Here is a 56,238-nt window from a genome sequence, read left to right on the forward strand (position 1 = left end):
GAGCCAGCCCGAAGGCCAGAGCTCCGGTGCCGATTGCGGAGACAACGGGGGAGGGTCGCATAGGTCCCTACTCTCCTAGGGGGATTAGCGGGGGATCGGGGTCGGTTACTGCCGGCCCCTGCCGTTTACCGAGACATTCGGTAAACAACGCCTAACCATAGGTGCACGTTTTGGTGAGGGAAAGAGCGCCGGAGAGGTGAAGCATTCAATGCGGGGTGGGGTCAACCCATGACAGGTTTTTTCTTGGTTGCTGAACGTGGCGACGAGGTCAGCCACCTTGAGTTTGTTGGAGTTGTACCGTTACCGACCGAATTTGATCTTGGTGCGCAAGGGGGGAAATTTGGCCACATCCGGACAGCGGTACTGAGTACCAAAAGTGACCAACTGGACACACAGGCGTAACTCCAGTGGTCAAACGTCCGCCATGCGCACCCCTGTTGTACGCAAGGCGTCCCCGCGTTCGGTACCCGGAATCCGGGTACGAGGCGGGGACGCGAGGGGTATGCGGGAGGGTGACGAGTCGTTCCCGATGGTGTAAGGGACCGACTCGCGCGGACGCTAGCCGGTCACCAGGGTCAGCCCCCAGGAGGTGAGCATCGGGTTCAGTCTCTGGAAGAAGGTGGTGCCGCCAGTGGCGCAGTTGCCGGAGCCGCCGGAAATGACGCCCTGGGCCTGGGAACCGGCCACCACGGGCGCCCCGGACTCACCCGGATCCGCGCACAGGGTGGTCCTAGTCAGCCCGGTGACGGTCCCCGACGGGTAGCTGACCGTCTGCCCGCGCGCCTCGATCACGCCGCAGCGCCACCCGTTGATGGGCGCCGAAGCGCACACGACCGATCCGATCGGCGCCTCCTGGGAGCCGGTGACGCTGTGGTAGCTCCCCGAACTCCAGAGCTCGATCCAGGGGGTGAGGGTCCACTCCGGGCCCACCCGCACGAAGGCGCCGTCCGAGCCGGGGAACTGCGAGCGCTGGAACACCCCCAGGGCCGCGCCCTCGGAGTCGAGCGCGGTGGCGCCCACCCGACCGCAGTGCCCGGCGGTGATGAAACCGCCCTGGCCGCCGGAGGCGACGGCGGAGAACCCGATGACGCACTGGGCCGACCCCACGTAGAAGGGGTGCCCGCCGATGAGCTCGGAGTGGGGCATCGGGGCGTGGTCGACCTCCACCACGCGCACGGCGCCGGAGTCCGTCCCAGCCTCCTCGAGCAGGGCGTCGGCGGCGGCCGGGGCCACCGCCTCGACCACGACCAGGCCCTGTTCGGTGTCGGGGTACCAGCCGGTAACGCCCTCGGGCACGGGCACCTGCTCGAGGGCGGCCATGGTCGCGGCCGGGTCCTCGTCGATCACACGGGTGTTCGCCCCGGTCGCCTCGACCGCCGCGACGGCGGCGGGGTCGGAGACCAGGACGGTGAGGCTGAGGGTTTCGGTGTCGAAGAGGGCGTCGACGTAGGCCTGTCCGGCAGCCGAGGCGGCGCTCTCCTGGACCGTCAGGGCCTCTTCCTGGGCTTCCAGGAGCTGTTCGGCCGTCGCGGGGTCCAGCCCGAGGTCGCGGACCAGGGCCTCGGTCGCGGTGGCGGCGGGGGCGCCCGCCGCGGGTTCGGGGAGCTCGGCGGTGGCGGTGGTGGCGGCCTGGGCGGAGGCGGTGGCACCGGCCAGGGTCAGGCCCAGGACGACGGCCAGGGCGCGGCCGTGGCGGATGCGGTGGGGTTCGGTCAATCTTGGGGCGGGGGATACGGGGGAAGGACGCATGTCCTCTGCTCTCCTGAGAAGGAAACGGGGGTGGAGCAGGTACTGCGGTCCGCGCAGTGCGCGGCCACGGTTGGTTCTACCCCGGTGTGGCCGCGTCGTCACCGGCGGTCGTGCGGGGCCGGAGGTGGCTGGGGGATGAGGGCCGGGAAACGAGAACGCCCCCGCCCGCTGGGTAGCGGACGGGGGCGCGGTGTGATGCGGACCGGCTGGGCGTCTAGCTCGTGACGAGGCTGAGGTTCCAGGTGCTCAGCGCCGGGCCGACCTCCTGGTAGTACGTGGTACCACCGAAGGTGCAGTTGCCGGAGCCGCCCGAGGTCATGCCCTGGGCCTGGTCGCCAGCGATGAACGAACCACCGGAGTCGCCGGGCTCGGCGCACACGTCGGTCCGGGTCATGTCGTTGACGGTGCCCTCGGGGTAGCTCACCGACTGGCCGCGGGCCTCGATGGTCCCGCAGTGCCAACCGGTGGTGGAACCCGAACGGCACACGGCCGAGCCGATCGGCGCCTGGCTGGAGCCGCCGACGGTCTGGGTGCCACCGGCGCTGTACATGTTGACCAGGTTGGTGACGGTCCAGTTGGACGTGGCGCGAACGTAGGCGGCGTCGTTGCCCGGGAAGACGGACTCCTCGAACACACCGGAACCGCTGCCGTCCCCGCTCTCGGCGGAGGTGCCGACCGTGCCGCAGTGGCCGGCCGTCACGAATCCGTCGTTGCCCGAGCTGTCGGTGACCGCGAACCCGATGGAGCAGCGGCCGCCGCCCATGAAGTACGCGTCGCCGCCGACGATGTCGGCGTACAGCTCGGGCGCCTCGTCGGTCTGCTCCACCTGAACGGTGGAGGCGTCCACACCCGCGGCCTCGATGAGGCTCTCGGCACCGGCGGTGTCGGTGGCCTCGATGACGACCGTGTCGCTGGCGGCATCGGGGTACCAGCCCACGACGCCCGGCTGGGTGCCGGCCGCGTCGAGCTCGTCGATGATGGCCGCCAGGCCCTCGGTGCCGTGCGAGACCAGTTCGGCCTCGGCGCCCGCGGCCTCGACGTCGGACACCGCGGCGCTGTCCGTTACCAGGACGGTCAGCTCCAGGGTGTCGGTGTCGAACACGGAGCCGCCGTAGGCGTCTCCGGCGGCCTCGGCCGCCGCCGTGTCGATCCCGTAGGCCTCCTGCTGGGCCTCGAGCAGGGTTTCGGCCTCGAACGGGGTGAGGCCGAAGTCCCTCTCAAGGGCTTCCTGCATGGTGGCCGCCTCGCCCTGCGGTGAGGGCTCGGCGGGAACGGTCACGGCAGAGGCACCGGGGGCGACCGAGAGCGCGAGCCCGAAGGCCAGCGCTCCCGTGCCGATCGCGGAGATAACGGGGGAGGGTCGCATTGATCCCTACTCTCCTTGGGGAATGGACGGGGGTTGGGGTTCGGAAACCTCTGGGGAGAGGAGTCCGGCCCCGGGGGTCGGGGCCCTCGGACGCGCCAGGGGCCCCTTTGGTTTACCGAGACATCCGGTAAACGAGGCACCACCATAAGTGCACAACTTGGACAGCGAAAGCCCGGGCAAGCCGCAAATTCACTTAGGTGAGAAGAGGATCATCCGATGAAAGGCTCAATTGGGGGTCTTACTCTGAGTGACGTGGTGCCTGACCTCCCCGTTCGGTCACGCGCTGTATGCGGATCACAAACCCGCGAGTAGATCAAGAGGTGCAATGTGGCCGGATGCGGACACTGGTACGTCGTACCATCCGTGATGGCGCGGCCACATAGAAGCAACTCGCGTGGTCAGGGGTGCGTGTTGCGTGAAGATCATGGGCGCTGTGGGAACGGGTGTTCGCATTTCGAATAAGTGGGGAAACCGGGCCCTAGTGCGCCGTCACCAACCGTCGCCGGGATGTCGGGCGGTATCGCGCGGAACCCGCAGGCATTCCCGCACGCACCCCTGTTCGAGGACACGCCCGAGCCCGATCCGCGTCCGGTGTCACTCCGCGTGCGCGCGCTCGGGACGATTTCGAGGTAACTAGCGGGTATCGGGCCTGAGGAACACGGTTGAGCCGGGTGCCGTTGGGCCAAGATAAGGGCGAGAGCCCCGAACGGGAGGTAGCAACATATGGCGAACGACAACGGCGGCCAGAAGCACTCGTCACGTCGTGACGAGGAGGTCGAGGAGACCGAGGCCTCGGCTGAGGCCCAGGAGCGCAACGAGAAGCTCGACGAGGACGTCGACGACATCCTGGACGAGATCGACGACGTGCTGGAGAGCAACGCCGAGGACTTCGTGCGCCAGTTCGTGCAGAAGGGCGGTCAGTGACCGTCGGGTTCGCTGACAGCGCACCCGGGCACCAGCGGCCTCGGTGCGCACGGGTTTAGGGTCAAGCTCATCGGCCGGTGCCATCTTGCCGGCCGTCAGACTACAGACAGACGGACGACAGGCGCCCCACCCGCCCCCAAGACGGGGTGGGGCGCGAGCGGAGGGAGTCGCGTGTTCGAAGGTTTCGAGGGCGGACGGATGTCGGCCGCTTTCATGAGTGCGGGGACCTCGTCCTTCACCGAGTTTCTTCGGGAGGTCAAGCCCGACCTGCTGCCCGGCCAGCACCTGGGATCGGGTGGCGCGGTCAAGGCCGAGCACCTCACCCCGGACGCGACGACCATCGTCGCCCTGACCTTCCCCGGCGGTGTCCTGCTGGCCGGTGACCGGCGCGCCACCCAGGGCAACGTCATCGCCAACCGGGACATGGACAAGCTCTTCCGCACGGACGAGTTCTCCGCGGTGGCCATCGCCGGTTCGGCTGGGATCGGCATCGAGCTGGCCAAGCTCTACCAGGTCGAGCTCGAACACTACGAGAAGCTGGAGGGGCGCTCCCTGTCCCTCGAGGGTAAGGCGAACAAGCTCGCCCAGATGGTGCGCGGCAATCTCGGCATGGCCATGCAGGGCTTCGTCGTGATCCCCCTGCTGGTCGGCTTCGACGAGAACACCGAACAGGGACGGGTGTTCAGCTACGACGCTGTGGGCGGCCGCTACGAGGAGCACCGCTACTACTCCGTCGGTTCCGGCTCGGTCTACGCCAGGGGCTCCGTCAAGAAGCTCTACCGCGACGACCTGGACGAGACCACGGCGATCAGGGTCGCGCTGGAGGCGCTCTACGACGCCGCCGACGACGACTCCGCCACCGGCGGTCCTGACCTGCACCGCAAGATCTTCCCCCTGGTCGACGTCATCACCGAGGACGGCCACCGGCGGATCTCCACCGATGAGGTCGCCCGCCTGGCCACGGAGGTGGTCGAGGGGCGCGCCGCCGATCCGGATGGTCCCAAGGCCCGATTGAGCTGACACGGCTGAGCTGACACAGCTGAGCTGCGGCGGCCACTGCCCCCACCCAGACTTCTCCCTACTAGGTAAGGAAACGATCCGCGGTGTCGATGCCGTTCTACGTCGCCCCCGAACAGCAGATGAAGGACAAGGCGGACTACGCGCGCAAGGGCATCGCGCGCGGCCGCAGCGCCGTCGTTCTGCAGTACGAGGGCGGAATCCTGCTGGTGGCGGACAACATGTCCCGCACACTGCACAAGATCAGCGAGCTCTACGACCGCATCGGGTTCGCGGCGGTCGGCCGCTACCCCGAGTTCGAGAACCTACGCCTGATGGGCGTCCGTTTCGCCGACGTACGCGGGTACCAGTTCGACCGCCGCGACGTCAGCGGCCGTCAGCTCGCCAACATCTACGCCCAGACCCTGGGCACCGTCTTCAGTGAGAGCCTCAAGCCCTGGGAGGTCGAGATCGTCGTCGCCGAGGTCGGCGACACCGCGGCCGATGACGAGATCTACCGCATCACCTTCGACGGGTCCATCGTCGACGAACAGGGCTTCGTCGCGGTGGGCGGCTCCTCGGAGCACGTGTCCAGTCAGCTCAAGGACCGGTTCGCCGCCGACGCCCCGCTCAGCGCGGCGCTGAACGCGGCCACCCACGCCCTGGCCCACGAGAACGGTGAGGAGCGCGAACTGGAGGCCGGCAACCTGGAGGTCGCCATCCTGGAGCGGTCCAGGCAGCACCGCAAGTTCCGCCGCATCCACGGCAGCCGCCTGACCTCCCTCATCGAGGAGGGCAAGCGGGGCACAGCCGCAACCGCCGCCGAGACCGCCTCCGACAGCGGAGGCGGCAACGGGACCGGCGACGCGGACGAGGCCGACAAGTGATCTGAGATCGAAGAGGTGGTGCGGCGCCACACGGGCGCCGCACCGGGGCCGGGCGGGTGTGGGCGACGCGGCCCCGTCGTCCGCACCAGACGGGAAGTTGGTGAGGCCGCGTGGAACGACGGATCTTCGGGCTGGAGAACGAGTACGGGGTCACGTGTACCTTCCGGGGGCAGCGCCGCCTGTCTCCGGACGAGGTCGCCCGGTACCTGTTCCGGAGGGTGGTCTCCTGGGGGCGCAGCAGCAACGTGTTCCTGCGCAACGGCGCCCGCCTGTACCTGGACGTGGGCAGCCACCCCGAGTACGCCACCCCCGAATGCGACAGCCTCGTGGACCTGGTGGCCCACGACAAGGCCGGTGAGCGCATCCTGGAGGGGCTGCAGGTCGACGCCGAGCAGCGCCTGCACGAGGAGGGCATCGCCGGGGACATCTACCTGTTCAAGAACAACACCGACTCGGCGGGCAACTCCTACGGCTGCCACGAGAACTACCTCGTCGGCAGACATGGGGAGTTCGGCCGCCTCGCCGACGTCCTGATCCCCTTCCTGGTCACCCGGCAGATCATCTGCGGGGCCGGAAAGGTGCTGCAGACCCCCCGGGGAGCGCTGTTCTGCGTCAGCCAGCGCGCCGAGCACATCTGGGAGGGTGTCTCCTCCGCGACCACCCGATCCCGTCCCATCATCAACACCCGCGACGAACCCCACGCCGACGCCGAGCGGTTCCGGCGCCTGCACGTCATCGTGGGCGACTCCAACATGAGCGAGACCACCACCCTCCTCAAGCTGGGCTCGACCGACCTCGTGCTGCGGATGATCGAGGCCGGGGTGGTCATGCGCGACTACACGCTGGAGAACCCCATCCGGGCGATCCGCGAGGTCAGCCACGACATGACCGGCCGCCGCAAGGTGCGCCTGGCCAACGGTCGCGAGGCCAGCGCGCTGGAGATCCAGCGCGAGTACCTGGAGAAGGTGCAGAGCTACGTGGACCGGCACGGGACCGACGCGGTGGGCAAGCGCGTCCTGGACCTGTGGCAGCGCACCCTGGAGGCGGTGGAGACCCAGAACCTGGAGACGGTCCAGCGCGAGATCGACTGGGTCGCCAAGTACATGCTGCTGGAGCGCTACCGGGACAAGCACGACCTGTCGCTGTCCTCCCCGAGGGTGGCCCAGCTCGACCTGACCTACCACGACATCCACCGCGACCGCGGGCTGTTCTACCTGATGCAAAAGCGCGGGCAGATGGACCGGGTGGTGGGGGACCTGAAGATCTTCGAGTCCAAGTCGGTGCCCCCGCAGACCACCCGGGCACGGCTGCGCGGTGAGTTCATCCGCCGCGCCCAGGAACAGCGGCGCGACTTCACCGTCGACTGGGTGCACCTCAAGCTCAACGACCAGGCGCAGCGCACCGTGCTGTGCAAGGACCCGTTCAAGTCCGTGGACGAGCGGGTGGAGAAGCTGATCGCCGGGATGTGAGCATGCGGGTGTGAATCCGGTGTGAGCGTTGTGTGAGCGCACGACCCGTGCGCGCGGGCCCCGTGGGACGGCCGGAGACGGCTCCCCGCGGGGCCCTGGCTTTCGGAAAGCTCGTGATCTGTGTTCCCATGGGCCGAAAACCGAGATCGGAATCTCCCAGGGGCTGGCCGCACTCCGACTGTTCGGTAGTGTGACCCTGTCCTGAGCCGGAAATCAGAGGTTGTGACCCATGCACCGACGTGTTGCCGCCCTCGCGGTGCCACTGACCGCCGTTACCTTGGTGGTCTCCAGCTGCGCATCGATCCCGGAGGAGTGGCGTACACCCGCCTTCCTGCGGATGAACGACGACGCGCTCGACTCCCGGCTGCCCGAAATCACCGGAGACGTCGGTGAGGAACCCGAGATCACCTTCCCCGACACCGAGCCGCCGGACGAGGAGATCACCGGTGTGGTCAGCAAGGGGTCCGGTGAGGACGCGCTGGTCGGCGCGGACGACCTGGTCATCGCCAACGTCGCCCAGTACCAGTGGACGGGGCCCGGCGAGGGTGAGGCGGTCGAGGGCCAGTCCAGTTACGAGACGGGTGCTCCGGATCTGATCCGCATGGATCAGATGGAGGACTACATCACCGACGCCATGGTCAGTCAGCCCCTGGGCAGCCGTGTGGTCTACTACTTCCCCCCGCTGGACCTGACCCCGGAGGAGGAAGCGCAGGCCGAGGCGGCGGGCCAGGAGCTGCCTGAGGGCGGCAGTGTCCTGATCATCGACATGATCGACCGCTTCAGCCAGGGTGCCGTGGTGCCGGGCGAGCAGACCAACGACGGCGGCGGCGACCTGCCCACGGTGACGCAGGACGGCCGCAGCCAGCCCGAGATCGAGATCCCCGACGAGGATGCCCCCGACGAGCTCGAGGTGGTGCCGCTGATCGAGGGCGGCGGCGCCGAGGTCGAGGAGGGCCAGCAGATCATCGTCCAGTACACGGGCGTGCGCTGGGAGGCCGACGAGGACGGCAACCACGAGGTGTTCGACTCCTCGTGGAACCAGGGCGGTATCCCCTTCGACACCACCATCGGTGGCGGGGCCGTCATCCAGGGCTGGGACGAGGGCATCGTCGGCCAGAACGTCGGCGACCGCCTGATGCTCATCGTGCCCGGTGACATGGCCTACGGCGAGTCCGACGAGGAAGCGATGGGTGCCCCTTCGGGCACGCTGGTCTTCGTGGTCGACGTGCTGGGCGCCTTCGACAACGCGCCGCCGCCCGAGCCGGAGGAGTCCGAGGAGGACGCCGAGGGTGAAGGGGCCGAAGAAGAGGCTTCGGAGGGCGACGAGGACGCGGACGAGGAATCTGACGAGTCCGAGGAGGACTCGGAGTAGCGTCCCCGCTTGAACAGCTGATCGCCCCCGCCGCGCCTGAGAGCGCGGCGGGGGCGATGTTCGTGTCCGCTGCCCGGAGGCGGGCAGGTCAGCCGTCGAGCGTCGGGTAGTCGGTGTAGCCCGTGGCACCGTCGCCGTAGTGGGTCGCGCTACCGTGAACTGGTGGGCGAGCGTTACGCGGCGGAGTGCGCGCGCGGGGAGCGGACCGCCCCGGGCAGCCTGGTGCTGGAGGCCGCCCGGGACCGGGTCGGCCGCTGAGGCCGACGACCCCACCGCCACCGGTCCCGTCAAGGACGGTCGCGGTTGCCGGCGTCGGTGCGCACCGGCTGTCCGGAGGGCACTTTCCGCAACACCGTGAACGACAGGACGCCGAGCACGGCCGTGACGACAGCGCTCACCCAGGCTGCTCCCACCACGCCGTCGGTGAAGCCGAGCTGCGCCGCCTCCAGGAGTGCCCCACCGATATCCGGGGGCAGGCGCTCCGCTTCCGCTGCGGCGGCCGGGATCGACGCGGAAGCCGATTCCAGCGCCCCGGCCGGTATGCCCGAGGGTGCCTCCCGGGCCAGCTCCGCCCTGTACAGCACGGCGCCCAGGCTGCCCAGGAGGGCGACCCCCGACGCGAAGCCGATCTCCATGCTGGTTTCCGAAAGGGACGAGGCAGCCCCCGCCTTCTCAGCCGGAGCAGACCCCACCACCAGGTCGGTGGCGAGCACCGTTAGCGGTCCGGTGCCGACGTAGAAAAGCGTGAAACCCGCCATGGCCGCGAGCAGACCGACGTGCGGGGCCTGGGCCAGCAGGACACAGCCCACCGCGGACAGCACCATGGCGGTCCCCAGCACGTTCGCGGGTCCGAATCGGCGGGCCAGGGCCGGTGCGGTCAGAGAGGAGACCACGGTGCCCAGGGCGGAGGGGAGCAGCCACAGCCCGGCCTGGAAGGGTGACAGCCCCTGCACGGATTGCAGGTACTGGGAGACCAGCAGGTACAGACCGCCCAGCGTGGCCAGCCCCAGCAGCAGTACGGTCAGCGCCACCGCGAAGGCGCGGTCGGCGAAAAGTCGCAGGTCGAGCAGGGGATCGGCCAGCTGCCGCTGTCTGCGGACGAACACCACTCCCAGCAGCAGACCGCCCGCGAGCGCGGCCAGGTACTCCGTGCGCAACCCATAGGCGGCGAGCTCCTTGATCCCGTAGACGAACAGCAGGATCGCGGCCAGCGACAGCAGCACGCTGGTCAGATCCGGTCGACCTGAACCGGGGTCTCGGTACTCGGGCAGCAGGAACGGGGCGGTGACTAGCAGGAGCACCATCACCGGCACCCCCATCAGGAACACCGAACCCCACCAGAAGTACTCCAGCAGCAGACCGCCCACGAGCGGACCGGAGGCGGCCCCCACCGAGAAACAGGTCGCCCAGACCCCGATGGCGGTGCCCCGCTGGGCGGGGTCGCGGAACATGTTGCTGATCAGGGCCAGGGTGGAGGGCATCAGGGTCGCCCCGGCGATGCCCAGGGCCGCCCGGGCCGTGATGAGCATTGCGGGGCTGGTCGCGTAGGCCGCCGCCAGGGAGGCCGCGGCGAAACCCGCGGCGCCGATCATCAGCAGCCGCCTGCGGCCGATCCGGTCGCCCAGGGAACCCATGGTGACCAGGAACGCCGCGATCATGAAACCGTAGGCGTCGATGATCCACAGCATCTGGGTGCCGCTCGGCTCCAGATCGGCGCTCAGGTGTGGGACTGCCAGGTTGAGCACTGTGATGTCCAGCGTTAGGAGTGTGGTGGGCAGTGCCAGCACTGCCAACCCGATCCACTCCCGTGCTCCGGCCCGCGGCGGCCGGCTGTCGTGTGTCGAGGCGGCGGACGGTTCCACGGTGCCCTTTTCAGGGCCGGAACCGGGATCAGGGTCGGGGCCAGTAGTGGTGTTTTGAGTCATGACCTGGAGTCAACACCCGGCGTATGAGACTCTCCATGGTTGCAAGGCTCACTTTGATGTTCGATCGTCTACGTTGAAGTGATGGACGCTCTGGCGGATTTTCTCGACGGGGTCAGGGCACGCGGTTCCCCGTTCAGCCAGACTCTGTTGAGCCCACCCTGGTTGCTGCTCTTCTCCCACTCCACGGCTTTGACGGTGGTCACCATGGTCCGGGGGAGCGGCTGGCTGCTTCCGGAGGGCGGCGGACCGCTGCGGCTGAACACCGGCGACATCGCGATCGTGCAGGCCCCCGGTCCGCACACCGTGGCCGGCCACCCCGACACCGTGCCGCAGTACGTGATCAGCGCGGCAGACGTGTGCACCACCCCCGACGGCACCCCGGTCCGCGCCGAGCTCGCCCTGGGCCTGCGGGTGTGCGGAGTCAGTCCGGACGGCCCTGACCTCCTGCTCAGCGGCTCCTACGACGTGGCGGGGGAGATCAGCCGACGCCTGCTCTCGGTCCTGCCCTGCGCGTTCGTCGTCCCGGCCACCGAATACCGGTGCGCCGCGATGGACCTGGTGGTGGAGGAGACCCTCAAGGAACGGTCCGGCCAGCAGGTCGTCCTCGACCGCCTCCTGGACCTGGTGCTGATCTGCGCCCTGCGGCACTGGTTCGACCGCCCCGAAACCCGTGCGCCCTCCTGGTACCCCGCGATGGCCGACCCGGTCGTGGGCAGTGCGCTACGCCTGATGCACGAGCGGCCCGCGCAGCCCTGGACTGTGGCCTCCCTGGCCGAACGCTGCGGGGTCTCGCGCGCCGCACTGGCCCGGCGCTTTCACACGCTCGTCGGCGAACCGCCGATGGCCTACCTGACCGAATGGCGCATCACCCGCGCTGTCGAACACCTGCGCGAGGGCGAGACGACCGTCGAGACCATCGCCCACCGTGTGGGCTACTCCAGCGCCTTCGCGCTGAGCGTCGCCTTCAAACGCCTGCGCGGAACGACCCCCACCGACTACCGCAGGGCCCTGGTACAGCCCTGACACGCAGACGGGCCCGGACCTGCGCGCAGGAGCGGGGCCGGATGCGTAGAGTCAGTCACCCAGGGTGAGCATTGGGCGAGGGGGAACCATGCCAGACCAGCGGCGGTACTGCTACGTGTCGGGTCTGCGTCTGGGGGTTCCGGCGCTGGAGGAGCTCTGCGCCCAGGGCCGTCCGCCCCACCTGGTGGTCTCCTACCCGGCCGAACTGGCGCACCGCTCCGGCTACGTGGACTTCGAGGAGATCACCCGCCGTCATGACCTGCCCCACCTCAGAGCCGCCGACATCAACACCGACGAGGTGCGCGACGCCCTGAGCGCGCACCGGATCGACCTCATGGTGGTCGCGGGCTGGTCACAGCTGGTCCACGAGCAGGTCCTGTCCTCCCTTCCCCTGGGCGGGGTGGGCCTGCACCCCTCCCCACTGCCGGTCGGCCGCGGCCGCGCACCTATCCCCTGGACGATCCTGCGCGACATGCGCTCCAGCGCCGTCACCCTCTTCCACCTCGAACGCGAGGCCGACGCGGGCGACATCGTGGACCGCATCTGGTTCGACCTGGCCACCGACGTCACCGCCACCGGCCTGTACGAGCGGGCCGCACACCTGCAGTCTGAGTTGCTCGTACGCAACCTGGACGCGCTCCTGGAGGAACGCGCCCCCCGCCGCCCGCAGACCGGCCACGTCTCGGTCTGGCCGCGCCGCCGCCCCAGCGACGGACGCCTGGACCTGACCGCGGCCGGACGGGACGTGGACCGGATGGTGCGCGCCCTGGCCGCCCCCTACCCCGGGGCCTTCGCGATGTTCGGCGGGGCCCGGATCACCCTGTGCAGGGGCAGCCTGTCCGAGGAGGTCGTGGGCGGCGACTCGGGCCAGATCGTCTCCGCCGGGCCCGGCCGCGAGTGGGGCGTCACCTGCGGGGACGGCAGCGTGTTCGTGCCCGAAGCGGTGCGCGTGGACGAAGGTGTGCTCGCCGACCCGACATCCCTGGCCATGTTCCGGCCGGGACGCTACTTCGACGCACCCTCCGAGCACATGCTCGCCGCGACCCGCCGCACCCCGGTCCCCGGCAACGGCGACGCCGAACACCGTCGCCCCGCCGCCCGGATCGATGACGGGCTCGACGACCGGTTCGACGACGGGCTCGGCGGCCGACACGGCGACCAGCTCGACAGCCAGTTCAACACCCGCAGCGGCCTCAACCGTCGATGAGGGTGGCGGCGTGCCGCCCGGCCGCGGCCGCGCTCAGGAAGGCCGCCCGGTCCTCCTCCAACCCGCGCCCCATCGTGGACACCTTCACCGGCAGCGCCCGCACCTCGTCCTCCAGGCCCTGCACCGACACCTCCACGAGCGTGTGCCGCTCGCCCAGGTGCCAGGCCTGGTCGCGAACGCGCTCACCGAAGAAACCGGGCAGGCTGGGCACCACCACGTCCGCCGGGGCCAGAGCCACCCGCCCGTAGGCGGTCAGGCTGTGGTGTGACACTCCCCGGTGCCGACTGCGCGCGTCCGCCTCACTGATCCGCAGGCTGGCCACCGGCCGCCCGCCCAGGACAGCCACGGCGTTGATCGCCTCGCCGCAGGCCACCCCGGAGAACCCCCACGGGGTGCCGGTACCCAGGTTGCCCGGCCCCTGGCACACCACCGCGATCTGTGCCCCCAGTACGTGCCGGGCGGCCAGCAGCCCCGAATGCACGGTGACCGCCTCCAGGTCGCCGCCGAAAGCCTGTCCCGTCGTCACACACCCGGCGAGCAGACCGTCCTCGCGCAGCGCCCCCACGATCCGCGAGAACGCGGCGGGCAGCGCTCCGCCGTCCAGCATCACGTTGACCACCCGGGTGCCGGGGCGTTCGGCGCGCACCCCCGCCAGCACGGCGGGCAGCGCGGAGTGCAGGTCGGCTACGACCACCGGCATCCCGCCGATTCCGTCGGCCGTGCGCAGCGCCTCGTGGTGCGGCGATCCCTGCTCGTCCGCGCCCTGAACGGTGGCCTGGAGCGGGGTGTAGCGGGCCTTGACCAGGTGTCCGGGGCCTTCGCGGTCCACGGGAAGCCGGTCGGGGAGGGCCACCACCAGGGCGTATCCGCCGGTGCCCAGCCCCAGGTCCAGCGCCCCGGTGTTGAGCAGGACGGTGTCGCCGACCTCGGGGGTGCCGACCAGGTCCGTGTAGGCCAGCGCACGGCAGGTCACCGACGCCTCGGAGCTTTTGCCGGTACCTTCTCCCGTGCCTTCTCCTGTGCTTTCCCCGTCAGCGGGTACCGAGACCGCGCACAGACGGACCCCGGGCCAGGAGGGCAGGACCTGACGGACTTCACCACGGCGCCACCGGATCATGCTGGGCACGGTACCGTCGGAGCTGAACCGAAGGTGGGAGGACGCGCCCTCGCGGCCCCGCCCGGTCCAACCACCAAACGGTGACCCCACCACAGCGGGCAACACAGCGGGTAAGAGGAGTGCGGACGATGTCGCGCAGGAAGACCGAACGGCAGCTGAACCTGGTCATCTGCCTGTTGTCCACCCGGCGCCACCTGACTGCGCAGGAGATCCGCGCGACCGTCCACGGCTACGCCGAGGCCGACACCGAGTCGGCTTTCAAGCGCATGTTCGAGCGGGACAAGCGGGAGCTGCGCGACAGCGGCATCCCCATCCAGGTCGGTACCGGAGACGCCTTCAGCGGCGAGGAAGGCTACCGGATCTCCCGCTCGGACTACGAGCTGCCCGAGATCGAGCTCCTACCCGACGAGGCCGTCGTGCTGGGTCTGGCCGCCCGCGCCTGGCGGCATGCCTCCCTGGGCGAGGCCGCCGCTAACGCCCTGTTCAAGCTCCGCTCGGCCGGGGTACCGGTGGACACCGAGGCCGCCCCCGGGTTGACCCCGGCGATGCGCACTGACGAACCCGCCTTCGGCCCCGTCTGGCAGGCGATCCGCGACCGCCGCCCGATCTCCTTCGACTACCGCAAGCCCGGGCAGAGCCGGGCCCAGCGCCGGGAGATCGAGCCCTGGGGCATCGTCAACCTGCAGGGGCACTGGTACGTGGTCGGCCACGACCGGCTGCGCGACGCCCGCCGGGTGTTCCGCCTCGGCCGGATTCGGGGCGGGGTGACTGTGGTGCGCACCGGATCGGACGTGGTCGTGCCCGAGGGTGTGGACCTGCGTTCGGTCGCCTCCCGGCACAGCGCCGTGCCCGAGCGGACCGCGACCCTGCGGGTGCGCACCGACTCCGCGCACGCCCTGCGCCGCCGCGCGCTGCGCGTGGTCCCGGGGGAGCGGGACAGCACCGGCGCCGGTTGGGACACGCTCACCCTGCCCTACACCAGCACGAGTGGGCTGGTGCGGCAGGTGGCCGCGTACGGTTCGCGCGCGGTGGTGGTGGAGCCCGAGCAGGCCCGGGCGGCGATGGTCGAGCACCTGACCGGGGTGGTCGAGAGCGCCGACACCGTGGAGAACGCGGAGGCCGCGGGGGAGCAGGAGGGTGAGGACACCCCCGCTCGCGGGCCCCGTTCCGCCGACCAGCTGCGCCGACTCCTCATGCTGGTCCCCTACGCGCTCGGCCGCGACGTGCGGGTGCCCGAGGTGGCCCGGCACTTCGGACTCAGCGAGAAGCAGGTGGTCTCGGACCTGAGCCTGCTGTGGATGTGCGGCCTGCCCGGCTACACCCCCGGCGACCTGATCGACGTGGACCTGGACGCGGCCAAGGAGACCGGCGAGATCATCATCGCCAACGCCGACACCCTGGCCCAGCCGCTCCGGCTGACCGCGGACGAGGCGGCCAGCCTGGTCGTGGGTCTGTCCCTGCTGGAGGCGCTGCCCGAGGCGCAGGGCGTGGAGGGCGGTGCTCTCAAGCGAGTGGGGGAGAAGCTGCGCACCGCCGCCGGCGGTGCCGTGAGCGACCTGGCCGACGCGGTGCAGGTGCGGGTCGAGGTGGACGAGCAGGTGGCTCAGACCCAGCAGCGCTGCGCCGACGCCCTGGGCGCCGGGCAGCGCCTGCACCTGCGCTACCTGTCCGGGTACCTGGACCAGGTGACCGAGCGCGACGTGGACCCCATGGGCCTGGTGGTCCAGGACGGCCAGACCTTCCTCGAGGGGTACTGCCACCTGCGTGAGGACGTGCGGCTGTTCCGCCTGGACCGGGTCTTGGAACTGACCGTGCTGCCCTTCGCCGCCGAGGTGCCCGAGGGGGTGGCCCGCCGCGATCTGTCCGCCGGGGTGCTCCAGCGCTCCGAGCGCGACGCCCTGGTGACCCTGCTCCTGGAGCCCTCCGCGCGCTGGGTCACCGAGGACTACGTGTGCGAGTCGACGGCGGAGCTCCCGGGTGGCGGGGTGCGGGCGACCCTGCGCACCCCCGCTCCGGCGTGGGTGGCCAGGCTCGCCCTGGCTCTGGGGCGGGAGGGGCGCCTGGTGTCTCCGGAGGGACTGGCCAAGGACGTCCGGGCCGAGGCCCAGCGAGCGCTCAACCACTACGGCACAGGGCAAACCTCCGGAAAATTGGTCGAGACCACTTCGTCGCCGGAGTGAGGCTTACCTGTTCACCGGGGGGTGGGGTGTAGGTCATCCCGAAAGGGATATGGTGAAAGCGTGATCGCCCTCGCTGTCCTTTTCGGTGCGTTTTGTATCGGAGCGTACTTCGTCGGCGCCCTCGTCGTGAGAGCGCGCCGCGAGGCCTCCGTGCTGTCCGAAGAGGTGACACGGGCGGCGGGCGGGTATCAGGCGAGCAGCGCTGACCTGCGTGAGCGCATCCGCCGTGGCGGTGCTGGGACATGACGGTCCCGCGGATGAATGCGCGTACCATCAGAGGCGCTTGGTCGCGCCCCGTAGAGAGGTAGAACCATGGGACCGTTCAACGGACCTACGATCGCCATCCTGGTGATCCTGGCCATCTTGCTGTTCGGAGCCAAGAAGCTCCCGGACCTGGCCCGTTCCCTGGGGCGCAGCGCGCGCATCCTCAAGGCCGAGAGCAAGGGCCTGGTCGACGACGACAACGAGACCAAGGGCGAGGGCGAGCCCCAGGCCCAGCAGCCGCAGCAGCCCCAGCAGCAGGCCGCGCAGCCGAGCCAGCCCCAGGCCGACAACCAGCAGGCGCAGCAGCAGAGCTACCCGCAGCTGCCGCCCGGCCAGCGCATCGTCAACGAGTCCGGTGAGCCCACCAACCAGACCTACAACAAGTAGAGCCACGTAGCTGACTGGTAGTCGCCTGGTTCTGGCCGGTGGACTGGCGCGGTACCCTCCGGTGCCGCGCCGGACGGCTGTTTTCGGCGGGGCCGTCCTCAGGGGCGCCTCGCGCCGTCGGCCCGGGCCCGGACGAGAGCGGATGAGAAGAGAGTGACCGCACGATGAGGTCCCCACGTCGAACGGCGAACCCGGACGCCCGGATGCCGCTCATGGACCACCTGCGCGAGCTGCGCAACAGGTTGGCCAAGGTGCTGCTCATCCTCGGCCTGGGGGCCGTGGTCGGCTTCGTCTTCTACGACCAGATCTGGGACTTCCTCAGCCGGCCCTACTGCTCCCTGCCCGCCTCCCAGGTGGTCGAGGACGGCGGCTGCTCCCTCATCGTCACCGGCCCCTTCGACGCCTTCTTCGTGGCCTTCAAGATCTGGCTGTTCGCCGGAGCCATGGTCACCGCCCCCCTCTGGCTCTACCAGTTGTGGGCCTTCGTGGCCCCCGCACTGCACAAGAGCGAGAAGAAGTACGCCTACATCTTCGCCCCGCTGGCCGGGATCCTCTTCATCTGCGGCGCAGCCCTGGCGTACACGATCACCGCGCTCGCCCTCCAGATGCTCTTCGGTTTCCTGCCCGAGGAAGCGGACCCGTACCTGACCATCGGCGAGTACCTCAGCTACATGCTCATCATGATGGGCATGTTCGGCATCGGCTTCGTCATGCCGCTGCTGGTGGTCCTGCTCAACATCGCCGGCATCCTCTCCCACGAGGCCATCGCCAAGTGGCGCCGCGTCATCATCTTCTGCGCCTTCCTGGTCGCGGCGGTCCTCACCCCGGCCGAGCCCGTCTCCATGCTCGCCCTGGCCGTCCCCCTCGTGGTCCTCTTCGAGATCGCCGAACTGTTCTGCTTCCTCAACGACCGCCGCAGGAAGCGCAAGGACCCCGCCGGCGACCTGGACGACGACCAGATCTCCGACCTGGACGACCAACCCTCCGACCTCGACTACACCCCCTCCTCGCTGGAGGAATCCGACTCCGAGGGCGAATCGACCAAGCGCTCCTGAACACCTTCGGCGACACGCTAGGGTTCGGCTGGGGAAGGCCCCGGAGACGGTCCTTCGGCGACCGAACCCTCAGTCGGGAACTCCGCCGAACACACCGCTGAACCATCCGTCCGGCCCTCCTCCACCGATCTCCCGGACTAGGAAGTGAAGATGAGCGAGCAGACCGAGACCAAGAAGGAACTGCCGCCCGAGGCCATGGGCAACGAGAAGTGGCACGACACCACGCACGCCGTGTGGATGCGCTCCTCCCTGTCCAACCCGGACTCCGAGGCGATCGTCGAGGTCGCCGAGTTCGACGACGGCTTCCGCGCGGTGCGCGACGGCAAGTCCCCGGAGAAGGGCACGCTCTTCTTCACCCCCCAGGAGTGGGAGGCGTTCGTCCTGGGTGCTCGCGACGGCGAGTTCGACATCCCGGAGGAGTACCTCACCGAGGAGGAGATCAAGATCCAGCGCGGCGAGACCGAGGTCGAGGCGACCTGGGTGCCCTCCCCGCTGAACACGCCGGAGGTCATGGAGGAGTACCATCGCCGCCAGCGTGAGGAGGCCGAGCGCAAGTCCGCGACCGAGGACGACTGAAGCGGCTCGCCCGCACCCGGGCGCGCGGGTGTACGGGCCCTCACCCGACCCGTACACCCCACTGGTCCCGGATCCGAACGGCTCGACCCCGGCTCCGGGTAGGTAAGGACCGGTACATGCCCCCTCATATCGCCCTTCTGGTCAACCCGGCCTCCGGCCGACGCCGCGCCGCCGTCATCGCGGTGCGCCTGAAGGAAGCCCTGCGCGACGCAGGCGCCCGCGTGCACGTCTACACCGGACGCTCCGCCGCGGACAGCCGCCGCCTGGCCCGTCTGGCTGCCGCCGACCGCCCTGATGCCCTGGTCGCCGTCGGTGGCGACGGCCTGGTCCACCAGGCCCTCCAGGGTGTAGTGGGTACCGGGGTGCCCCTGGCCGTGGTCCCGGCGGGCAGCGGCAACGACGTGGCCCGTGCCTTCGGAGTCCCCCGCGGCTCGGCCCACACGACCGCCCAGGCGATCCTCGCCGGGCGCACCCGCCCCAGCGACGTGGTCCGCCTGACCATGGCCGACGGCTCCCAGCGCTACTACATGAGCGTCCTGGCCTGCGGCTTCGATGCCCGAGTCAACGAGCGGTTCAACAACTTCCGCTTCAGCATCGGCCGCGCCGGATACCTGGTCGGACTGATCGCCGAACTGCGCTCCTTCCAGCCCATCGACTTCGAGATCGACATCGACGACCGCCGCATCGCCGAACCCGGCATGCTCGTGGCCGTCGGCAACACCAGCGCCTACGGCGGCGGCATGCACGTGTGCGCCGAAGCCGTCCCCGACGACGGCCTCCTGGACGTGGTCTTCGTCAAGGAGGGTCCCATCGGCCGCTTCCTGCGCATGTTCCCCCGGGTCTTCAACGGCAGCCACTTGGGCCTGGACGAGGTCGTCTTCGAACGCGGGCGCGTCGTCACCATCCGCGGCGACGCCGGGACCGCCTACGCCGACGGGGAACGCACGGGTCCCCCGCGACTGGTGTGCGAGGTGGTACCCAAGGCGGTCGAGATGCTGGAGCTGACCTCATAGGCTGGGAGCCCTATGAGTAGTCACTCCGAGCGTTACGCCGCCTTCCGTCGGCGCCAGAGCGCCTCCAGCGCCGCGATCGAGGCCTTCCAGGGGCTCTACGGGTTCGAGTTCGACCCCTTCCAGATCAGGGCCTGCAAGGCCCTGGAGGGCGGACACGGGGTGCTGGTCGCCGCGCCGACCGGCTCCGGCAAGACCGTGGTCGGCGAGTTCGCCGTGCACCTGGCCCTGGCCGAGGGCACCAAGTGCTTCTACACCACGCCGATCAAGGCCCTGTCCAACCAGAAGTACAACGACCTGGTCAAGCGCTACGGCGCTGACCAGGTCGGTCTGCTCACCGGCGACAACAGCGTCAACGGTGAGGCACCCGTGGTCGTGATGACCACCGAGGTCCTGCGCAACATGCTCTACGAGGGATCCTCCACCCTCGGCGGGCTGGCCTACGTGGTCATGGACGAGGTGCACTACCTCGCCGACCGCTTCCGCGGCGCGGTCTGGGAGGAGGTGATCATCCACCTGCCGGAGTCGGTGCGCATGGTCGCGTTGTCCGCCACGGTCAGCAACGCCGAGGAGTTCGGCGAGTGGCTCCAGCAGGTGCGCGGCGACACCACCGTGATCGTCGACGAGAAGCGTCCTGTGCCGCTGTGGCAGCACGTGATGGTGGGCAAGCGCCTGCACGACCTGTTCGTCGACGAGCAGCCCGAGGAGACCGCCTCCGGCGGTGAGGACGACGAGGAGGAGCGCGGCGGCCGTGCCAAACGCAAGCGCGAACGGCGCCGCTCCCAGCAGCAGCGCCCGCGAGAAATTCAGGTGGGCGGCCGTAAGCTGCTCATCAACCCCTACCTGACCCGCACTGCCGAGGACGACTCGCGCACCACCCAGCTGGCCAACCGGCGCCGCCACCCGCAGAGCCGGGCCCGTGGCAACGTGCGCCCACGCACCCGCTTCGCCCCGCCCACGCGGCCGATGATCATCGAGGAGCTGGACGCCGAGGGGCTGCTCCCGGCGATCACCTTCATCTTCAGCCGCGCCGGCTGCGATGACGCTGTCCGCCAGTGCGTGGCCTCCGGACTGGTGCTCACCACCCCAGACGAGGCCGACTACATCCGCGAGTACGCCGAATCCCGCTGCGCGGACATCCCGCGCGCGGACCTGACCGTGCTCGGCTTCGACTCCTGGCTGCGCGCCCTGGAGGCTGGCATCTCCGCGCACCACGCCGGGATGCTGCCCACCTTCAAGGAGATCGTGGAGCACCTGTTCTCCAAGGGGCTCATCCGGGCGGTCTTCGCCACCGAGACACTGGCCCTGGGTATCAACATGCCCGCGCGCACCACGGTGATCGAGAAACTCGACAAGTGGAACGGCGAGACCCACGCCGCGCTCACCCCGGGCGAGTACACCCAGCTCACCGGGCGCGCCGGGCGCCGCGGCATCGACGTCGAGGGGCACGCGGTCGTCGTCTGGCAGGCCGGGACCGATCCCGAGTCGGTGGCCAGCCTGGCGGGCACCCGCACCTATCCGCTCAACTCCAGCTTCCAGCCCTCCTACAACATGGCGGTCAACCTGGTCGGCCAGGTCGGCCGCCAGCGCAGCCGCAACATGCTGGAGGCTTCCTTCGCCCAGTTCCAGGCCGACCGCGCGGTGGTCGGGCTGGTCAAGCAGCTGCGCAAGCACGAGGAGGCCCTGGACGGCTACGCCAAGGCCGCCGAGTGCCACCTGGGCGACTTTATGGAGTACGCGGGGCTGCGCCGCGCCCTGAGCGACCGCGAGTCCATGCTGGCCAGGAACCGTTCGGCCCAGCGCCGCGACGAGGCCCTGGAGAGCCTGGAGAGGCTGCGCACCGGCGACATCATCCGCATCCCGGCGGGCCGCTACTCCGGGCACGCCGTGGTCCTGGACCCGGGCCTCAAACACGACCTGCCCGCCCCCCTGGTCCTGACCGTGGACAAGCAGGTCAAGCGGGTCAACTCCAGTGACTTCCCGGTCCCGGTGCACCCCTCGGGGCGCATGCGCGTCCCCAAGTCCTTCTCGGCGCGCTCCCCGCGCTCGCGCCAGGACCTGGCCTCGACCCTGCGCAACAAGCTCAAGGAGCAGGGCACCGATGCCTCCTACGAGCGCGGTCGGCGCCGCGGCGACCAGGAGGACCCCGAGGTCCAGCGGCTGCGCACCGCACTCAAGGAGCACCCCTGCCACGGCTGCTCCGACCGCGAGGACCACGCCCGCTGGGCCGAGCGGTACTTCCGCCTGCAGAAGGACACCGACGCCCTGCGCCGCCGCGTGGAAGGGCGCTCGCACGTCATCTCCCGCACCTTCGACCGGGTGTGCGGCGTCCTGGAGGACCTGGAGTACCTGTCCGGCGACGACGTCTCCGAGGACGGCGCCAAACTGGCCAAGATCTACTCCGAACTCGACCTGCTGGTCGCCGAGTGCCTGCGCCGGGGGGTGTGGGACGACCTCAACCCGGTGGAACTGGCCGCCTGCGCCGCCTCACTGGTCTACGAGGCGCGCCGCAACGACGACGCCTACCCGCGCCTGCCCGAGGGCAAGGTCGAGGAGGCCCTCACCGAGATGATGCGGCTGTGGGGCGAGCTGAACGAGGTGGAGAGCCGGCACCGGGTCTCCTTCCTTCGCCAGCCCGACCTCGGCTTCGTGTGGACCGCGCACCGCTGGGCGCGCGGCGACCGGCTCGACGCGATCCTGCGCCAGTCCGAGATGACCGCGGGCGACTTCGTGCGCACCGCCAAGATGCTGGTCGACATGCTCAGCCAGATCGCGGGCGCCGCCGCCGACCCGCAGATGCGCAGCAACGCCCGCAAGTCCGCGGACCTGGTCCGCCGCGGCGTGGTCGCCTACTCCTCCTTCAACTAGGAGCGACGAGGAACTTCGCGTCCGCCCCTCCGGGAAGTGTCACCGCTCCCCGGAGGGGTTCTCATCTGTTCACGGACACTGTCATGTGAGACCGAGGATCTCCGATCCCAGGCCCCTTCCGGATGGTCGGCCGACCGGGATCCGGTGGCAAGGGTGTGGTCCGTGCCGCCCTGGCCGGACTTCGGGTTCCGAACCCTGGCCCCGTTTCAGGCGGGCGGGGGGATCTCGCCCGAGCCGCGGGGGATCAGGGTGGTGGGCACCCGGAACTCGCGGGGTTCGGCGCCCCCGCCCGAGATGCGTTCGAACAGTCTGCGCACGGCCAGCGTGCCGATCTCCAGCACGTCCTGGGCGACCACGCTCACCCGGGGGACCAGCAGGTCCGCCATCGGGAAGTCGTCGAAACCCACGACCGCGATCCGCTCGTGCAGGCCGCGCTCCTGGAGCGCGTGGATCGCGCCGATGGTGACCAGGTTCTGTGCGGTGAACAGCGCCGTGGGCGGGTGCTCGGAGTCCAGCAGGTCGGCCACGGCGCGCGCCGCCGTCTCGGGGCTCGGCAGGTCGCGCACGACCCGTCCGGGGCGCTCGGGCAGGCCGCGTTCGGCCAGCGCCGCGCGGTAGCCCGCCACGCGTTCGTTGACCGTGCTGATGGTCTGTTCGTCCCCGAGGAACGCGATCTCGGTGTGCCCGTGGTCGGCCAGGTGCAGGACCGCCTCGCGCGCCCCCTCGGTGTTGGTGCACAGCACGGCGTCGGCGGCCAGGCCGCGCGGCGGGCGGTCCACGAACACCACCGGGGTGCCGGTCCGGATCTCCCGGTGCAGGTAGCCGTGGTCGGGTGCGGCCGGGGCGATAATGATCCCGTCCACCCGGTGCAGGGTCGCGGCGCGTACCAGCTCCAACTCGCGCCGAGGATCCTCGTCCAGGCTTCCGGCGAACACCAGGGTGCCGTGTTCGCGGGCCACGTTCTCCACCGCGCGGCTGAGCGTGGCCGAGAACGGGTTGGCGACGTCCTCCAGCAGCAGGGCGATCTGCCGGGTGGCGCCGTCGGTGCGGCGCAGGCTGCTCGCGGCCAGGTTGGGCTGGAAGTCCAACTGGGCGATGGCCTTGTGCACGCGGTCGCGCAGCTCGTCGGAGACCGTGGCGACGCCGTTGATCACGCGCGAGACCGTCTTGATGCTCACCCCGGACAGGGCGGCGACGTCACGCATGGTGGCGCGGCGCAGCTGCTGCCCGGACCCTGCCTGCGGCTCGCTCGCGCTCTCGTTCACCGACACGTCGCCTGATACCTCGGACTCTCTCCCCGACACTGTGACCCGCCCCGCAGTGCGAGCCGGTTCGGTACGCGGCGTGCACCGCACCGGTGCGTTCACGGCCACCGCGGTGCGGGCGGGACGGGACTCATTGTGCCGCAACTGTCTGAGCGGTGGTCAGCGGACTGACCCGCAGGTCCTCCACCAAGGGAGTCGGCGCCCTCGGTGTACAGGGCGGTCCCGGTGGCGTCCGGGCCGGGGAAAGACCGTCTCGGTGAGGGTTCGGGGGCGTCGGGTCTGTCGGTGCACGCGATCTCTCCGTTCCCGGACAGCGGGGAGGAGCAGGCGGCCGGTGATGCGGCTCACCCTGCACCGTTTGAGTCAACGTTGTCAACCGGCCGGACCGAAGCGCATCGGGCTTCTGAACTCAGTGGATTCAAGGGGTTGACACGAGAGTGAAGCCTCGTTGAAACTTTCGGGACATCGTTGTCTCGGAGTGGTGCGGAGCCTCGCCCCTCCCAGGCATCCCCAGCCCGACCCAGGGCGCACCGAAGGAGAACCCCCCATGAAGCACGCCCTTCGCCGGACCCGCCGGGTGCTGGCCGCCGCCGTCGGACTGGGGCTGGCCGCCGCGCTCACGGCCTGTTCCGACGACGCCGCCGGAGACGGCTCCGTCCTGGTCGGCCTGATCACCAAGACCGAGACCAACCCATTCTTCGTCAAGATGAAGGAGGGCGCCCAGGAGGCCGCGAGCGAACACGGCGTCACCCTCCAGAGCTTCGCCGGGGACTACGACGGCGACAACGCCACCCAGGTCCAGGCGGTGGAGAACCTCATCGCCTCCGGGGCCGACGGCATCCTCATCACCCCCAACGACTCCGCCGCGATCGTCCCCGTCCTGGAACAGGCCGCGGCCGCCGGGATCATGGTCATCGCCCTGGACACCCCCACCGAGCCGGCCGACGCCGTGGACGCCACCTTCGCCACCGACAACTTCCTGGCCGGGGAACTCATCGGCGAGTGGGCCCAGAAGCGCTTCGAAGCCGAGGGGGTGGAGCCGCGCGTGGCCATGCTCGACCTCAACCCGAACCAGATCGCCGTGGACGTGGCCCGCAACCAGGGCTTCCTCCAGGGCCTGGGCGTCGACATCGCCGATGAGAACCAGATCGGTGACGAGGACGACCCCCGCATCGTCGGCCACGACGTCACCGACGGCGCTGAGGAGGGCGGGCGCACCGCCATGGAGAACCTCCTCCAGCGCGACCCCGACCTCAACCTCGTGTACACGATCAACGAACCCGCCGCCGCGGGCGCCCACGAGGCGCTCAAGGCAGCGGGCAAGGCCGACGACGTGGTGATCGTGTCCGTGGACGGCGGCTGCCCCGGGGTGGAGAACGTGGAGTCGGGCGTTATCGGCGCCACCGCCATGCAGTTCCCGCTGAAGATGGCGTCGATGGGCGTGGACGCGGTCGTGGAGTTCGCCGAGTCCGGTCAGACCCCCGACCCGGACACCGGCCTGGACTTCGTCGACACCGGGGTCGAGCTCATCACCGACGAGGACATCGAGGGCCTGGAGTCCCAGGACAGCGCCTGGGGCCTGGAGAACTGCTGGGGCTAGCCCCAGCGCCGGATCCCGCACCGGATCCCGCGCCCTCGTCTCCGCGCACCCTGAACGGTCCCGACGACAAGGAAGACCAGAACCACCGTGACCACATCGCACCCCCCGAAGGCGAGCCCTGAACCGCCTTCACCGGTGACCCTCGACGACGACGTCCGACCACCCTCCCTGGCGGACCGCCTCCAACGGCTGCTGCACGCCCAGGCCACCCTCGGCCCGGCCGCGGTCCTGCTCGTCGCCGTCGCCGCCTTCGCGGTGATCAGCCCGGCCTTCCTCCAGGCCTCGAACATCTCGCTGATCCTCCAGCAGACCGCGGTGATCGGCACCCTGGCCCTGGGCCAGACCCTGATCATCCTCACCGCCGGGATCGACCTGTCCGTGGGCGCGATCATGGTGCTGTGCTCCATCGTCATGGGGCGCCTGTCCGCCGAGCTGGGACTGCCCGGACCCACGGCGCTGCTCGCCGGACTGGCCTGCGGTATCGCCTGCGGACTGTTCAACGGCTTCCTGGTCACCAAGGTCAAGCTGCCGCCGTTCATCGTCACCCTGGGCTCGATGAACATCTTCTTCGCGCTCAACCTGTGGATCTCACGCGGCGAGACCATCCGCGGCTCCGAGATGTCGGACCTGCTGCTGTGGACCGGCCAGGTGGTGACCATCGGTGACGCGCGCATCACCTACGGGTCCGTCCTCATGCTGGTCATCGTCGCGGTTCTTGCCTACGCCCTGCACCGCACCCGCTGGGGACGGCACGTGTACGCCACCGGCGACGATCGGGAGGCCGCCCGCCTGGCTGGCATCCGGGTCAACCGGGTCCTGCTCAGCGTGTACGCCGTCGCCGGTCTGGTCTACGCGGTGGGCGCGTGGATCATGATCGGCCGGATCGCCTCGGCCAGCCCGCAGGCCGGACTCATGGACAACCTCGACAGCATCACCGCCGTGGTCCTGGGCGGTACCAGCCTCTTCGGCGGCCGGGGACTGATCATCGGCACCGTCATGGGCGCGCTGATCGTCGGCGTGTGCCGCAACGGCCTGTCCCTGGCCGGGGTGGACGTGCTGTGGCAGAACTTCGCGGTGGGGCTGTTGGTGATCCTGGCCGTGTCCCTCGACCAGTGGATCAGGAAGGGGCGACGTTGAAGCCGACGACAGAGGAAGCGACCGTGTCCGAGAAACCGGCGCCCGAAACAGCGGCGTCCGATACACCCGCGACCGACCAGACCCCGATCCTCCAGGCGCGCGGGCTGGTCAAACGCTACGGCCGGGTGACCGCCCTGGCCGGGGCCGACCTGGAGCTGTACCCCGGGGAGATCCTCGCGGTGATCGGCGACAACGGCGCGGGCAAGTCCAGCCTGATCAAGGCGTTGTCCGGGGCGCTGGCACCGGACGCCGGGGAGATCCTGGTGGACAGTGCGCCGGTCCGCCTGCCTAGCCCGATCGCGGCCCGCGAGGCCGGGATCGAGACGGTGCACCAGTCCCTGGCGGTCTCACCCTCCCTGGACATCGCCACCAACCTGTTCCTCGGCCGCGAGCTGCGCAAGCCCGGCATCCTGGGTTCGGTGTTCCGGATGCTGGACCGCTCCCGGATGCGTGACGAGGCCCGCCGCCACCTGGACGACCTCGGCATCATGACGATCCAGAACCCCGGCCAGGCCGTGGAGACGCTCTCCGGCGGCCAGCGCCAGGCGGTCGCGGTGGCTCGGGCGGCGGCCTTCGGCAACAAGGTCGTCATCATGGACGAACCCACCGCCGCGCTGGGCGTACGCGAGTCCCGCGCGGTGCTCGACCTGATCCTGCGGGTGCGCGACAACGGTCTTCCGGTCATCCTGATCAGCCACAACATGCCGCACGTGTTCGAGGTCGCCGACCGCGTGCACGTCCAACGCCTGGGGCGGCGCATCGCCACCCTGGACCCGGCGGGCTGCGGGATGGCGGACGCGGTCGCGGTGATGACGGGTGCGGTGGACCCCGCCGACCTGCCCGAAGAAGCTCATGCCCCGGGAGGACTGCTGTGATCGTCGTGTGCGGTGAGGCCCTGGTGGACCTCGTCCCCCAGAGCGGTGAGAGCGGACCGGGTCAGTGGCGGGCTGTTCCGGGTGGTGGGCCCGCCAACACCGCCGTGGCCCTGTCCCGCCTGGGCGCCCCCGCCGCGCTGCTAGCGCGACTGTCCGGTGACGTCTTCGGTCGTCAGATCCGCGCCCACCTGGTCGAACGCGGGGTGGACCTGTCCCTGGCCGTGGCCGCGACCGAACCCACCACCTTGGCGGTGGTCGCGCTCGGGCCTTCCGGCGGTGCGGAGTACGCCTTCTATCTGGAGGGCACCGCGGACTGGGCCTGGCGGGCCGAGGAACTCCCCGAACCGTCAGCGCGGGTCAGCGCGGTGCACGTGGGTTCGCTCGCGGCCGTGGTGGCCCCCGGTGCCCAGCGGTTGCGTGACTGGGCGCGGGCCCAGGGGCAGAGTTCCGTGGTGTGTTACGACGTCAACGCCCGGCCCGCGGTCGGCCTGGACCGGGCGGAGACGGCGGCCCAGGCCCGGGAGTGGATGGACCTGGCCCACATCGTGAAGGTCAGCGACGAGGACCTGGCCTGGCTCGAACCCGGCCGGGACCCGCTGGTCACCGCCGAGCGCTGGGTGGTCCGCCACGAGCTCGACCTGCTGTTGCTCACCCGGGGCGGAGAGGGTGCCATGGCGCTGTCCTCGCACTGGGGCGACCACGTGACGGTCCCGGGTGTCCCCGTCACGGTCCGGGACACCGTGGGCGCGGGCGACACTTTCGGCGCCGCGGTACTGGCCCGCCTCGACGACCTCGGCCGACTGGGCGATCCGGCCCGACTGGTCGAACTGGACCCGGCGACGGTCCGGGAGGTACTGCGGTTCGCCACCGCGACGGCCGCCCTGGCCTGCACCACGGAGGGCGCCGACCCACCGGAGCGGACCCAGGTGGAGGCTCTCCTGAAGGAGGCGGCCCCCGCCTGACCGGGTCCGCCCGATGCGCCCCCCGGGATGCTGAACCCGACTCGGGCCGCCCGGCTGGCGACTACCTGCCGAGAGCCGTGCGGGCCTCCTCGGTCACCCGGTCGAGCCCGGCGTGGGGGCGGGCCAGGGGAGCACGGTGAGTTCAGGCCACAGCCGCTGCCAGCGCTCGGCCTTGGCCCGGTAGACCGGCTCGGGGGCCAGGGCGGGGTTGGGGCGCAGGACCAGGTTGAACACGTCGGACAGGCCGTGTGGTGCGTAGAAGCGCCACCGGCCGTCATGCTTCTGGCGCACTGCCAGACAGCAGGTGGTCGCGGCGAAGGAGTCGACGGCGGACTCCACGCTCGTGTGCGGTGGACAGGGGACCCCGAACTTCTCCTCGTACCAGAGGTGGACCCGGGCCTCGTTGCGGATCTCCACGGAGACGGGCAGGTCCGCGAACAGAGCGGCAGCGTCCTGGATGACACGGTCCTCCGCCGCCCAGGACAGATCCGCGGGATCGAAGTAGAAGAGGTCGTAGTCCCTGATCCCGTGTGTGGGCGGTCGGCCGGTGACCACGTTCCAGACCGTCTGGAACAAGCACCCCGCGGTCAGGTACCAGTCGGGTGCGGCCAGTTCGGCGGCCCGGTCCAAGACCTCGACCAGGGTGTCGTTGCGGGAGAGCGCCTCCTCCAGGGCGACGAGCTGTTCATCGACGGGCAGGCGGCCGGCGGCGGCCCAGCCCGGCGCGGTCTCGTCGGTTGGCACGGGCATGTGCGACTCCTTCTCGAAGCGGAACATCGGGGCGGGGGCGGGCGTTCGAGTCCCTAGTGGTGCCCCGGTGGACGAAGCAGGCCATGCCGGGCACCATCATGGGATACGCACGGGACCCCGCAGGGGGCCTGTAGTCCGCAAGACATCCTGAAACGAGGCTTCAGCAGTGCTGCGCACCCTCATGAACGGCAAGATCCACCGTGCCACGGTCACCCAGGCCGACCTGCACTACGTCGGTTCGGTCACCATCGACGCCGACCTGATGGACGCCGCCGACATCGTCGACGGCGAGCAGGTCCACATCGTCGACATCGACAACGGCAACCGCCTGGTCACCTACGCCCTCGTCGGGGAGCGGGGCAGCGGTGTGATCGGTATCAACGGCGCGGCCGCGCGTCTGGTCAGCCCCGGAGACCTGGTCATCATCATCGGCTACGCCCAGGTGGACGAGAAGGAGCGGGCCGACCACGTCCAGCACATCGTGCACGTGGACCGGGAGAACAGGATCGTCGCCCTGGGCAACGATCCGGCCGAGCCGGTTCCCGGCAGCGACCTCGTCGCCGGTCGCTGACACCGAGTTCCCGACGGGCGCCCGTGCTTCGGCGCGGGCGTCCGTGTTTTCCTAGGTCTGAGCACCCGGGGTACCCAAAGGCCCGAAAACCCGGCAGGGTGGCCGGTTCTGGCCTGATCGGACATCCGACTCTCGGGTATGCCCAGGGGCGGCATGGACGAACGGGACGAGGAACGGCGCATGGTCGCCGCACACATCGAGTGGCAGAAGCAGGGCGCGTGGGTCATCCTCTGGGGGACCTACACCCGGACCTTCTGGGCGTTCGCCTGCTGGCCGGTGATCCCCGAGGGCGGGGTGGTCGTCCACGCCGAGGACCCCGATCTTCTGTACGCCGAGATGCGCTTCGTGGAGCGCGAACACGACTTCCTGCGGTGGCGCTACGGGCGTGGCCACCCGGGTTGACGGAGTGGTTCCGGGGTGTGCAGGAGGGTTACGATTCGTCTGTTGTCCGGATGAATCGAAAGAAGTGACCAGGTGTCCACAGAAACCACTCCGGGCAGCGGGGCCCTCACCTCGGCGGAGCGTGCCCGGCTGCAGCGGCGTACCGTGCTGGTCCTCATGCTCGCCCAGGTCGTCGGCAGCGTCGGCATGGGCGCCATGCTCGCCGTGGGTGCTCTCATCGCCCTGGACCTGAGCGGTTCGGACGCCTGGTCCGGGATGGCCACCACCATGATCACCCTGGGCGCGGCCGCCTTCGCCCTGCCGCTGGCCTCCCTGGCCGCCCGGCGCGGCCGCCGGCCCGGTCTGGCTTTGGGGTGGTTCCTGGGCGCCGCGGGCGGGCTCGTGGTCGTCGCCGCCACCCTGTGGGACCTGTTTGCGCTCTTCCTGGTCGGAATGCTGCTGATCGGCGCGGGCACCGCCACCAACCTCCAGTCCCGGCACGCCGCCGCGGACCTGGCCACCGAGCGCACCCGCGGCCGCGACCTGTCGATCGTGGTGTGGGCGACCACGGTGGGATCGGTGCTCGGTCCCAACCTGATCGGTCCTACCGGGGGCCTGGCCGTGTCTTTGGGCCTGCCCGACCTGCTCGGTCCGGTCCTGCTCACCACGATCGGTTTCCTGGGCGGGGCCGTGCTCATCGTCGCGCTGCTGCGCCCCGACCCGCTGGTGACCGCCACCGCCGAGACCGCCCGGGTCGAACGGGACCGGGGCCAGGCCCCGAAGCCCGCGGTCAGTCTGGCCGACGGACTCCGCGCGATCCGCCGCAGCCCGGCCGCGCTGCTGGCGGTGGTGGGGATCGTGGCCAGCCACACGGTGATGGTGGCGGTCATGACGATGACGCCGGTGCACATGTCGCACCACGGGGCCGCGCTCACCGTCATCGGGCTGACGATCTCCCTGCACATCGCCGGGATGTACGGGCTCTCCCCGATCGTGGGCTGGCTGGCCGACCGCTTCGGACGGGTGCCCGTGCTCCTGGCCGGTCAGGTGGTCCTGCTGGTGGCCACCGCCGTCTCGGGCACAGCCGGGCACAACGAGGCCCTGGTGACCACCGGGCTGATCCTGCTCGGCCTGGGCTGGTCCTTCGGGCTGGTGGCGGGCAGTACTCTGCTGGCCGAGTCGCTTTCGGCCGAGGTGCGCCCCCGCGCGCAGGGCTTCAGTGACCTGGCGATGAACCTGGGTGCGGCCTCGGCCGGCGCGCTCTCGGGAATGGTGCTGGCCGTGGTGGGCTTCGGCGGTCTGAACCTGTTCGCGGCCCTGTTCACGGTCCCGGTGTTCGTGCTCGCGATCCGCGCGCTGCTCTCCCGCGATCGGCCCTGAGCGCACCTGACGCATCTGAGCGCACCTGAACCCAGGTGAGCGCAAAACACTTCCGGACCTTTACCGGAAACGCCCCGTGAGCTTCCCTCAGACCCTCCTTTACGCGGTTACGGTGCAGTTTTGAGGCGCCTACCGGTCTTGGTGGGCCCGTGCCGCTGGACGAAGGGGTGTTCTCAGTGAGCGATCGGGAACCCGAGGAAGGGGCCGGTGAGCGGCCGGAACGGGATCCGGTGAACCACCGTCCGCCGGAGGAGTGGCGCCCGGGCGACCCCGGGGACCCGATCGAGGGCGGACCGCAGCCGCCGGGGGAACCCAAACATGGCTTCCCCGACTACGGCCCTCCCTTGGGCGAGGCCCGCGGGCACGGCGACCCGTCCTCGGATCAGCCCTTCGGTGGTCCGCCACCCGGTAACCCGCCGCCGACCGGCCGCCCGTACGGCGGTGCGCCGCCGGCGGGGCAGCCATCCGGCAGTCAAGCGCCTGGCGGGCAGCCGCCCCAGGAGCCCCTCTCTGGTGGAGACCACCAGTACGGCACCCCATCTGGGGGAAACCCCACCTACCGGCCTCCGGCAGCGGAACCCGGAGGTTCCGGCGGTCGGCCTTCCGGGGGACAGCCTCCGCAGGGGCCACCGCAGTACGAACCGCCCGGTGGACATCCCACCGGGGGTCCGCCAGAGCCGGTGGATCCGGGTGAGCTCTCCGAGGGGCCCAGCGGTCCCGGCGGCGCGGGCCCCGAGCACCAGGGCTATGCCCCCGGGTACGGCGAGTATCCGAGCGAACCGGTCGAGTACGGCCCGCCGGGTGGCTACGGCCCGCCTGGCCAGGGAGGTTACGGTCCGCCTCCGCCCAAGCCGACGCCCTGGGGCAAGATCGTCGGGATCGGCTGCGGGGTCCTGTTGCTCCTGCTTCTGGTTCTCGGCGGCTGCGCGGCGCTGCTCCTGGTCACCGCGAGCGGCAACGTGCCCGGTGCGGACGGCATCCCGGGGACCAGCCAGCCGGGGTCGGAGGGGCAGGAGGAGGGCGAGCCCTCGGGGGCCGAGGTAAGCGCCAACAACACCGAGTTCGAGCCCAGCTCCCTCTACGTGTCCGGCGATTACACCAGCGTGGAGGTCTCGGTCACCAACGGCGGCACGGACGCCCTGGACGTCAACCCGCTCTACTTCACCGTGGTGGATGTGGAGGGCGTGGAGCACGACCCGCGTGAGGCGATCGCGATGGACGTCAACGAACTCGACGTGCAGACCCTCGATCCGGGCCAGAGCGCCAGCGGCGCGATCACGGTGGCCGGGCAGGTCGAGCCCGAACGGGTGCTCTTCGACCCGGTCTTCACCGGCCCGGTGGAGGTCCCGGTGACCTGACCGGTGAAGCAGCCCGAAAGAGCCCGCTGGAAACGGTGACGGTTCTGCGGAGGGGTCCGCTCACACGCTCAGGAGCACGAAGATCGCGGGGCTCTGTCAGGGGGCGAGCGCGGGATCGCGCAGCCACTCCGACAGGGCCTCCTTGCGTTCGCTGTCGCACTTGAGCGGGCAGGTCGTGCAGAAGCCGTGCTCGGGGTCGCCCTTGTAGTCGAAGCAGCAGGTGCCGCGGACCGCCCAGGTGCCCCGGGGGTGGCCCGGGGCGAAGGGGAACAGGCGCGGACGCTTGCGAGTGACCGCGCCCGCGGCGACCACCGAGTCTCCCAACCGGGTGGCCAGCTCCCAGGCCTGCTCGGCGTCCTGGCCCAGGTAACGGGCCGGGTTGAGCATGTAGAAGTGCAGGGTGTCCAGCACCCAGCCCCACAGGGTGCGCTTGCCCGCGCGCGAGTGCGCGTGCAGCGTGTCGATGAGGGGTTCGAACGTGGCGAAGAGCCCTTCGGCGACCAGGCGCAGCTGCTCGTCCTCGTCGCGGGCGACCACGGTGTCGGGGTGCTCGGCGGCGGGGTCGTCGGCAAGGACCACGGAGCGAACGTTGACGACGGCGGGGGTGCCGAACTTGGACCGGGCGGTGTCCCAGGGCAGGTGGAGGGTGTCTGGGGTGAGCAGCGGCCCGCGGCCGGTCAGGTACAGGGACGCGGCCACCATGAAGACGGGTTCGCGCAGGGTGACCCGCAGGAAGTTGGTGGCGGCGGGGAGCCGGTGCCCGGGGCCGTGTTCGGTCTGGAGCTTGTCGAACAGGATCGGGAGCCAGCCGTGATCGGTCATCGACGCGACACTGTGCTGCTGGATGCCGTCCAGGGGGCGGGCGTGCAGCTGGTCGAAGCCGGTGATCTCGGGCAGCGGCGCGAACTTCAGCCGCGCGCAGACACCGTGCAGAGCGTCGAGCGGATCTGGAGTCACCTGGCAACCCTTCGTCGCATAGCGGAACCGTCAAGTCCGGGGGCTGTGTGGTCGCAGCTACCGCCGGGGGATCGGGTTCACTTGCGCCTCTTAAGTGAGGCTACCCTAACCCTGCTTTCGGTCGCAATGCGTGCCGGGTTCAGTTTGCCCAAACCTGGATCTCCGGTGCCCGGACGAAGAGCAGGTCAGGGCGGGGTCAGAGCCCTTGATCAGTTGCTGCTGTGCAGGGTCTGCCCTGGGGTCAGGGTGTGTGGGGCGAGACGGATGTGCTCGGGGTTCCGGGCTTCTTTCCGGCCGTTCGGGCGTGTCGGGAGCGGCGACGAACAGCGGGTGAGAGCGGCCGCCGCGGGGTAGGAGTCGTGGCAGGAGCGCAGTGCCCCCGCCGCCCCCTTCTCCTCCGACCCCCTCCGAGGCCCCGGCCCGGCCGGGCCGCCTAAGAAAGGCACGGCCCCCACCAATGACCCACCAGATCAACGCCTGGGTGTGCGAGAACCTGCGCGGGCTCCGTGAACGCGCCGAATCCCGCGGCCGGGGAAGACGTGCGGTGGAGGGCCTGGCGCGCTCTGTCCTCAAGGGTGAGGCAGTCACCGCCGATCGCGTCTTCTCCGTTCTCCGCACTCTGGATCTGCGACCCGAGGACCTCGTCGGCAAGGGCGGCGACCGTTCCGCGGGCGAGGGCGGTTCGGCCCTGGACGGCCTCGGCCTGGGCTCCGGCGCCCCGGTCGACGCCGACTACGCCTGCCGACACTCCCTGTGCCCGCGCCAGGCCGACCTGGACGGGGTGGACGGCGAACCGTTCTGCGAGGTGCAGAACCTTCCCATGACCCTCAAACCCCTGTCGCTGTGAGCGCCGTCGTGAACCCGTTCATCGCCGGTCTGGGCGAGGAATTCACCGGCCGCTGGTGGTCCCTGCTCACCCTGCCCGGGGCCCTGTTCGTGGCGGTGGCCGGGGCCACGGTGTTTCTCGGCACGGTTGATCCCGCCGACCAGACCCGGTTGGGCGCAGCCGCGGCCAGGACCACCGCCCTGCTCACCACGCACGACGACGTACTCACCACCACCGTTTTCCTGGCCACCGCGCTGCTCCTGTTGCTGGTCAGCTACGCGGTCGGGCTGGCCGCGCGCACTCTCGGAGGGGTGGTCCGCGCGATGTGGTTTGCCCGGCCTCTCTTCGGCTGGGCGGTGGCCTGGAACACCGGACTGCGCCACGAACGCTGGCGAAAGTACGAGAGGCGGGCCCGTACCAGCGACCCCGGAACCCGCCGTGCCGCCTTGCACCGCCTGTACCGGATCGCGCCCGCACCGCCCTCCCGCCCCACCTGGATGGCCGACCAGGTCGCCGGGGTGGAGCGACGCCTCCGGACGACCTACGGCCTGGATCTGGTCTCCACCTGGCCCAGACTGGCGCCGCTGCTGCCCGAGACGCTCCGGACCGGCCTGGACGGGGCCCGCGCCGCGTTGGACCGGGCCTGCGTCCTGGGTGGCTGGGCCCTGCTCTACCTGGCCGCCGCCGCGGCCGCGTTCTCCCTGTCCTGGCCCTGGTGGCCCCTGTGCGCCGTCGCGCTCGTCACCTGGGTGGTGGCCTGGGTCAGGGCGCGTACCGCCGTCCACGCCCTGGCCACCCTCATGGAGACCTCCTACGACCTACACGCCCGGGACCTCGCCGAGGCCCTCGGTTTCGCCATGGCATCTCCGGCCTCCGTTCCCGCTCTTGCACCTGAACCCGCCCCGTCGCGCCCGGTGCGCTGGGTACGCCGACGCGCATCCGTACCGACCCCGCCACCGGTGCAGCCCGGTGCCCGTGTCCTGACCCGCAGGATCGGGGTGTTGATCACCCACCACCTGCGTAAGGACCCGCCGCGCAGGGCTCCGTGAGGTCGGGCTGGAAGCGGCTGAAAGGGGACAGAAGCTGTCCACCGACCCCGCTCACCAGCCCTGGTGGCCGAAGGCGGCCCAGCAGCGCAGGTCGTCCGGCCCCGGATCCTGGCGCAGCTCCGGGGGCATGTCGTCGGGGAAGACCCGCACCGGCGCGGCCATCCACGCCTGCGCGGCCCGGAGGGCGTCCGCCGGGCGCATCCCCTCGACCACCAGGTTGCGGTGGAACTGGAAGGAGAGCATGGCCGCGAGCCGGTCGGGCACCGACCACCGCGACCCCACCGTGGTGGCCGCGCCAGCGGCCAGAAACCCGGTGGCCAGGGTGAGCGCCTCGTCGTAGTGATCCAGGGACACGTCGGCCAGGCAGGCCATCATCACCACCAGGGCGCCCGGTTCCCCCTCCGGCAGCCCCAGGGCCTGATCCAGGACGCGCGCCAGCGACAGCCGTTCCCCGGCCAGGGACACGAAGGACCGCTCGGGCGAGCCCATCGCGAGCATGTGCGTGCTGAAATGCAGCAGCGAGCCCCCCGGGCCCCGTTCGGACGGCAGTCGGTCCAGTACCTCCCGGGGTGTTCCCGGGGCGTCCCCGCCGGGACCCAGGAGTTCGGCGTTCGGGTGCAGGATCCGGCGCAGAGCCGACACCTCGGCGCTTGCCCCGGGCAGGGTACCGGTTGGGTCCAGCACCAGGACCGGCCGGGAGGTGACGTCCGCCGGGGCACGCCCGGCCACAGTGACGAACTGGCGTGCGGTCGAGGCGGTGGAGATGACGGCCCTGCTCAGCGCCGGATGCGGCCGGATCTGATCTGGTCCGCCCGGACGCCCGGGCAGGGTCACCGCGGGCCAGGGGATGGCACCCAGCCGACCGGTTGGGACCAGGACCAGCCGGGGCGGCCGGTCCAGCCACGCGAAGGCTTCCGAAGCCAGCAGCGGTGCGAGCGCCGTCCGCCCGGCCCAGCGCAGAACGCCGGGCAGCTCCCGGTTGAAGTTCTCCGTCGCCTGGCCGCGCAGGGCGGGAGAGGCCCTGGCCACACGTTGCTGGGCGCGTAGCAGTCGGTGCGCCGAGCCGTCCTCCAGGTCGGTGAGACCGCCGAGCGGCTCGTACCGGAGCGCTCCGCTCGCGCTGACGACCACCGCCACCCCGATGGGCGGGCCCTGCCCGGCGGGGGCCGGAACCAGGTAGACCAGGGCGTCCTGCCCGGTTCGGCGCAGGGATTCGGCGATCTCCCCGGTCGTCGGGGTCCGCAGCAGCAGGCGCAGCCGGGGGCTGTCCTCCAGCGCGCGAAGGACCCGGTGGCGCAGGTCGTCGGGCACCCGCGCGGTCGGCACCATGCCCGCATCGGCCAGCAGATCCCGCAACCCGGTATCGGACAGCCCTCCGGGTTCCGGTTCCCCGAGGTCCGGTACCTCTGGTGCATGATCACCGGTCCCCCCGGCACGGGACCGCGAGTACTCGCGCCACCGGTAGGCCAGTGCGTCCTTCCCGGCGGACTCCAGCAGCTCGGCGAGGGACAGGACGGAGGTGGTCGCGTGCAGGATCAGCCCGCGTCCTAGTTCGAGGGCCTCGACGGCGCCGCGCACCTCTCCGTCGACCGTGTGCCAGTGGGCCAGAACCGCGGCGAACCCGGCCGCCTCACGGGCCCTCTCAAGAGCCTGGGACACAGTCGGCTGGAGGAAGACCTGGTAGGCGGCAGCGCGCAGGGACTCCGCGCCCGCGGCCCGTGCCCGCTCGCGGTCGTCCCGGCCCCACGACCCGGCCCTTTTCCAGTACATCCGGGCCAGGGAGCGCCGCTGCTGGTGAGCGGTGGGGTGGGAGAGGGGGAACTGTTCCCGGCTCTTCTCCATGCTCTGGATCGCCCGGGTGAGGTTCATGGGGTCGCGGTCACGCTCGTACAAGGTCTGGGTGGCCAGACCCAGCAGCCCCGAGGCCCTGGCGGCGACGGCCGTGTCGGCGTTCTCCGCCAGCTCGGCCAACCACTGCCGAGCCTCGTCCAGCGTCTCGGGTTCCTGGTCTCCGCTGATGTGGTGGACGGTCACCATGAGCGAGGCTGCGCGCAGGCGGGCCAGGTCCCGGTGCGTGTTCTGACCCGTCCGGGGCCATTCGAGCGCGGCCCGGCGCAGCATGGCCAGCCCTTCGGAGTCGGCCGTCAGGGTGCGGGCGTGGAGTTCGGCCAAAGCCAGCGCGAGTCCGAATTCGCTCATCAGCCGGAGTCTGTCGGGCGAGTCCTTGTCCATGGCCTCCAGCGCCTGCCTGATCTCCGCCGCGTCCCCGGAGTCCATCGCCGGCCACCGGCCGGTCCGGGCCTGGTGGACGAGGGCCTGGGCGAGGTAGTACTGCACACGAATGGTCGGCACAGACTTGTCCACGATGTCGGCCCGGGCCGTGGGGTTGGTCTCCAGGAAACCGAGGAGCGACCTCAGGGCGTCCGCCGCGGCCTGTGCGTCGGCCAGGTCTCCACGTTGGAAGTAGCGGGTGAGCACCGCGCTGCCGAGTCCGTTCAGCGCCATGGCACGGGAACCGGGGTCCGGCACGGTGGCGGCAACGCGCAGATCCTTGATACCCCGGTCGAGATCGTCGTCGTCCCGCGCGGCGGCGGCCCGTTGGATGCGCATCAGTCCGCGCATCAGGATGGGGAGTCTGTCGCCGGTGCTGTCCGGTGGCCCTGTGGGTTCCTCGTCGAGCAGGGGCAGAACCCGGTCCATCCACTCCTCGCCCAGGACGTTGGACTGGATGCCCACGAACACCGCTGTGCTCAGAACGCCGCGCACGTCCGTTTCCTGTTCCACGGTCATGGGGCGTTCCAGCAGGGCGGTCAGTCTGGCCACGGCCTCGTGCACGTACCCGGCCGTTCTCGGTGTCGTCCGGTTCTCGGTCTGGACCAGGGTGACCAGGCACTGGGCGATCATGGTTCCGAAATTCACCACGTCGTCCCCGTGGCTGCCGGTGAGACCCGAACCGTTCTCCTCGGCGCGCGCGCCCGCTTCCTCCCCGGCGACCGCGGTCGCTTCCACCGCACGCAGGATCCCGAGCGCGCGCTCGATCCTGGGGATCGCGGTTCCTTCGATCAGGACAGCCGGCTGATCGACCCAGAGCGCGGTGCCGATGGCGTAACGCAGCCGGATCATCTCCCCGACCTCGGGCCGCAGGTCCCGTACCGGGCGGTCCAACAGCTCCTCGGCGTGGCCGACCATGCGGTCCAGCCGCTCGCTCCTGAGCAGATCCTTGTTCTCGATCCAGTACCACTCCACCAGGTGGAGCAGGACCTCGATCCGCTCCCCGTGGTCTGGCGGGAACTCCTCCGGGTAGCGGTCGAAGAGCGCGAGGAGGTCCTCGTAACAGCTGATGGCGGTGGCCAAGTCCGTGCGCTGGGCCGGGGTGAGACTCTGGGGGCCCACCTCGACGGGCGGGATCCGCAGGTCGAGGCAGGATCCGAGTCGCAGGAGCGTGAGCGCCCTGGTGACCACGTCCGTCTCGGTCAGGGAGCGTTGCAGGATCAGGGCGTCCACGGCGGCATCGTTGTCGGCGCCGGGCCGCCCGCACGACCGCTCCTCGTGCAGTTCCGCGATGATCCCCGGCAGCCGGTGGTCGTCCAGTGCGTCGTCCCGCACGGCGCGCACCGCCCACGCGGAGTGCCCGAGGGCCTCCTCCGACAGGGCCCCGGCCTCCTCGTCCCGATCCTCGTTCCGGAGCGCCCAGTAGCGGGAGCACAGGGCTCGGATCAGCAGGGCCCGCCCTTCGGGGGACACACTGCCGGTCGTCGCCGTGGCGACGCGCTGTCCGAGCCGCAGCCACACCAGCGCCTCCTCCTCGTCCGCCACGCCGTTCGTGCTCCGCCCGGTCCAGACGCGGTCGAGCAGCGACTCGCCCAGATCCTGGTAGAGCACGGCCGCCTCCGCGAGTAGCTCCTCCGGCCGGGCCGGGTCGCGGAGCAGTTCACGCAGGCGTACACCGTCCGCGACTGCCCGGTTCAGGGAGAGGTCCGCCTGCTCCGGCTCGCTGGGCAAGAGCAGGTGGTAGCGGAGCAGGTGCCCCTCGGTCGAGACCCCGCAGCGGGCGCGGAGTTCTCCGCGGACCTCCTCGCCGTCCCAGCGGGTCCCGACCACGCTGGTGAGCGCGTCGATCAGCCAGACGTTGTGTTCCAGCGCCCGGTCCAGGAACGCCAGGGCGGTGTCCTCCTCGCCCAGCGCCCCGTGGAAGACGGAGAGCTCGTCACAGGCGTCGGCCATCTCCGAGCGCAGGAGGTATTCGTTGGTGCCCTCCTCCGCAAGGAACGAGCCGTCGTGGAGCAGCGTGTGGAGCCGCTCCACCCGCTCGGCTAGGGCGGCCGCCTCCTCGGAGTCGAGGTCGGGTGTCTCCTGTTCGTCGGGGCCGTGCTCATCCGGGGACTGCCCACTCGTCTCCCGTTCGCTCACGGGGTGGTCTGTACCAGACGTCGGGACTGGCGCTGCCCCTGGGCGGAATCCGCCGGGCGTGGGGTCCCGGCGGGGACGGCTCGCTCACGCCCCCAGGCCCGGATCTGTTCGATCTGCTCCGGGTTGGTCCTGATGAGCGGCATGGTGTTGGTGAACACGTCGATGACGTAGGTGTCGCTGACTGTCTCGGTGCCGCCGTTGAGCAGGGCCTCGGCGCCCACGTCGTGCAGAGCGGCCTCGATGTCGGAGCCCGCGAACCCCTCGGAGCGCGCGACCAGCTTCTCCAGCAGCTCCGGCGCGGGCTCGTTCTTCAGGTAGCGCTGGTGGTACAGGGTGATGATCTCCCTGCGGTCGTCCTCGTCTGGCAGGTCCACGAAGAACAGTTCGTCGAAGCGCCCCTTGCGCAGCAGCTCGGGGGGCAACCCCTGGACGTTGTTGGCAGTGGCCACCACGAACACACGCGAGTCCGACTCCTGGAGCCAGAACAGGAACTGCCCGATCAACCGCTGGCTCACCCCGGTGCTGTCGTGTTCGCCGGCACCCAGGCCCTTCTCGATCTCGTCGATCCACAGCACGCATGGCGCCACCCGATCGGCGGTCTCCAGCGCCTCGCGCAGCCGCCCCTCGGACTGGCCGAGGTACTGGCCCAGGATGGAGGCCAGGTCCAACCGGTACAGCGGCAGGTTCCATCGGGCCGCCACAGCCTTGGCCGAGAGTGACTTGCCGCAGCCGGGCACCCCCACCAACAGCGCTCCCCGGGGCGGGCGCAGGGCCGTGCCGCGCAGGTCCGAGACCATGAGCTGCTGTTTGCGGTCCAGCCAGCGCCCGAGGTTGCGCAGCCCACCCACCTCGTGCTCTCCCTTCCTGGTTGCGATCCGGTCCAGTCCGGCCAGGTCGCCGAAGATACGGTCCTTGTATCCCACCAGCTCGAGGACGTCGGAGCGTTCCAGGCGGCCCTTGGCGAGCATGGTGGTGAGCATGTTGATCGCCTCGCCCTCGGTCACCCCCACCAGGAAGTCTGCGGCTTGGCGGGCGTCCGCCTCGGTCCAGTGGATGTCGATACCGGGGACACCCCGGTGGTCGTTGAGCACCCCGGCGATGGTCTCGTACATCTCCTCGGAGTTGGGCAGGTCCAGCCGCATCCCCATGCCCAGGCGTTGCAGGCCGCTCCAGATCGGGGTGTCGGTGATGAGGATCAGCGCGCCCCCGTTGGTCTCTGCCTGCCGGGCCAGCTCGGCCACGTGCCTGCTTGCGGAGGTGTCCGAGGTCAGGTCGTCGGGGTCCACGAACACGAAGGTGGAGTTGGGCCGCTTGGTGAACTGTTCGGCGGCGAAGTCCATCGCGCCGATCAGTGAGCGGTCGTCGATGACGGGGCGGCCGCTGCGTAGGTCGCTCAGCCCGGTGGCCCTGGTGTACTTGAGGAACGGCAGGTCCGCGCGGTGCGGAGAGGACGCGGTCTCCCCGACCAGGCGTAGTGCGCGTTGCTGTTCGATGGTGGTCACGGTGATGAGGGGGACCCGCGCCTTGACGTAGCTGTCCAGCGTTTCCTGGGCCTCGGCGTAATGCGCCATGGACGGTTCTCCCTGCCTGGGGGTCGGTGGTTCAGTCAGTGATGATCCGGCGGCGCGGCGGCCCGGGAGGGATCGCCTTCCAGGGGTGGCTCGCCCCGCGCCCCGCCTCTGTTCCAGAGCCCGCTGCCGTGCTCCGTGTGTCCTGTCCACCGCTTGAGGGAGCCGCGGCGAGGACGGCCGTGAGCGGGTTCTCGCGCACTGCCCGGAGCAGAGCCTGCATCTGGGCGGTGTCGGCACCGCGGGCCACGGGGCGCGCGGCCTGCTCCTCCAGCTGCTGCTGAGCCGACCGCACCTGCGCGTCGACCTGTTCCAGGAGCTGTCTGGTCAGATCACCCGGCAGGTGCGGATGCCCGGCCACGGCGCGCAGGGCGTGCAGCCCGGACCGGCTCTGCGCCAGGGCCCTGCCGATCGAGAAGGGGTCATTGGCCTGGGCGATCGCCCTGGTCAGAGCTGCGTTCCAGATGCCGAGCCGGGTGCTGACGGCACCGACGAGGTGGTTGACCAGCAGGGGCCAGGAGGTCGAGGGAAGAGAACCCTGGGTGAGCACGGGGAGCGCGTCCGCCTCGTGGGAACCCGCCTCCTGCCGTTCCCAGGCTCGGAGGAAACCCACCCAGCGGCCGTAGTCGCTGTCGCCGACGAGCACGGCCTCACCGCGGCCTTCGTCGGATCAGGGTCTCCCCGGGCGGGAGCGGGTCCCAATCGGGCAGGGAATCTACCACCTCGCGGCGGCGCTCGGTGACCTTCTCCCCGCCGGATTCCTGCTGTGCGCCCCACCGGGCGGTGGGCGCATCCGCCGCGGCACCGTTCACCGTGACACCGGGCTGACCGGAGCCGAACTGCCCTGAACCGGGCTGTACCTCGTTGTGCCGCCCGCGGGCGGGCCCGCTCGTGTGGTCCTGGTTCACTGGTTCTCCCTCTGGATGGTCACTGCTCGCTGCTCGAACACGGGAGCGCTGTGGCTGCCCTTGGAGAGGTCGTCGATTACGGCGCGTACCCCGTTCTCCTCCGTGTCGGCCTCCCCGTAGCGGAGCCAGAACTCGGTCAGTTCGGTGTGCGCGCTGACCAGGGTGCGCTCGGAGTTCCGCTGCTCCGCGTCGAGAATCCTGCTCGCCTGGCCCTTGAGCTCGACGGCTTGGGTGTGCTTCTGGTGGACGGCGAACCCCCAGACCCCGGCCACGCCCAGGGCGATCAGCGAGCCGACCCAGGACATGACGGCGGTGAGGAAGATGAACACCAGCACGCACACCACGGCCAGGACGATCGAGTTCTGCGTGGTGTTGTAGGTGAACTTGTCTAGGAACGTGGCGATGCGCCGCTCCCAGTGATGGCGCAGGCCGAGCTTCAGCTGCTCCAGGGGTTGGTCCAGGCTCTGTTCCCACGGGCTCAGCGTGAACTCGTGCCCCTCGAAGGAGGACCGGTGGGTCAACCGCACCCGCACCTGTTCGGGCAGGGCGGCCCGGTAGTCGCGGCAGAACTGCCCGTGGGCGTCGGCGAACCAGGGCGTGCAGGAGGCAAGGGCCACCTTCTGGGTGGCGGTTGACACCCCGATCGCCTCGGGGGCCAGCGCCGCCGTGGACTGGAGGGTGAGGTAGTCGATGGTCTCCTCCAGGGCGACGTTGTCGGCGTCGGCCGCCGTGCGCGCCGCCGTCAGGTCGCCCCCGTTGCTGCGGATCTGCTCCTTGTAGCGCAGCTCCCTGCGCAGCGGCAGCTCCTCGGAGTCGTACTCGCCCACCAACCGGTCGAGGATGTCGTCCACCGCGTCCTCGACCGCCGCCGGGGGCGAGGTCTGCGTGCCTTCCAACGCCCGGTAGTGCTTGACCAGTGAGGGGTTGGCCCGGGCGGACCGCAGTCCGGCCTCCAGCTGATCCCACTGGGGGGAGACCGCGGCCAGCGTGGGGAAGGCGTCCGCGCACGGGCTGCCCCGGTGGGTCTCCACCGCCTTCGTCCAACGGGCCACCTGCGCGGCGTCGTCGTGCAGCAGCTCGTTGCGCCAGGTGCTCAGTGTCTCCTGCACGATGCCGCGGCCCGCCGCCCCGAACGCCCCCTGCGAGGTGGACTCGAGGATGATCGCGAACTCCCGGCCGAGCCCTTCGGGATCCTGTGCCCTCAGGTAGTGGTGCAGCCAGCGCACGGAGCTCTCCAACCGGTTCTGCCTGCGTAGGACCAGGGAGAACATCAGTGAGGTGCGCGCCGGTGAGCGTTTGAAGGCCTCGCTGATCGCCTGCTCGCAGATCTTCCGGTCGTCGGCCGCCCAGGAACCGAGGGCGACCAGGGCCGGGGCGAGCCAGTAGCGCGGGGTCTCGATCATCAGTTCCTCGCCCGCCACACGCACGGTCTCCTCGGAGACCAGTCCGGTGTCGAACGCCTGGAGGAGGCCCACCGCGGTCCTGCGGACCTTCTTGTAGTGGCCGAACTCCTGTTCCAGGTTGGCCTCGAGTGCGACGATGTCGGTAGCCGCCTGCTGGACGTTGGCGGTGCGTTCGCTGACCCGGACGAACTCCCTGAGCTCGTCCCGGATCTGTTCGAGGTCACTGCGGGCCCTGACTTGCTCGTTCTTGACGTGGTCGACCCGTCCCGAGACATCGTTGATGTCCACGTGCAGGTCGCGGTTCATCTGGACGACCATCTCGGTCAACCTGTTGACCTGGCCGCGCAGATGGTGGTCGATATCGCTCATGTGCTGCTTTCCGGGAGGAGGGTCACGGGGGGACTACGGAGCCGTCCTCGCGCACGGGCACGAGGGTTCCGTCGTGGTACACCTCGATGAAGGCGTAGGCGGGGCTGCGCGCGAGCACACGCGCGGCGGCGAAGGGTTCCGGCACGGGGTCCGGCGACCGGAAGTGCTCGATGATCATGTGGGTGAGCCCGAGCCGGTGGTCGACGTAGGGCGGGCCCAGGTAGCACCGGGAGAAGAAGCCGAGCGGAATCGCCTCCACCTGTTCCTCGTAGGCGCCGGTGATCCAGGCCACGAGTTCGGCGCGGGAGGTCTCGCTCATCTCCGTGTCGATCCTGGCCACGGCGCGCATCAGGTCCCGGTTGCGCGGGCCGCGAAAGGCCCTGTCCTGGTAGGGCGAGGCGATGCGGCCTCCGGCCCCGCTCCTCGCCGTCTTCTGGCCCTGGCTCACGGTGAGGTGGTCCGGGGAAATGACGCGGCGCTGTCTGCGGCGGTAATCCACGAAATTGACGTCCCTTCGCGCAGGGTACGGCTGTGGGCCCTCAACAGTCTCGGATTACGGCCAGGCGGGGCGGCCGTCGTTGAATATGCGGTGCCGGCGCGGGGACGGTTTCGTACCGTTCTTTCCGGTCGGCCATCGGGGGTGGAGGAAAGTTTCGCCAGGGCTGCCGTCTCCTGCCGACCCTGGTCCTTTTCTGAAAGATAGCAGAGCTCTGGTGGGAGGGAAGTGCTTTTGGGTTTGGCTTTCCTCGGATTTCGGCCCATTTGGTCGACAAAACACCACAAGCCAACCATTTGCACCACGAGCACCATTTCGTGCAGAAGTAAATGGCGGTGGAAAGGTTGGCTGGTGGCTTTCTTGGCGGTCGGAAGGTCTGACGGCTCAGCGGCTCAGCGGCTGAGTGAGCGGAAGCGGCGCAGGCTCAGCGGCACGCACACGGCGATGAGCAGGAGCGGGATGGCCACGGCCAGGACCAGGGCGTTCTCGGCGGGCCAGGCGTCCGAGGGCAGTGACGGGTTCCCGAACAGGTCGCGGGTGGCGGTGACCACGGCCGACAGCGGGTTCCACTCGGCGATGGGGGCGAGCCAGGAGGGCATCGCGGCGGCCGGGATGAAACTCGTGGACAGCATGCTGAGCGGGAAGGCCAACGGGTAAACGATCATGCTCGCCGCGTCCGGGGCGGGCGAGTAGAGGCCGATCAGGACCCCGACCCACACCAGGGCGAAACGGAAGAGCAGTAGGAGGCCCACGGCGGCCAGCACACCGCCCGGGCCGTCCTCGAACCGCCAGCCCATGAGCACGCCGCAGCCGATCAGCAACACGATCTCGACAGTGGCGCGCATCATGTCGGTGAGCGTGCGCGCGCCCAGAATCGCCATCGGCGACATGGGCATGGAACGGAACCGGCTCATGACGTCGCGTTCGGTGTCCCGGGCGATACCCGTGGCGGTCCCGGCGACGCCGTACAGCATGACCATGGCGAGCATGGCGGGCACCAGGAACGCCCGGTAGTTGTCGGCCCCGGTGCCGGACATGACGTCGCCGAAGACGTACCCGAACAGCAGGACCATCAGCAGGGGCATGGTGATCGCCATGATCACCTCGAAGGGGTCGCGGACCATGTGCCGCAGGTTGCGCTGGGCCAGGACCAGGATGTCCGACCAGGTCTTGCGCCAGCCGCTGGTCTCGCGGTGGGGTGTGGGTCCGGTGCTCCGGGCGGGCTGGGTGCGGTGGTCGGTGGCGGTGGCCATTAGAGGGCCTCCTCGCTCTGTGCGTTGACGGTGGAGCTGGTGGTCGGGGTGTTGTGAGCGGCCGTCTTTCCGCGGCCCACGGACGTGCTGTCGTCGGTCCCGGTGCTCCCGGTCCGGTTCGCGCCCGCGGCGGCCGTGTTTTCTGTGCTCTCGCCACTGGGGATCCCCCGGCCGGTCAGCCCGAGGAAGACCTCGTCGAGGCTGGGTCGGCGCACCCCGAGATCGGCGATCCTGAGACCGGAGCCGTCCAAGGCGCGCACGGCTCCGGTCAGGGCGGCCATCCGGTCCTCGGCGGGCACGCTGACCCGGTGCTCGGCCGGGTGAATCTGCGCGGGGGCGGCCAGCGCGGCCCCGAGCAGTTCGGCGACGGCGGTCAGGTCGGCGGGGTCGTGCACGAGTACGTCCAGGCGGTCACCGCCCACCTGCGACTTCAGCGAGTCCGGGGCGCCTTCGGCGATCACCTTGCCGTGGTCGATGACCGCGACGGTGTCGGCGAGCTGGTCGGCCTCCTCCAGGTACTGGGTGGTGAGCAGCACGGTGGTACCGGCGCGGACCAGGGAGCGGACCGCGTCCCACACCTGGATGCGGCTGCGCGGGTCCAGGCCGGTGGTGGGCTCGTCCAGGAACAGGATGCGGGGCTCCTGGATGAGGCTGACGGCGAGGTCCAGGCGCCTGCGCATGCCGCCGGAGTAGCCGCTGGCCGTGCGGTCGGCCGCCTCGACGAGGTCGAAGCGCTCCAACAGGGCTTCAGCGCGTTCCTTGGCGGTGGCCCGGTCGAAGCCGTACAGGCGGCTGAACATCACGAGGTTCTCGCGGGCGGTCAGCATCTCGTCGACGGCGGCGTACTGGCCGGTAAGACCGATGGCGGAGCGGACCTTCTCGGGCTCGTCGGCGATGTCGTGGCCGCCGACGGTGGCGCTGCCGGCATCCGGCCGCAGCAGCGTGGCCAGGGCGCGCACGGCGGTGGTCTTGCCGGCGCCGTTGGGGCCGAGAAGGCCGAACACCGTGCCGGGGGCGACGGTCAGGTCGAGGCCCTCCAGAGCCCGGGTGTCGCCGTACCGCTTGTGGAGTCCCCGGGCCCTGATGGCCGGGAGTAGCTGAGTCATATTGCATACCTCATAAACTGTGTATCTCGTACGCTTAACAGTTTAAGTGATACACAGATCTAGGATGTGTGTCAACCGAAGTGACGGACCGGAATCGGCCGGTCCGTGCGTGGGCAGTGCCGAAAATCTGGTGGGGGTATGACGAGCGAGCAGCAGCCGAGGACGGGGCTCAGCCGGGAGATCGAACTCCTGTGGGGGCTGAAGGAGACCGCCAGGCGCGGGCCCAAGCCCAAACTGAGCCGGGCGGCGATCGTGGACGCCGCCATCGCGCTGGCCGACGCCGAAGGGCTGGAAGCCGTCTCCATGCAGCGCGTGGCCAAGGAACTCGGTTACACGACCATGTCCCTGTACCGGCACGTGGACAGCAAGGAGGACCTGCTCGCCCTGATGAGCGACACAGCCATGGCTCGACCTCCCTTGGAACCGCGCGCTGATCGCGATTGGCGGTCCGGGATCGAGCAGTGGTGTCACGAGGGGCTCGACCAGTATCGGAAGCACCCGTGGGTGGCCTACGTCCCGCAGTCCGGCCCGCCCAGCGGTCCGGGCAGCCTCCGGTGGATGGAGGCCGGACTCCGCGAGCTCAACGCCTCCGGGCTCGCCCCGGCCGAGTCGCTCCAGATCCTGCTGATGCTGTCCTACACCCTGCGGGACGTTCTCCGTATGGAGCACGACATGGAGATCGCCACCCGGCGGAGCGGAATCGGCCAACTGGAGAACGAGGAGCGCTGGGTCCAGGGCCTGCGCGAGGTCCTCGACCCCGAGGAGTTCCCGGAGATCCTGCGGACCTTTGATGAGGGCGTGTTCGAGGAGGAACCCCCGGGCTACTCCGGAGACCCGGGCCCGGCGGGTGGGCTGGACTTCGCCATCCAGCGGACCCTCGACGGGGTGGAGGCCTACGTACGGGCCCGCCGCGAGAGCGGCCGGGGCTGATCCGGCTACCGGCGATCACCGAACCCGATACATCTGACTCAGCGCATTAAACCCAGTGCACCGGGCTCATGAACTGGGCTCAGGACGATCAACCCAGTACACCGGGCTCCAGCGCACCGGGCTCCAGCGCACCGGGCTCGGAGCGCCCGGTTCAGGGCGTCGAACCCGGTGCGCCTGTTCTTCTTCTCAGCGCACCTGTGCTCAGCGGACCAGAACCAGGTGGTGGCGGCTGAGCGCGGCCACCACTTGGGCGCACACGTCCACCTCCACGCCCGCGTGTTCGGCCAGCTCGGCCACCGACAGCTCGCGGCGCTCGGCGATCGCCGCCAGCACCGGCTCCGTCACCATCGGCAGCCGGTACCGCTTCCCGGCGACGGTGAGCGCCACCTTGGCGTCCGCACCCTCGCCCTCGTGCTCCAGTGGCGGCGGCAGGATCGGCACGAACTTCACCAGGGCATCCGCGGGCGGCGCGCCCTCCTCTACCGTCCAGGGCAGCGAGAACGAGGTCCGGCGAGGGAAGCGCGCGTCGCGTTCGGCGAGGAAGGCGTCCAGGTCCATCGACTCGGCGAGTTCGGTGATGCGCGACACCAGCTCGTGCCGGTGCTTGCGGCGCACGTCCGGCTCGGCGAAGCGCGGCAGGTCCTGCCGGAACGCCTCCTGCTCGAACAGCCGGCGCACCAGCGCGTCCGCCCAGTCGATCCCGGTCGCCCGGGTGAAACCGAAGGTCAGGTGCATGCTGACCTCGCCCGTTCCGGTCACCGTGTGCCACCAGCCGCGCGGCACGTGGATCACCTGGCCGGGCCGCAGCACCCCCTCCCACACCATGTGCAGCTCACCGTCGGCGTCCCGCGGCGGGGTGTGCGTGTGGTCGGTGTCGTTCTTCATCGGGAACGGGCGCGAACCCGGGCCGTGCACCTGCCAGTGCTTGGTCCCCTCCACCTGGACGATCACCGTGTCGTGGTCGTCCCAGTGGGTGTCGAACCCGCGCGACTCACCCCAGATCAGGTACAGGTTGGCCTGGGCGCGCTCCTTGGTCAGCCGCATCAGGTCGTCGGCGGCCGCGCCGATCGGCGGATGCATCCGGTCCATGCCGTCCAGGACCAGGCTCGCCCCGGAGCGGAGCTCGCGGTACAGCGACTCCGGGCGCACGATCCGCCGGGCGGTCCGCGAGGCGGTGCCCTGCTCGGTGTAGCGGTCCAACGGGACCGGCGACCCGTCCTTGTGCAGGCGCAGGCGCGGCGGCTCCGGGGCGCAGTTGGCCAGCAGCTGGTTGAGGTCGTCGAAGGTCAGGAGCGAGCGCACGGCGTCCGCGCCCAGGTCGGCGAAGACGAACTCCTCCGACAACCGGGTGGTCAGGGCGTCGCGGCCCACGACGTCGCACAGGTTTCGGGTGAACAGGCTGCCGGGATCGGTCACGGCTGTCCTCTTCTCAGGGTGGTTCGGCGGGACGGGTGCGAGAGGGCGCGCGGATTCTCGGTGTTCGCAGGTGAGGGTGTGTGGGGCAGAGAAAAGGACCCGCCCGGTCCGGGACGTGGCAGCCGGACCGGGCGGGACCGGATCAGATGAAGTCCGAGCTGGAGTCGGTGCCGTCGCTGTCGCCGCCCGCGGTGATGTCGCGGGAGGTCACCTCCGCCAGGTCCTCGACCTCAACCTCGATGGGGTCCATACCGCACCTCGCTTTCCTGAGTTGCTTGATCCTCATGGCCAGAGCTCACTCGTGCGCTGTCAGCGCCCGGTCAGCCCCGTTCTGTGGGCCGCGAACGCGTGTGCGTCGGCGGCCAGGCCCACCGCTCTGCTCACCGCGCGCGGGCCGTGCCCAACGTCGCGTTCGTAGCGGAGCAGCGCGGCGGGTCGGTCCCCGTCCGTACCGGCGGCCGCCAGCAGAGCCGCGCACATCTTGCGCGGGTGGGCGGCGTCGGTCCGGGTGTCGCCGTCGAACCCGGTGAGCAGGACGCTGGGATGGCGCAGCCCTGGTGTGCGCACGGCGCTGTCCAACGCCCGGTGGTAGGGCGAGTAGGACATCAGGGCGGCGAAGTCGTCGGGATCGGCTGCGGTGCCGAACTCCCGGGTCCACATCCGGCCCAGCCCCATGCGTTCGAAGCGGGCCATGTCGGCCAGCGGGGCCGAGGCGATCACCGCCGCGCACAGGTCCGGGCGGGCGGTGGCGGCGGCCAGTACGAGCAGCCCGCCGGCCGAACCACCGGACAGGCACAGCTGGGCGCGCGTGCACCAGCCGGCGGAGACCAGGGCGTCGGCGGCGGCCACCAGGTCCTGCACCGCGCGCGGCTTGTGGCGGCCCGAACCCTCCATGTGCCACCGGCGCCCGGCGTCACCGCCGCCGCGCACGTGGGCCACGGCGTAACGGCCGCCGGACAGCAGCCAGGCCAAGACGGTCGCGCTGAACCCGAACTGGCGGGGCCGCCCGAAACCGCCGTAGGCGTGCAGCAGGGTCGGCCCCGGATCGGAGCCGCCGGAGCTGCCGGAGGCGTCGAAGACGGTGACTGGGACCCGGGTGCCGTCCTCGGAGCGGCACCAGACCACGGTCCGCACCACGGCGGGCGCGGTGTTCGATGTCCCGGGTTCGGAAGGCTCGGGCGGCCAGAAGTCGGGTCTGTGCCGCCCCGGAGGCAACCGCAGCACCCGCTGTTGGGTGGCCACGTCCGCGTACCCGAGGTACAGGGTGCCGTCGGGGGCCGCGACGGGGCCGGAGACCATGCCTTCACCGGGCAGCTCGACCCGGTGGGACGGTGCCCCGGTGACGGCGTCGTGCACGGCGGCCGCGCTGATCCCCAACCGGGTGCGGACCACGAGCAGCGCGGGGCCGTCCGGGCTCCGGTAGGGGCAGAAGGCGTCCAGGGTCGCCCCGGGGTCCTCGGCGACGACCTCGCGCCAGTGCTCGGGTCCGAGTCCGTCAGAGGCACCCGGGTCCACCGCGCACACACGGCGTCGGGGTGCGTTCAGGGTGGTGCGCAGGTACAGCACCCCGTCAGGGCCCGGCCGTACTTCGGTCTCGGCCTCGGGTCCTACCTGCAAAGCTCGGAAAACCGGCTTTTCGGGTGGATCGGTGAGTAGATCGGCCAGCCACAGGTCCGTGCGGTGCCCGGTGCCGTGGCCCTCGGTGACCAGCAGCCAACGCCCGTCCAACACCCGGACCCCGGGCACGGTACCCGTCTCGGCGCAGGAGTACACGAGCGTCTCGGCGCCGTCCGCGACCCGCCGCAACCAGACTCCGCGCACCCCCTGGGCCCCGTCCCGGCGCACGTAGTAGAAGGAACGCTCCGTTCCGGGCAGCCAGGCCACGTGTGAGTAGCGCACCTTGGGCACTGTCGGCCCGACCGGAGCCCCGGTGTCGGCCCGGATCACCCGCAGCCCACCCCGCTCCACCCCGCCGGAGGAGGTCTGAACGGCCACCAGAACCCCGTTGGGGCTCGGCTCCCAGGCATCCAGCGTGGTCCGCCCGGTGGGGTCCTCGGCGCAGGGGTCGTAGACGGTTCGGGGCTCACCGTAAACCTCGGCAGATCCTCGGGCCTCTGGTGAGGCGGGGAACAGGACGAGGCGGGGGTGTTCGCTTCCGGCGGGACGGACGGTACAGAACAGGGCGCCCGGGCGGTGGACCGGCGGGGTCCACAGGTCGGTGGCCACCAGTGCGCGGATGCGCCTGGCCAGGTGTTCGCGCAGGTGCCAGGTGCTCGCCTCGCGGTCGTACTCCCGGCCGCGTTCCTCCAACCAGCGGAGGGTCTCGGGGGAGTCCGACGTCTCCAACCAGCGGTAGGGGTCGGGTACGGGCCGACCGTGCAGCGTGTCGACGGCTGACACCGGTTCGGGGGCTATAGCGACTCCTGGGGCTCGGTTGCGCACCATCACATGGTTCAAGTGCCCGATCCAGACGGTCAAGGAAGAGATACCTGACCCCGGGGAACGAAAATGTCACCACAAGGGAAGGTTTGTCTGCCCGGCCAGGCCGGACAGGCAGCGCGGACCGCCCGGGAGGCCGGGGACAGAACGGGTAGGTCCGAAAGGGAGAGCACGTATCCGAGGAGGACCGGTGGAGAGCAGCGTCCGCACGACACCCGAGCCGGGCCACTCGCTGATGGCCGCCGCGGCGTTCGCGGTGGCGGTGCTGGCCACCGCGCTGGTCGGGGGTTCAGCGGCTGCCGGCTCCGGGGACGTCTACGCCCGGCTCGACCTGCCCGCGTGGGCGCCGCCCTCCTGGCTGTTCAGTCCGGTGTGGATCGTCCTGTACGTGCTTATCGGAGTGGCGGGCTGGCTGGTGTGGCGCGCGGCGGGCACCCAGGGCGCGATGGTCTTCCTGGCCGTCTACACGCTTCAGCTGCTGCTCAACGCCGCCTGGACACCGCTGTTCTTCGGGGCTGGGCTCTACGGGCTCGCGTTCGTGGACATCGTGCTGCTGGCCGTGGCGGTGGCCGTGACCCTGCTACTGGCCTGGCGGCACAGCCGGACGGCGGCTCTGCTGCTGGCGCCCTACCTGGCCTGGGTCTGCTTCGCCGCCGCACTCAATGCCGCGATCTGGGCGGCCAACTGAACCGCCCACCGAAACCCGGATGACCGCATTCGGGAAGCGGGCACCTGACTGGTGGGAAGCGGACCAGCCGAAAAGCAGCACCCCCGAAAACAGTGCGGGCGGCGCCCCGGGGGATGGGGCGCCGCCCGCACCTGCCGGTCCGGGAGTGGAAGACCGGCGGGAGGGGGACGTCAGTGGATGGGCGTCAGAAGATTCAGACGTTGTCCGGGTGGCCGATGGCCAGGCCGCTCTCCTGGTCGAAGAAGTGCAGCTGGCTGACGTCCACGGACAGGCTGATCGTGCTACCCGGGCGCACGCTGCTGCGCGGGCTCACACGGGCGGTGAACAGCGAACGGTCGTCGCTCAGCGGCATGCCGCTCTCGGGGCCCTCCTCGTCTCCTGCGGCGTCCTTGGCCAGGGCGGTGGCGTCCTCGTGGCGCACGGGCGGGGCGTCGATGCCGAAGATCACGTTGATCTCGGTACCCAGCTCCTCGGTGACGTTCGCGGTCACGTCGATGCGCGGGTCGCCGTTGCCGTCGAACTCGGCGTCGTTGAAGTCCGAGGGGCGGATGCCCAGGATGACCGACTTGCCCACGTACTCGCTCAGGTGCGGGCGCTCCTCGAGGAGGCTGGCCGGGACGGGGAGCTTGTGGTCGGCGAACTTGAGCACCGCGCCGTCACCGTCGCGGGAGAGCTCGGCGTCGACGAAGTTCATCGCCGGGGAGCCGATGAACCCGGCCACGAACAGGTTGACGGGGGAGTCGAAGAGGCGCTTGGGGGTGTCCACCTGCTGGAGGCGGCCGTCCCGCAGTACCGCGACCCGGTCGCCGAGGGTCATCGCCTCGATCTGGTCGTGGGTGACGTAGACGGTGGTGACGCCCAGGCGCTCGTGGAGCTGGTTCAGGGAGGCGCGCATCTGCACGCGCAGCTTGGCGTCCAGGTTGGACAGCGGCTCGTCCATGAGGAAGGCCTGCGGCTCGCGCACGATGGCGCGGCCCATCGCCACACGCTGGCGCTGACCACCGGAGAGCGCGCCCGGCTTGCGCTTGAGGTAGGGCTCCAGGCCCAGCATCTCGGCGGCCTCGCCGACGCGGCGGGCGATTTCGGTCTTGGCGACCTTGCGCAGCTTCAGGCCGAAGGCGAGGTTCTGCTCGACGGTCATGTGCGGGTAGAGCGCGTAGTTCTGGAAGACCATCGCGATGTCGCGGTCCTTGGGCGGACGGTCGTTGACGATCTCGTCGCCGATGACCAGGGTGCCCGCGGAGATTTCCTCCAGACCCGCGATCATGCGCAGCGCGGTGGACTTGCCGCAGCCGGAGGGGCCGACGAGCACCATGAACTCGCCGTCGTTGATCTGCAGGTTCAGGTCGTCGACGGCCTTGACGTCGCCGCCGTAGATCTTGTCGACGCCCTCGAGGACGATCTCCGCCATGGCTGTCAGCTCCCGCGTTGGGTCGGTGGTGTGGCGTATTCAATGTCGGGCGGATCTCGTGGCCGTAGACCCTGCCCTTCGGTGCTGCCAAACCAGCTCGGTGTTCGAAGTTGATCGAAGCGGGCTGGTTCGTTGATCACATCAGACATGATTGCGATCAAAATGTCCAGGGCGGCTTTGGTTTCGATCCGATTGCGGTCATGCGCAAACCACCCCTGGCCAGCTGGCGTGCTGGGCTCAGGTGCGTTAGCCTGTCCGACGGTTCATCACTTTCTTCCCGCCCGTCACTTGATCCGGTAGCCACGACACGGCGCCCGGGTTGAGGCAAGGGGTCGGGGAGTCTGGGTAACCTAACGACCAGTCCAGCACTGGACGGACCGGTTGTGCGGCCCCCACTCGTCCGATTGGACGCTGCATCACGCGCCAGGTGCAGTTGGGATCGGGTGAGGGGCGGAGTACCGCGACCGGGCGGGGGGTTGGACCCGGAAAAGGCCCGAACATCCAGTAGACAACGGTCTTCCGAGCTCGCCGCCGACGGGACGGAGCCGGTCCGAAGGGTGGCTCGGGCCTTTTCCGCGTCCCCCCAATATGCTGACCGCCAGGACCCTCACACTCCAGCGGAAAGCGAGCACCCCACGTGGTTGCCGAGCAGAAGGGGTCGGAGCCCGCTCCGAGTCCCGACAGACCCTCGCCGAACAACACGGCGCCGGAGTCCGAGGCACGGACCACAGTGTGGTCCCCCTTGGCCCCGGGGTACCGCTGGGGCCGTCTCGACCTCCTCTGGAGGGCTCTGGCCGCGGTCGGAGCGGGCCTGGCTCAGCTCTTCGCGCTCCCGCCGTACGGCCTGTGGTGGCTCGGCCCGATCAGCGCCGCGCTCCTGCTCCTGGCCGTCGGCGGGACGCGAATGCGCCGCGCCGCCTGGCTCGGCGCCCTGTCCGGCGCGACCCTCATGGTTCCGCTGCTGAAGTGGCAGGACTTCATCGGCGTCGACGTGTGGCTGGCTATCTCGGCCGCCGAGACCGTCTACTTCCTGCCCATGGCCATGGGCCTGGCCCTGGTCGCGCGCCTGCCCTGCTGGCCTATGTGGACCGCCGCCCTGTGGGTGGCCCAGGAGGCCGTACGCGCCCGCTGGCCGCTCGGCGGCTTCCCCTGGGGCAAACTCGCCTTCGCCCAGCCGGACACGCCCTTCGTGGGCTATGCGGCTCTGGGGTCCTCTCCGCTGGTCACCTTCGCCGTCGCCCTCACCGGCGCCATGCTGGTGTGGACGCTCCTGCGAGCCGTGGCCGCCCGGGGACGCGCCAGAGTGATCCTCCCGGCCGTCGGCTTGGCCACCAGTGCCGCGATCGTCCTGGGCGGTCTCGTGGCGCCCGCGATCGGCCGCCCCGCCCCGCAGGAGACCGTCACCGTCGGCGTGGTCCAGGGCAACGTGCCCAACGTTGGCGAGATGTCCATCCTCGGTGAGCGCATGGAGGTGCTCCAGAACCACGCCGACGGCGTCCACGACCTCGCCGACGCGGTCCGCGCGGGCGAGTACCCCGAACCTGACATGGTGCTGCTGCCGGAGAACGCCAGCGACATCGACCCCTTTCGCGACCCCGTCGCCGAACAGACCATCAATGACGCCGCCGCGGACATCGGGGTGCCCCTGCTGTGGGGGATGAGCCGCTTTAACGACGACGGCAGCCGCTACGTCCAGAGTGTCGTCTGGGACCCCGAGACCGGGCCCGGCGAGCACTACGACAAGCGTTACCTCGTGCCGTTCGGCGAGTACATCCCCTACCGCGACTTCTTCACCCGGTTCGTCTCCCGGCTGGAGCACGTCAGCTCCGACGCCGTCCCCGGCACCGAGCCCGGCGCCCTGGACGTGGGGGACACCACCCTGGCCGTGGGTATCTGCTTCGACGTCGCCTTCGACCAGCCGGTGCGCGACTCCGTGGCCGAGGGCGGGCAGATCATCGTGATCCCCACCAACAACGCCAACTACAACTTCACCGGCCAGTCCAACCAGCAGCTGGCCATCACCCAGCTGCGCGCCGTTGAACACGGCCGCTCCGCCGTGGTGGTCTCCACCAGCGGGATCAGCGCCGTGGTCGAGCCCGACGGCCGGGTCGTCTACGAGTCACCCGAGGCTGAACCCGACATCCACGTGGCCGAGCTCACCGCCATGGAGGGGCCCACCATCGCCACCCGGCTCGGCCCGGCCCCCGAAGCCCTGATCGCGGTGCTCGGCCTGGGCGCCGTCATCGCCTCGGTCATCGCCTCCCGCCGGGCCCACGCCCGACCCGAGTTCGGGCCCCCCTCCCGAGGATGATCTTGCTACCAGAAGCGAAATCGGCGCCTTGGGGTCAAGTGGTT

Annotated in this window: 46 protein-coding genes (1 of these 46 cut by a window edge); 27 read left to right on the forward strand and 19 right to left on the reverse strand. The window is 70.3% G+C overall.

Translation table 11 applies throughout. From position 1 onward, the window contains the following. The 3 genes from D457_RS0123640 to D457_RS0123650 form a co-directional block, all read right to left on the reverse strand. Window positions 1-61, reverse strand: the 5' end (the start) of a protein-coding gene (locus D457_RS0123640) for a S1 family peptidase (protein WP_017583158.1). It extends 1,094 nt beyond the left edge of the window; 61 of the gene's 1,155 nt are visible here — the first part of the coding sequence; the start codon lies at window positions 59-61; its stop codon lies beyond the left edge, outside the window. A gap of 497 nt (window positions 62-558) precedes the next feature. Further along, complete coding sequence (locus tag D457_RS0123645; protein ID WP_017583159.1) at window positions 559-1,716, reverse strand: S1 family peptidase; 1,158 nt, start codon at window positions 1,714-1,716, stop codon at window positions 559-561. Between the two features lie 247 nt (window positions 1,717-1,963). Continuing rightward, on the reverse strand, window positions 1,964-3,115 hold the full coding sequence (locus D457_RS0123650; RefSeq protein ID WP_017583160.1) for a S1 family peptidase: 1,152 nt from the start codon (window positions 3,113-3,115) through the stop codon (window positions 1,964-1,966). Between the two features lie 723 nt (window positions 3,116-3,838). On the opposite strand from D457_RS0123650, the gene D457_RS0123655 reads away from it, so the two are divergent. The 5 genes from D457_RS0123655 to D457_RS0123675 all read left to right on the forward strand — a co-directional run bounded on the left by D457_RS0123655 (window position 3,839) and on the right by D457_RS0123675 (window position 8,763). Then, on the forward strand, window positions 3,839-4,039 hold the full coding sequence (locus D457_RS0123655) for a ubiquitin-like protein Pup (RefSeq protein WP_017583161.1): 201 nt from the start codon (window positions 3,839-3,841) through the stop codon (window positions 4,037-4,039). Between the two features lie 171 nt (window positions 4,040-4,210). Further along, complete coding sequence (gene prcB / locus D457_RS0123660) at window positions 4,211-5,059, forward strand: proteasome subunit beta (protein ID WP_017583162.1); 849 nt, start codon at window positions 4,211-4,213, stop codon at window positions 5,057-5,059. 83 nt (window positions 5,060-5,142) lie between these two features. Next, the gene (gene prcA / locus D457_RS0123665) at window positions 5,143-5,922 is read left to right on the forward strand and encodes a proteasome subunit alpha (protein WP_017583163.1); all 780 of its coding nucleotides are present in this window, start codon (window positions 5,143-5,145) and stop codon (window positions 5,920-5,922) included. A gap of 110 nt (window positions 5,923-6,032) precedes the next feature. Then, window positions 6,033-7,391 carry a Pup--protein ligase gene (gene pafA / locus D457_RS0123670; protein WP_017583164.1) on the forward strand — a complete coding sequence of 453 codons (1,359 nt, stop codon included), beginning with the start codon at window positions 6,033-6,035 and terminating at the stop codon, window positions 7,389-7,391. A 229-nt stretch (window positions 7,392-7,620) separates the two neighbouring features. Continuing rightward, window positions 7,621-8,763 carry an FKBP-type peptidyl-prolyl cis-trans isomerase gene (locus tag D457_RS0123675; protein ID WP_017583165.1) on the forward strand — a complete coding sequence of 381 codons (1,143 nt, stop codon included), beginning with the start codon at window positions 7,621-7,623 and terminating at the stop codon, window positions 8,761-8,763. Between the two features lie 287 nt (window positions 8,764-9,050). Here D457_RS0123675 and D457_RS33240 read toward each other — a convergent pair whose 3' ends face one another. Continuing rightward, window positions 9,051-10,688 (reverse strand): MFS transporter, encoded by a 1,638-nt coding sequence (locus D457_RS33240; RefSeq protein WP_152514338.1) that lies wholly within the window; start codon window positions 10,686-10,688, stop codon window positions 9,051-9,053. A gap of 81 nt (window positions 10,689-10,769) precedes the next feature. Between D457_RS33240 and D457_RS0123690 the strand changes: the two genes are divergently transcribed. Beyond that, a complete protein-coding gene (locus D457_RS0123690; protein ID WP_017583168.1) occupies window positions 10,770-11,711 on the forward strand; it encodes an AraC family transcriptional regulator in 942 nt (313 codons plus the stop codon). Between the two features lie 88 nt (window positions 11,712-11,799). Further along, window positions 11,800-12,918: a methionyl-tRNA formyltransferase gene (locus tag D457_RS0123695; protein WP_017583169.1), complete on the forward strand. Its 1,119-nt coding sequence runs from the start codon at window positions 11,800-11,802 to the stop codon at window positions 12,916-12,918. Here the strand turns inward: D457_RS0123695 and D457_RS0123700 are convergent. After that, window positions 12,905-14,035, reverse strand: a complete 1,131-nt coding sequence (locus D457_RS0123700; protein ID WP_026116955.1) for a DUF3866 family protein — start codon at window positions 14,033-14,035, stop codon at window positions 12,905-12,907. The genes D457_RS0123695 and D457_RS0123700 overlap by 14 nt on opposite strands. 128 nt (window positions 14,036-14,163) lie before the next feature. Here D457_RS0123700 and D457_RS0123705 point away from each other — a divergent pair, with 128 nt between their 5' ends. The 7 genes from D457_RS0123705 to D457_RS0123730 all read left to right on the forward strand — a co-directional run bounded on the left by D457_RS0123705 (window position 14,164) and on the right by D457_RS0123730 (window position 22,375). Beyond that, window positions 14,164-16,215: a helix-turn-helix transcriptional regulator gene (locus D457_RS0123705; RefSeq protein ID WP_017583171.1), complete on the forward strand. Its 2,052-nt coding sequence runs from the start codon at window positions 14,164-14,166 to the stop codon at window positions 16,213-16,215. A 60-nt stretch (window positions 16,216-16,275) separates the two neighbouring features. Continuing rightward, entirely contained in the window at window positions 16,276-16,461 is a 186-nt protein-coding gene (locus D457_RS35045) for a hypothetical protein (RefSeq protein ID WP_017583172.1), read from the forward strand. A 66-nt stretch (window positions 16,462-16,527) separates the two neighbouring features. Next, on the forward strand, window positions 16,528-16,866 hold the full coding sequence (gene tatA, locus D457_RS0123710) for a Sec-independent protein translocase subunit TatA (protein WP_017583173.1): 339 nt from the start codon (window positions 16,528-16,530) through the stop codon (window positions 16,864-16,866). A gap of 203 nt (window positions 16,867-17,069) precedes the next feature. Beyond that, window positions 17,070-17,921, forward strand: coding sequence for a twin-arginine translocase subunit TatC (gene tatC / locus D457_RS0123715; RefSeq protein ID WP_017583174.1), 852 nt, complete (start codon window positions 17,070-17,072; stop codon window positions 17,919-17,921). Window positions 17,922-18,071: 150 nt separating this feature from the next. After that, window positions 18,072-18,497 carry a DUF397 domain-containing protein gene (locus tag D457_RS0123720; protein WP_017583175.1) on the forward strand — a complete coding sequence of 142 codons (426 nt, stop codon included), beginning with the start codon at window positions 18,072-18,074 and terminating at the stop codon, window positions 18,495-18,497. A 116-nt stretch (window positions 18,498-18,613) separates the two neighbouring features. After that, complete coding sequence (locus D457_RS0123725; protein ID WP_017583176.1) at window positions 18,614-19,510, forward strand: diacylglycerol/lipid kinase family protein; 897 nt, start codon at window positions 18,614-18,616, stop codon at window positions 19,508-19,510. Window positions 19,511-19,522: 12 nt separating this feature from the next. Continuing rightward, the gene (locus D457_RS0123730) at window positions 19,523-22,375 is read left to right on the forward strand and encodes a DEAD/DEAH box helicase (protein WP_017583177.1); all 2,853 of its coding nucleotides are present in this window, start codon (window positions 19,523-19,525) and stop codon (window positions 22,373-22,375) included. Window positions 22,376-22,581: 206 nt separating this feature from the next. On the opposite strand, the gene D457_RS0123735 is transcribed toward D457_RS0123730, so the two are convergent. Continuing rightward, a complete protein-coding gene (locus D457_RS0123735; protein WP_017583178.1) occupies window positions 22,582-23,646 on the reverse strand; it encodes a LacI family DNA-binding transcriptional regulator in 1,065 nt (354 codons plus the stop codon). Window positions 23,647-24,187: 541 nt separating this feature from the next. Here D457_RS0123735 and D457_RS0123740 point away from each other — a divergent pair. From D457_RS0123740 to D457_RS0123755, 4 genes are all read left to right on the forward strand, one after another. Further along, window positions 24,188-25,240 (forward strand): sugar ABC transporter substrate-binding protein, encoded by a 1,053-nt coding sequence (locus tag D457_RS0123740; protein WP_017583179.1) that lies wholly within the window; start codon window positions 24,188-24,190, stop codon window positions 25,238-25,240. A gap of 135 nt (window positions 25,241-25,375) precedes the next feature. Beyond that, entirely contained in the window at window positions 25,376-26,377 is a 1,002-nt protein-coding gene (locus D457_RS0123745; protein ID WP_017583180.1) for an ABC transporter permease, read from the forward strand. A 23-nt stretch (window positions 26,378-26,400) separates the two neighbouring features. Next, entirely contained in the window at window positions 26,401-27,252 is an 852-nt protein-coding gene (locus D457_RS0123750) for an ATP-binding cassette domain-containing protein (protein ID WP_017583181.1), read from the forward strand. Further along, the gene (locus tag D457_RS0123755; protein WP_017583182.1) at window positions 27,249-28,214 is read left to right on the forward strand and encodes a carbohydrate kinase family protein; all 966 of its coding nucleotides are present in this window, start codon (window positions 27,249-27,251) and stop codon (window positions 28,212-28,214) included. The genes D457_RS0123750 and D457_RS0123755 overlap by 4 nt, the downstream gene beginning before the upstream one ends. Window positions 28,215-28,307: 93 nt before the next feature. On the opposite strand, the gene D457_RS0123760 is transcribed toward D457_RS0123755, so the two are convergent. After that, window positions 28,308-28,964: a nucleotidyltransferase family protein gene (locus tag D457_RS0123760; RefSeq protein ID WP_051073019.1), complete on the reverse strand. Its 657-nt coding sequence runs from the start codon at window positions 28,962-28,964 to the stop codon at window positions 28,308-28,310. 166 nt (window positions 28,965-29,130) lie between these two features. Between D457_RS0123760 and panD the strand changes: the two genes are divergently transcribed. The 4 genes from panD (at window position 29,131) to D457_RS0123785 (ending at window position 32,654) form a co-directional block, all read left to right on the forward strand. Further along, a complete protein-coding gene (gene panD, locus D457_RS0123765; RefSeq protein WP_017583184.1) occupies window positions 29,131-29,535 on the forward strand; it encodes an aspartate 1-decarboxylase in 405 nt (134 codons plus the stop codon). 153 nt (window positions 29,536-29,688) lie between these two features. Then, entirely contained in the window at window positions 29,689-29,937 is a 249-nt protein-coding gene (locus D457_RS0123770; RefSeq protein ID WP_017583185.1) for a hypothetical protein, read from the forward strand. Window positions 29,938-30,009: 72 nt separating this feature from the next. After that, window positions 30,010-31,296: an MFS transporter gene (locus tag D457_RS0123775; RefSeq protein WP_017583186.1), complete on the forward strand. Its 1,287-nt coding sequence runs from the start codon at window positions 30,010-30,012 to the stop codon at window positions 31,294-31,296. Between the two features lie 680 nt (window positions 31,297-31,976). Next, the gene (locus D457_RS0123785) at window positions 31,977-32,654 is read left to right on the forward strand and encodes a DUF4352 domain-containing protein (RefSeq protein WP_017583188.1); all 678 of its coding nucleotides are present in this window, start codon (window positions 31,977-31,979) and stop codon (window positions 32,652-32,654) included. Window positions 32,655-32,750: 96 nt separating this feature from the next. Here the strand turns inward: D457_RS0123785 and D457_RS0123790 are convergent, their stop codons facing one another. Further along, window positions 32,751-33,611, reverse strand: a complete 861-nt coding sequence (locus D457_RS0123790) for a (2Fe-2S)-binding protein (protein ID WP_017583189.1) — start codon at window positions 33,609-33,611, stop codon at window positions 32,751-32,753. A gap of 457 nt (window positions 33,612-34,068) precedes the next feature. Between D457_RS0123790 and D457_RS0123795 the strand changes: the two genes are divergently transcribed. After that, window positions 34,069-34,458, forward strand: coding sequence for a hypothetical protein (locus tag D457_RS0123795; RefSeq protein WP_017583190.1), 390 nt, complete (start codon window positions 34,069-34,071; stop codon window positions 34,456-34,458). Then, window positions 34,455-35,486, forward strand: coding sequence for a hypothetical protein (locus D457_RS34235; protein ID WP_017583191.1), 1,032 nt, complete (start codon window positions 34,455-34,457; stop codon window positions 35,484-35,486). The genes D457_RS0123795 and D457_RS34235 overlap by 4 nt, the downstream gene beginning before the upstream one ends. 51 nt (window positions 35,487-35,537) lie before the next feature. On the opposite strand, the gene D457_RS0123805 is transcribed toward D457_RS34235, so the two are convergent. From D457_RS0123805 to D457_RS0123840, 8 genes are all read right to left on the reverse strand, one after another. After that, complete coding sequence (locus D457_RS0123805; protein ID WP_026116958.1) at window positions 35,538-39,896, reverse strand: CHAT domain-containing protein; 4,359 nt, start codon at window positions 39,894-39,896, stop codon at window positions 35,538-35,540. After that, the gene (locus D457_RS0123810; RefSeq protein WP_017583192.1) at window positions 39,893-41,467 is read right to left on the reverse strand and encodes an AAA family ATPase; all 1,575 of its coding nucleotides are present in this window, start codon (window positions 41,465-41,467) and stop codon (window positions 39,893-39,895) included. Before D457_RS0123810 ends, D457_RS0123805 begins: the two co-directional genes overlap by 4 nt. A gap of 31 nt (window positions 41,468-41,498) precedes the next feature. Next, window positions 41,499-42,110 (reverse strand): hypothetical protein, encoded by a 612-nt coding sequence (locus D457_RS33250; RefSeq protein ID WP_017583193.1) that lies wholly within the window; start codon window positions 42,108-42,110, stop codon window positions 41,499-41,501. Between the two features lie 4 nt (window positions 42,111-42,114). Next, a complete protein-coding gene (locus D457_RS33255) occupies window positions 42,115-42,372 on the reverse strand; it encodes a hypothetical protein (protein ID WP_017583194.1) in 258 nt (85 codons plus the stop codon). Continuing rightward, window positions 42,369-44,144 carry a hypothetical protein gene (locus tag D457_RS0123825; protein WP_017583195.1) on the reverse strand — a complete coding sequence of 592 codons (1,776 nt, stop codon included), beginning with the start codon at window positions 44,142-44,144 and terminating at the stop codon, window positions 42,369-42,371. The genes D457_RS33255 and D457_RS0123825 overlap by 4 nt, the downstream gene beginning before the upstream one ends. A gap of 22 nt (window positions 44,145-44,166) precedes the next feature. Then, window positions 44,167-44,592: a hypothetical protein gene (locus D457_RS0123830; protein WP_204367469.1), complete on the reverse strand. Its 426-nt coding sequence runs from the start codon at window positions 44,590-44,592 to the stop codon at window positions 44,167-44,169. Between the two features lie 440 nt (window positions 44,593-45,032). After that, window positions 45,033-45,893, reverse strand: coding sequence for an ABC transporter permease (locus tag D457_RS0123835; RefSeq protein ID WP_017583197.1), 861 nt, complete (start codon window positions 45,891-45,893; stop codon window positions 45,033-45,035). Continuing rightward, window positions 45,893-46,999 carry an ATP-binding cassette domain-containing protein gene (locus D457_RS0123840; RefSeq protein WP_017583198.1) on the reverse strand — a complete coding sequence of 369 codons (1,107 nt, stop codon included), beginning with the start codon at window positions 46,997-46,999 and terminating at the stop codon, window positions 45,893-45,895. Before D457_RS0123840 ends, D457_RS0123835 begins: the two co-directional genes overlap by 1 nt. 138 nt (window positions 47,000-47,137) lie before the next feature. Here D457_RS0123840 and D457_RS0123845 point away from each other — a divergent pair, with 138 nt between their 5' ends. Beyond that, a complete protein-coding gene (locus D457_RS0123845; protein WP_017583199.1) occupies window positions 47,138-47,929 on the forward strand; it encodes a TetR/AcrR family transcriptional regulator in 792 nt (263 codons plus the stop codon). A 201-nt stretch (window positions 47,930-48,130) separates the two neighbouring features. Here the strand turns inward: D457_RS0123845 and D457_RS0123850 are convergent, their stop codons facing one another. Together D457_RS0123850 and D457_RS0123860 are read right to left on the reverse strand one after the other, a co-directional pair. Further along, on the reverse strand, window positions 48,131-49,345 hold the full coding sequence (locus D457_RS0123850) for a JmjC domain-containing protein (RefSeq protein WP_017583200.1): 1,215 nt from the start codon (window positions 49,343-49,345) through the stop codon (window positions 48,131-48,133). A 309-nt stretch (window positions 49,346-49,654) separates the two neighbouring features. Continuing rightward, window positions 49,655-51,790 carry a prolyl oligopeptidase family serine peptidase gene (locus D457_RS0123860; protein WP_026116959.1) on the reverse strand — a complete coding sequence of 712 codons (2,136 nt, stop codon included), beginning with the start codon at window positions 51,788-51,790 and terminating at the stop codon, window positions 49,655-49,657. Between the two features lie 184 nt (window positions 51,791-51,974). Between D457_RS0123860 and D457_RS0123865 the strand changes: the two genes are divergently transcribed. Then, window positions 51,975-52,472, forward strand: a complete 498-nt coding sequence (locus tag D457_RS0123865) for a TspO/MBR family protein (protein ID WP_017583202.1) — start codon at window positions 51,975-51,977, stop codon at window positions 52,470-52,472. A 193-nt stretch (window positions 52,473-52,665) separates the two neighbouring features. On the opposite strand, the gene D457_RS0123870 is transcribed toward D457_RS0123865, so the two are convergent. Next, window positions 52,666-53,883, reverse strand: a complete 1,218-nt coding sequence (locus D457_RS0123870) for an ABC transporter ATP-binding protein (protein ID WP_017583203.1) — start codon at window positions 53,881-53,883, stop codon at window positions 52,666-52,668. Between the two features lie 637 nt (window positions 53,884-54,520). On the opposite strand from D457_RS0123870, the gene lnt reads away from it, so the two are divergent. After that, window positions 54,521-56,194 (forward strand): apolipoprotein N-acyltransferase, encoded by a 1,674-nt coding sequence (gene lnt / locus D457_RS0123875; RefSeq protein ID WP_017583204.1) that lies wholly within the window; start codon window positions 54,521-54,523, stop codon window positions 56,192-56,194. The last annotated feature ends 44 nt before the right edge of the window (window positions 56,195-56,238 follow it).

Origin of the sequence: Nocardiopsis valliformis DSM 45023 (genome assembly GCF_000340985.1) — a bacterium.
Classification (GTDB): domain Bacteria; phylum Actinomycetota; class Actinomycetes; order Streptosporangiales; family Streptosporangiaceae; genus Nocardiopsis; species Nocardiopsis exhalans.

What these genes read in the sequence shown, in the direction of transcription:
- tatC (WP_017583174.1), top strand. Translation starts at nt 17,070, where the DNA reads ATGCCGCTCATGGACCACCTGCGCGAGCTGCGCAACAGGTTGGCCAAG.
- D457_RS0123730 (WP_017583177.1), top strand. Translation starts at nt 19,523, where the DNA reads ATGAGTAGTCACTCCGAGCGTTACGCCGCCTTCCGTCGGCGCCAGAGC.
- D457_RS0123810 (WP_017583192.1), bottom strand. Translation starts at nt 41,467, where the DNA reads ATGGCGCATTACGCCGAGGCCCAGGAAACGCTGGACAGCTACGTCAAG.
- D457_RS0123705 (WP_017583171.1), top strand. Translation starts at nt 14,164, where the DNA reads ATGTCGCGCAGGAAGACCGAACGGCAGCTGAACCTGGTCATCTGCCTG.
- D457_RS0123825 (WP_017583195.1), bottom strand. Translation starts at nt 44,144, where the DNA reads ATGAGCGATATCGACCACCATCTGCGCGGCCAGGTCAACAGGTTGACC.
- D457_RS0123675 (WP_017583165.1), top strand. Translation starts at nt 7,621, where the DNA reads ATGCACCGACGTGTTGCCGCCCTCGCGGTGCCACTGACCGCCGTTACC.
- tatA (WP_017583173.1), top strand. Translation starts at nt 16,528, where the DNA reads ATGGGACCGTTCAACGGACCTACGATCGCCATCCTGGTGATCCTGGCC.
- D457_RS33240 (WP_152514338.1), bottom strand. Translation starts at nt 10,688, where the DNA reads ATGACTCAAAACACCACTACTGGCCCCGACCCTGATCCCGGTTCCGGC.
- D457_RS0123835 (WP_017583197.1), bottom strand. Translation starts at nt 45,893, where the DNA reads ATGGCCACCGCCACCGACCACCGCACCCAGCCCGCCCGGAGCACCGGA.
- D457_RS0123690 (WP_017583168.1), top strand. Translation starts at nt 10,770, where the DNA reads ATGGACGCTCTGGCGGATTTTCTCGACGGGGTCAGGGCACGCGGTTCC.
- D457_RS0123700 (WP_026116955.1), bottom strand. Translation starts at nt 14,035, where the DNA reads ATGATCCGGTGGCGCCGTGGTGAAGTCCGTCAGGTCCTGCCCTCCTGG.
- D457_RS0123655 (WP_017583161.1), top strand. Translation starts at nt 3,839, where the DNA reads ATGGCGAACGACAACGGCGGCCAGAAGCACTCGTCACGTCGTGACGAG.
- D457_RS0123695 (WP_017583169.1), top strand. Translation starts at nt 11,800, where the DNA reads ATGCCAGACCAGCGGCGGTACTGCTACGTGTCGGGTCTGCGTCTGGGG.
- D457_RS0123845 (WP_017583199.1), top strand. Translation starts at nt 47,138, where the DNA reads ATGACGAGCGAGCAGCAGCCGAGGACGGGGCTCAGCCGGGAGATCGAA.
- D457_RS0123870 (WP_017583203.1), bottom strand. Translation starts at nt 53,883, where the DNA reads ATGGCGGAGATCGTCCTCGAGGGCGTCGACAAGATCTACGGCGGCGAC.
- D457_RS0123740 (WP_017583179.1), top strand. Translation starts at nt 24,188, where the DNA reads ATGAAGCACGCCCTTCGCCGGACCCGCCGGGTGCTGGCCGCCGCCGTC.
- D457_RS0123720 (WP_017583175.1), top strand. Translation starts at nt 18,072, where the DNA reads ATGAGCGAGCAGACCGAGACCAAGAAGGAACTGCCGCCCGAGGCCATG.
- D457_RS0123760 (WP_051073019.1), bottom strand. Translation starts at nt 28,964, where the DNA reads ATGCCCGTGCCAACCGACGAGACCGCGCCGGGCTGGGCCGCCGCCGGC.
- D457_RS0123795 (WP_017583190.1), top strand. Translation starts at nt 34,069, where the DNA reads ATGACCCACCAGATCAACGCCTGGGTGTGCGAGAACCTGCGCGGGCTC.
- D457_RS0123770 (WP_017583185.1), top strand. Translation starts at nt 29,689, where the DNA reads ATGGACGAACGGGACGAGGAACGGCGCATGGTCGCCGCACACATCGAG.
- D457_RS0123725 (WP_017583176.1), top strand. Translation starts at nt 18,614, where the DNA reads ATGCCCCCTCATATCGCCCTTCTGGTCAACCCGGCCTCCGGCCGACGC.
- D457_RS0123840 (WP_017583198.1), bottom strand. Translation starts at nt 46,999, where the DNA reads ATGACTCAGCTACTCCCGGCCATCAGGGCCCGGGGACTCCACAAGCGG.
- D457_RS0123860 (WP_026116959.1), bottom strand. Translation starts at nt 51,790, where the DNA reads ATGGTGCGCAACCGAGCCCCAGGAGTCGCTATAGCCCCCGAACCGGTG.
- D457_RS0123650 (WP_017583160.1), bottom strand. Translation starts at nt 3,115, where the DNA reads ATGCGACCCTCCCCCGTTATCTCCGCGATCGGCACGGGAGCGCTGGCC.